Here is a 57,420-nt window from a genome sequence, read left to right on the forward strand (position 1 = left end):
AGTTAGGTTACAGAAAATATCATTAGAAACTTAATAGCCAGAACTGCCTAAAAAGTCAGGGGATTCTCCTGACTTTTTTAGTGTTTAGGTCTGTTAATGTTTATTTTTGATTTTTTAACAAAACACATATTTGAAAAAGTTTTTATGTAATTTAAAGAGATGACAGACAAACAATAAAGAGAAATAAATCATATACAACTTCTTTTTCATTTTATTTTCATAAATAAATGGGAATATGTTTTTGAAATTAAAATAAAGAAAGGATGTTGTTTAAGATGGAAAAGAGTCATAATAGATTTCTTCTAAACAAAGTTCCAGAAGTTACACTATATTTCTGGATCATTAAAATTTTATGTACAACTGTCGGTGAAACATTTGCTGATTTTCTAAATTTCAATCTTGGATTTGGACTAACTAACACTACTATTATTATGGGAATTGCATTTTTCATTCTACTGTTTCTTCAATTTAGAGCTAATAAATACATTCCAAGTATTTATTGGATAACAGTTGTTTTAATAAGCGTTTTCGGTACATTAGTAACTGATAACTTAACAGACGGAATGGGAGTCCCGCTTGAGACAAGTACAATTGTTTTCTCAGTCTTATTAGGTTTAACCTTCCTTTTTTGGTATTTAAGTGAAAAAACACTTTCAATCCACTCAATTTTTACTAGAAAAAGAGAGGTTTTTTATTGGCTTACAATTTTATTTACATTTGCATTAGGAACAGCTGTTGGAGATTTATATTCTGAACAACTAGGTCTTGGCTATTTTAATACTGGAATTACAGTTATCATCATCATTACTTTCGTATATCTAGCATATAAATTTTTGAAAATAGATGGGGTTTTATCGTTTTGGATTGCGTATATTTTAACGCGTCCACTTGGAGCATCTTTAGGTGATTACCTATCTCAGCCAAAAGTAAATGGTGGTTTAGGTTTAGGAACAACGAGCACTAGCGTAATCTTTCTAGTAGCTATTTTGGCAATCATTGTTTTCCTTGCAATTACGAAAGTTGATCGATTAAATAATACAGAAACAGAAGAAACAAATGAGGTAACTAGGGATAAGAAACATGTTTTAAGACAAACAATAGCGGTAATCTGTATCTTCCTCCTTGTTGGAGTAGGTGGTTATGTATGGCGTAGTAATAGTTTAAAATCTACGCAAACTACATTAACTGGTCAATTAAATGATTTTGTTAAAATAGAAAATGATTTGTTAAAAAATGTAAATTCTAATAATTTTAATTCAGCTAAAAATAATGCTGATAAATTGGAGCATCAATGGGACACTTCAGAAGCTAAACTAAGAAAAATAGACGGCAAAACTTGGACTAAAATAGATGGGACAATCGATGTTGTACTAGCATCAACCCGTTCTACAAATCCAAATGTAAGTAAGTGTCAAACTGCATTAAATGATTCTCTTAAAGTAATAAATGCAGCAAATAAATAAATGTTTTAGGAATCGCAAATTAGCGATTCCTTTTTGTATTTAGGCATTGTTAAAAAAGAAGGTTGATTTCCGTTCCAGGATGCTCGCTTTCCATGGGGCGTGAGCTGAGCCTCCTCGGCAAGCCTGCGGGGTCTCACCCTTCCCGCTACTCCCATAGGAGTCTCGCACCTTTCACTCCAATCAATTTCTTTAAAAATTCTAAGCTTTAAATTCAATAAATTCTTTTTAAAAATGGATTTTGTAGAATATCAACAATTAACATTGAAGAGCCTAAATCAAAAACTATTCACTTTTAATATTTCAACGAAAAAGGAGAGTTCATCAAACTCTCCTTTTTGATTGAATAGAAAGAAACAGGAAAACAAAAATTCATTTTGAAGCATTTCCCTTTCCCCTAACCCCTGTATTTCCTTACTCCTGAACCTTCATCGCCTCTTGCTCAACTCTTTTTAAAAATTCATGAACTACCTTTAAGTTATTTCCTTTAGGATTACCTAGTTTTAACATTGCTCGTCCAATGAAATTAATGCCTGCATTGGATCCTTCGTAAATAAATTTCGTATGTTGATCGTCTATTTTTTCTACTATAAATGTAAGATTTGTTACAAATGCGTTGGCTAAGATAAAATGGATTTGTTTTTTCTTATAAGTTTCTGTATCTTCATAAGCTAATGTTTCAACAATATATGATTCTAATCGTTTTCCTTCTCGATAGGTTTGTTGATGTTTTGCCCCTACTTCATTTTCGTTTTTTTCGATTAAATTATGCTCTTCAACTTTTGGCATTATTTTTTTAATATTTTTATCTAAAAATAAACTCCATACTTTTTCGATATGTGTATTGATTATAATTTCTTCTTTCCATTGAATCATTTAGATTACCCCTTCCCTGTTGCAAATCAATTAATCCATCTCGTCTTAACGTGTCTCTTTACTTAAATCGGTTTCTTTCCGTCCCACTAATCTCAAAAACTGGGCGATCCATATTGTAGACAATTATTTCTCTATTATAACGAATACCGATTACAATTCATATTTTTCAAAGGGATGGCTTTAACTATTCTATACTTTATATTCAATAAATCTTTTTTCGAAAATGTCTGTTATAAAATATCAACAATTAACCTTACTAAAGTAATTAAAAAAAAGCCCTCTCATAAATGAGAAGACTGTATGTTCATTTCGTTTACCTTAAACTTTTTCGATACTTATATTGGTTCCACTGATAATGAATGTAACAGCCAATGCAAAAGCCATTAATTGCAATAAATGATGCTAATGCAACCATAATTGTAAATACAAAAAATAATGGAGTCCAACCAGTGACTGCCCCTATAAATGAAAGTGATAAACAAGTAACTGCAATTATTTGATTAAATTTTTGTTGTGCTTTATCTTCTTGTAAGTATTTTGATGGTTCCTTTTTTAAGAAATTTTTAGCTAATCTCATAATTGGATGGAAATCAAAAAATAATCCACTCAGACCACTTAGTAACGGGATTAATAAAAACCAATACTGACCTGTAACCCAAGTAATAATAACAGATAATAAAATTGTCCATTGGTTCGTGCGAACTAACGGTAATGGAATAGTATCTAATTTTTTATCGGACACCCCGAAAACCAACCTTTCTTATCGGAATAGTTCAGTATAATCATAATATGATTTTATCCGGAATACAATTCATAAGTTTTGAAAAAAAATTTATTTTATTAAGAGGCTCTGGTTTATAAGAATGTTGATTTCTGTTACAGGATGCTCGCATTCTTAAGCACAGGAAAAGGAATGGCATGTTCAAAGGTTGTTTTTGTAAGTACTGTAAGAGCTGCCTTAATTGAATGGAGGTTTTGAAATTTGCATTTTAAGTTATGTGGGGGGTATCTCAAGGGGACTTTTAATTTGTAGTTGATATTATGGCAATTTTTCTTGATTATTATCAGATTTCACTTCATTTTTATAGGATTTTTAAAGAGATAAAGCAAAATTTACTATTTTTCATTTGAAAGAATGTAGATTGTACACTATTTAGGTCATAATACTCTAACTGGTATAGGTAATTTTTTACTTTATTTGCGATTCTTTAGATTTTAATTGCGATTTTACTAATTTTAATTGCGATTCTCAAATTTTAATTGTTATTTTGCCAATTTTAATTGCGATTTTCGGAATTTATTTGCAGCTCGCCAATCTTTTGCAACATTTCCTCATTTATTTGCAGAATTCGTCCTCTTATTTGCGGTTCTTTTGAACTTATTTGCAGTTCAGACGATATTTGCCACTACACTTCATTTATTTTTACATCGAGTTTTCTTCCCCACTACTAGTTCATACTTTCTTAAAGTAAAAAAAAGCGATCAATTTGATCGCTTCATTGCTTGAACCTACTATCCTGTTTTCAATTAATATTAGGAGCACCGTATTGAACTGGATATAATTTTCCATTGAAGGCAAAGGAAATCTTTCCTGTTTCTTCAGATACAACTAGGACAAGTGCATCGCTTTGTTCTGATATGCCAATTGCAGCTCGATGCCTTGTTCCAAGTTTTTGATTATTGTATGTTACTTTAGATAGTGGAAGTACGTTCCCAGCGGAAATAATCATATTTTCTTCAACAAGTACAGCTCCATCATGCAAAGGGCTTCCTGGATAAAAAATTGATTCTAATAAGGCGGGTGATAGCTTTGCTCCAACTGGGATGCCCGAGCTCATTAAATCTTCAAGTGAATCATTTCTTTTAACAACGATTAATCCACCATGTTTTCGTTTCGATAAATTTTGCACAGAGATTGTAAGCTCTTCAAACACATCTGTGTAAGGAGAAAGATATGAATTTAGATAAAAAGAGGCTGCATCCAATTGTAAATTACTGAATACACGATTGATATTCTCAAATTCTGTTAAAATGCCGCAACCTTTTCCTTCAATTTTACCGATCATCCCTTCGATCTTTGTATTTAGTTGTGTAAGTGTTTCTGTTAAATTTTTCTTAATGACGGGAGATAACTGAGATTCAAATTCTTCCATTTAAATTATTCATCTCTCTTTCAAACCGAATTACCTCCACTTAAGTTTCCCTTTGCACTATAAGATATACCATTCTTTACCTATTATCTTGCTGCCCATGCCTCAACTTCTATTTTTATGTCAGGATTTGCTAAAGCCGAAACATAAGCGTATGTAGTTGCTGGTGGGTTTCCTGAGTGGAACTGACTCCATACTTCTAAAAATTGTTGCCTGTCAATTTTCTCGGTTAACCAAAAATTTATTTTGAATACATTATTAAGCTTTACATTTTCACTTTCTATGATTCGTTTAATATTTTCAAGTGCATTTACAAATTGACTCTCAACATCTTTCGGTATAACTCCATTGATATCATTTCCAACCTGGCCAGATAGGACGATTAATTCTGCATCCCTCGGTATGATTGTTACATGATGGTATTGACCTATCGGAGCAGGAACGGTTTCAGGATTTACTTTTTTGATTTCCATTGTAACTTTCCTCCCAAAATTTAATTTATTTAAAAAACCTCAAATATCATAAATATTTGAGGCTTTATTTATTAACCCATTTAATAACAATTTTTATTTTTTCTCTCTATTTAATTTAGTAGCTCGATTACTTTTGCATAACCTGATGGTGTTAACGAGACGTTGTTTAAAGAGGGTATTTCTTTTTGATCTATATCACTTTTTACCCAAATTAAACCGTTGATAAATCCTTCTTTTTCTAATTCAATTAATGCAGGTTCTACATCTTCTAGAGCTAATCCTACCTCATTATGAATACCTTTATCTAAATTAGGCTCTTTTTCTTGCAGTTCGTTAAAAACTGCTAAGAGCATCAGCCCCGAATCTGAAATTTTAGTAGACATAAAAAACACCACCTTTCATAACATCTTTCGACAAAAAGGTGGTAATTTCCTTTTTTTTCTAATTTTTCTACCTTTGATGAAGTAATTTATTTGTTTTTTCAATTAAGGCTTTTGTATCACCGATGTGAACTTGCTCATTATTAAGTTTATATTTTTGTTTTAAAATCATAATTCTTTTTACACTCTCATTGATACGCTGTTCGGAGATTGTTCCATTTTTTACAGCTGTTTCGATTTCTTGAAATACAGCTTTTACCTTGTTTGGATCATGGGCAACCATAATCATATCACTTCCAGCTAAAATTGAAGTTACCGCTGCTTTTTCCAAATGATAGTGTTTACCAATCGCCGACATCGTCATGTCATCAGTCATGACGATTCCTTTGTATTGTAAATCACTTCTTAAAATACTTGTTATGATCGTTTTAGACATTGAAGCTGGATAGTTAGCATCTATTTTAGGCAATAAAATATGTGCAATCATAACAACATCTGCATTTTCATGGATCGCATTTTTAAATGGAATAAGCTCTAGTGATTTTAATTCTGTATACGACTTGTTTACAACAGGTAATTCTAAATGTGAATCAACTGAAGTATCTCCGTGACCTGGAAAATGTTTAACAACTGGAATAATATTTTCTGATTTCAGACCATTCATTGTTTGTATGCCTAAATTGCTGACAATTGCTGGATTATTACTAAAAGATCGGTCACCTATAACAGGATTTTTTTGATTACTATTCACATCTAATACAGGTGCAAAGTCCATATTTAAACCAAATGCTTTTACCTGTTCCCCAAGTATTTGACCTATTTCAAATGAGAATTCCCCATTATTCCTCTTTCCAATTTGTTCATTTGTAGGCAACTTTCCAATATTCCCCGGCAAACGGGATACCCGTCCACCTTCCTGATCAACTCCAAAGATAACTGGTAAACGATTCTTGGCATTGGATGCTTTGATTGAATTGACAAGATTAACAGTTTGATTAGTATTCAAAAGGTTTTCATTATAAAAAATAAAACCACCTATTTTATATTGCTCAACTAGCTCTTTTAAACTGTTTGAATAATTCGATCCGTAAAAACCTGAAATAATCATTTGACCTATTTTCTCTTTTAGGGTCATCTCATTTAAAAGTTTATCAATGTTTGAACTTTGGTTAGGATTAGCCTGTTCAATTATTGAAACTGAAGTATGATGAATTGACGGATTCGGATTGTCACTTGTTGGACGAGGTAAAATAAATTTTAGTTCATATTTATTCGGTAAATCATAAATCAAAATAATTTGATCAACTTCCTGATCTTTATAATATTTAATTGATGTTGGCTTATTTAATTTTTTGATGATTGTGTCATAGTGAATTTGTTTTAAGTGATCATCGTAGGATCTGATTTCATTTAACCGTTCATGCTGATCATATCCGACTGCAAACTCTTGTTTCTTATATGTTAAGTAAGTACCATTAGCGACTTGATCCTTTTGATCAGGCTGACCATACTTGCTCGTTAAATCATTTAAAACAGTTTTTCCAACTGTGATCTTTTTTTGCGTTGGAATCTCTCCTTGTTTAGCACTTAAAATAATACGATCCAAAAGATTAGCAGATTCATTTTTACTTCCATTTGGTTTAACTTTAACTTGATGTTCAGGAATTGATTTCTTAGTATCTTGGAAAACCTTATCTTTCAATGCAAGATAAATACTAGTACTAATCAATAACAAAATGATGAATAAAAAAACAGCCTTTTTGATTGTATTCTCCTCCTAAACTATTTTTACAAATCTTTTATTTAATGTGTTTTTCTCAACTTTGGTATTCATTCTTTATTGGGCACCATCTAATAAGATGATGCATACGATGAGAAGGATTAACGAGGAGGGACCAAATAGCATGACCATAAAAAATTCCCATGAATTGATTCAACATACTAACTACAAGTATCGAAATATGAATCCGAATCAGAATGATCCATATTATTATTATCCCCAAAATTGGTATAACAAATTTCAAGCGTATCCAACACAACAACAGCATCAATTAACTGATCATACTGACTATCTTTATCGTCAACATGCACAACTAACATTTGTCTTAGTACACGGCTCATGGGTCGACCCATTCTTCTGGCATGGAATAACACGGGAGTTACAAAAAATGGGTCATATTGTCCATACGCCACAACTACCTGGCCATGGAACAGATAAAGATAAAAATGTAAATCATGAAATGATAACGAAACAAGTTGTTCACTATATCACTTCAAATAAGCTGAATAATATTATTCTAGTAGGTCATAGCTTTGGTGGCACAGTTATTCAAAAAGTAGCCGAACAGCTTCATGATCGAATTAAACGGTTAGTTTTTTGGAATGCCTTTGTTTTAAATGATGGTGAAAGTACCGCAGATGAACTACCGCCACAAGCACAAAAATTTTTCTTAGACCTTTCAAAACAATCTATCGATCATACAATAAAACTTCCTTTTCAATTTTTCAGAGAAGTATTTGTTAATTTAGCAGATATACAAACGGCACGTCAAATATATAACGCAACAACACCAGAACCTGCTACTCCACTTTTTGAAAAACTAGATTTAAAGACTTTTTATCAGTTAACTACACCTAGAAGCTATATTAATTTACAAGAAGATACGGTCGTTCCTACTACCGAAAACACTGGCTGGTACCCTCATATGGCAAATAGATTAGGTGTCTATCGTTTTATCCAGGGAAGTGGTGACCATATGTCAACAGCAAAATTGTATCCAAGAAAAGTGGCACAATTAATTGTAAATGCAAGTAGGGATTAAATAAGATACTACTACTTTATGATTTTACCACTTATTTTATTTACCAAGAAGCAACGTGATTTCTCATAAAATAAAAACAGTCCCTTGTTTGAAAATCTCCATTTCCAAAGGACTGTTTTTTATGTTTTACCTGATTTAATTTTTCTTGTTTTGTTTTCGTTCTTCGAGTACTTAAATCCAACATCGAGAATGAACTTCTACTTAGTTCTGGATTTCTTTTACCTTCTCTTATTAACTTTTCTCGTAATTTCCTTGCTTTCGATTTCCCCATCGATTTCCACCTCATTTTTGTATTATCCCCTTATTATATACTTGCTTAAAAAATCTTCCACTCAATTTCCTTTATTTTACTTCTTGTTTAGAATATGGAATAAAATGATTAAATAAACCAACTACTTTTATTTCCTTATTTAAAATCTTTACTTCATAAATTGAAAAAAAGACATAATCATTTTGGGTTGTAACTGAACTTATTAGTTTTTCACCTAATAAATCGATGCCTATATCAATATATTTATTTTTCGATTCCAGCTTTAGTTGATCTTTTGCCCAAGTGACAAATTCTCTTTTCGTTGGATTTGTTTGAGCAGAAGCAATTAAACAAATCGCAAGAATCCCTATTAGTATAAATTTTTTCATACGTCACCTTTTTCTATATCCTTTATTCTTATTACCATAAAAGATATTAAACAATTGTCCAAATTATATCAACAGAATTGGATCAGTTGAAACTAATTATTTATTCAGATTCAGCTTCAGATTCCCAAATTTTACTATTAATGCATTTTTGTAACATTTTATTTGGTCGATCCATCAATTTGCTTACTCCAAGCAGTACTACACTTAAGATAAATATACCTACAGCAATTAAGATCGTTATTTCTCCAATTGTAAGTGTATCCATTATTTGTATCACCATCCTAGTAACCATTAGAAAAAGATTGTACAAAAGTACATCAGGATTCCTTGTTTTACTCTTATATCGGCTAATTGCACAAGTATAAAAAGTATAAATTTAAATTTATCCAAATGGTAAAGTTATCCATGATTTACAGAAAAAAACCTATCCTCATGGATAGGTCAAAATAGCTATTATTACGATTGCCCACTAATTATTTGAAGTTAATTATTTTTGAATCTATAAAAGGAATAATTGTAAGGATTTCATTAATCCCTTTTTTGGATATTGCATCAAGAGAAAGTTCATTTATAAGCTCTTTATCAATAAACGGACAAATTGCAGTTAACGACTTAATTCCGTGTAATTCATAACTTTTGCGGGCACAATCATTTAATATATTTTTACTAATAAAAGGTGCCATTTCAGTTAAACCTTTCATACCGTTTACTTCAAAATCCCTCATTGCACATTCATTCATAATTTCTTTGCTTATAAACGGAGCCAAATCTGTTAACCCTTTAATGCCATTTGTCTCTACTTCTTTTTTTGCTAATTCATTTATCATTTCTTTACTAATAAATGGAGCTAGCATTGTTAGTCCTTTAAGACCGCTTCCATCAAATTCCTTTTTTGCACATTCATCGATTAGTTCTTTACTAAGAAATGGTGCTAACTCTGTTAATTCATTTAATCCCTTCAACTCGAATTCTTTGTTTGCACATTCTTCCAATACCTCTTTACTAATATATGGAGCCATTGATGTTAAAGCTTTAATTCCATTCGAATCGAATTCTTTTTTAGCATATTCATCAATTATTTCTTCGCTTAAATAAGGTGCTATTAACGATGTTTCACTGATTGTAAGCTCCTCTTCAATGTTTTTATAAACTAAATCTGCCTGATCAATGTTCAAAAGAGGTGCCACATTTAAAAATTCTTCTTTTTGCACTTCCAGTTTAATTGGAGAATCTTCTTTATCATTTTCGAGTAAATGATTGATTAGTTTTGACCCTTTTTCGTTTACTAAAATTTCATCAATACTCACATTAAAAATCTCTGCAAGCTCTGGTAACTTAGAAATATCAGGCATTGTTTCCCCACGTTCCCAGTTACTAATTGCTTGAAAACTTACACCTAATTGATCGGCTAACTTCATTTGTGTAATCTTGTTCTCTTTTCTTAATTGTGCAATTTGTCTACCTACTTTTTTCATATCAAACATCTTTATCACCTCTTGATTAAAGTTAATTTTATTGTAACTAGCTAAAGCGCTAATGAATATAAAGCAATACTTGAAATGATCATAAATGAACTCAAGCAATAATTGAGTTTTACTAAAATTCATCTGTATTTCCTTATCCGGACCTAAATAAAAATCTCTTTAGATTTGCATTTTCTTAGAAGAAGAAGTACTCGGTTTATTATAACAACTATTCAGAATATTTAACTCAACTTAAAGAATAAAAAGACAACTCTATATTTAGTTGTCTCAGACTAATTGAAAATCAGATAAATAGGACTTTGTCTACACACTGAGACAAAGTCCTATATCTTTTCAGATCACTCACTAATTTAAATCTTTCGAAGCCCATTCATACAATGCATCAAAATTGAGTTTTTCCAACCAATGATGCTCAGCTAAAATAACTGGGTGAATTAAAATATCTTTTCGATTTGAATCATCACAAAAATTATATAATTTATCTTTATATGGCTCGAGAATTTCCAATACTTCTTTAATTCGCCATTTAAATCGTTTACTAGAACCCCATCCTACAATGATAATGTCCGCATTACTAATCGCTAATTTGATTGCATCATTGTTGTGCGGGCCAACTTCGCATTCTTTTCCTTTTAACTTGACTGAATCTGGCTCCATCAAAGCAAAAAGGTTTACAAATTCTAGCGATCCAAAACTGCCTTTCTTATAATCTATTAAAAAGTTCAAACACCTTGTCAATGTATAATCACTTTTTAAATGGTTTGCTCGACATGGATTTAGTAATACAAGTGTCGCTTTCTTTTTTGTTTCGTCCCAAGTTCTCGTAAGCGAATATCGCATTAATTTATTTTGTTTATCAAAGACCGCTTTCGTATTAATCAACATTGAATGACAGTTTACAAAATCCTCAAATGACATATACTCACTCTTTTCATTAGTAATAAAAACACAATCAACAAGGTATTATATTCAGATGTATAGTTATTTGTACTATATTATTAATTGGGAAAAGTTAATCATTACAATGTTTCCACAAAAAAAATAAATATTTTATTAGACTATCTATTTACTAATTCCTTTTTTCCTTGTACTATTATGGATAATTTACACAATTCTAAATAATAAGGAGATATCCTATGATTAAAGGAATTATTTTTGATTTAGATGATACTTTGCTTTGGGACCAAAAAAGTGTACAAGTTGCTTTTAACAACACATGCAAATTAGCTGAAACAAAATACGGCATTGAACCTGTTGAATTTGAACAAGCAGTCCGAGATGCTGCAAGAAAACTTTATGAATCATACGATACATATGAATTTACGAAATTAATTGGAATTAATCCATTTGAAGGTTTATGGGGAAACTTTTTAGACGAGCATGATCAATTTCCAAAAATGAGAGATAACTCACCATCTTATCGCAAAAATGCCTGGACTCTTGGATTAAAAGCATTTGGTATTGATGATCCAGAATTCGGACATCAATTAGCAGAAACTTTTCCGAAAGAACGAAAAGGAAATCCATTTGTATACAATGAAACCTTTAGTGTCTTAGACCAATTAAACGGAAAGTACAAACTGCTCTTACTAACAAACGGTTCACCTGATTTACAGCATACAAAGTTGTCAATTACACCAAAAATCAAAGATTATTTCAATCAAATACTAATCTCCGGAGATTTTGGAAAGGGAAAACCAGACCCAACTATTTTTGAACATGCCTTGTCATTAATGGAGCTAAAAAAAGAAGAGGTTATAATGGTTGGAGATAATTTAATGACAGATATTCTAGGCTCAAACCGAATTGGAATGAAAAATGTTTGGATAAACAGACATGATAAAGAAAGAAATGACGTTATTCCAACTTATGAAATCGCTCATTTAGAAGAGCTGTTTCCAATTATTGATTCGTTAAATGAGTAGGTAAATCCTTTAAATCTAGCAATCCATTTTTTGGGGATTGCTGGATTTTTTTGTTGGGTTGGGCATAGATAGGTGGGAAAATGCTATTTAAATCTGGGAAGTGCAAATAAAATTGTGAAAATCGCAATTAAAATCTGAAAATCGCAATTAAAATTGGAATATCGCAAATAAAAACATAATAATCGCAATTAAAACCCATTTATACCTATGCCCCTAAAGGTAAAAACAATCCAATTTGAACTTAAATTACTATATTTAATAGACTCTATTAAGAAAATAAGCAAAAAAGTAAGCATTTCACATCAATTAGCTGTAATGCCACCTTGCAACTGCTGATTTTTAGTATAAATAGATCATTTCTAGATGAATATACCCCAAACCTCTCACTATCTTTAGGCTATCCCCGCCTTTTAACAGTTAAAGAAATTAAATCTATTAAAAATATTCCAACTAATGATATTAACCGTTTCTTTTCATTCCTATTTTCATATTAATAGTGTAAAAAGTTTTAAAGGTGGAATATTATTGTCTAAAGAAAATGGAATTAGTATCGTAAAAAGCACGTTCCCCTTACAACGGAGTCAGGTTATAAGAGCTGCCAAAAAGCTAATAAGTAAAAAAGTTTTTATAGAGACTTTACTATTTAATTATCGAGGTCGATTAATTTCATTAAATGAAGACTATTCATTAAATGTCATTATTCTAGCTTCAGATGAAGTATTCAGAGAGATTCGAATTGATTTACCATTAATCATCGAAATTGGTGAGTTATCTTGCAAGAAGAATACACCTCGAGAAGGATATTTTTCAAACGATGATAGTTGGCAAGTTAAACTAAATCAAATAACGGTTAAAGAAAAAACTTCCTCACAAACACAAGCAAAGATCAATCATCTTGTTGACTTATTTATTGGACAAGTAGTCATTGTTCAAACACTAATTTATCATTATGTTGTTTGTATACTAGATTCAGACGACGATTTTATAACAGTTCGACAACTAATTGATTTTGATCCTAATTATGCAATAGAATTTAGAATAGATAAAAATATTATTTATGATATTGTAGATTGTCTAATCTAACTAGTAATCTATCCCTAAATCAAAAAATGAAGTACTTTCCACTTTTGTAGAAAGTACTTTTTTATTGATTACATTAAAGAATAAGTGCAACTAATTCTCTGTTTTCTCATAAAGTCTCGCTAATCGGCGAGATCATTCAGTTGATTAATATACCCTGTTTTTATTAGAGTTAACTAAAGCTTGCTGTAAGTCGCCTACGATATCTTCCCAAGCTTCTAATCCAACTGACATACGCAACATATTATCCGTAATACCCATTTTTTGTTGCAATGCTTTTGGAACAACTGCATGAGTCATCGTAGCAGGGTGTTGTATTAATGTTTCAGTATCTCCTAAACTTACTGCAATTTTAACCATCTTCAAATGATTAACAAATTCCTGTGCATCTTCCTTCGTACCGTTAAGGGTAAAGGCAAATACTCCTCCACCTTTTTTCATTTGCTTACTCGCAATATAAAAGTCTTGGTTTTTAGTATCTCCAGGATAAAATACATCCTGTACCATCGGATGAGATTGAAGAAACGAAACTACTTTTTCAGCATTTTCGCATTGGCGGTCTAATCGAACTGATAAAGTCTTTAATCCGCGAAGTAATAGCCACGCATCAAATGGAGACATAATTGCCCCTATATCTTTTCTAATCGGCAGCATTTGTTCAGCGAGCTCTTTCGTTTTACAAACAACGATTCCTCCAATTACATCACCGTGACCACTAATATATTTAGTTGCACTATGCAACACAATGTCACAGCCAAGTGTTAATGGCCTTTGTAAATATGGTGAACAAAATGTATTATCCACTACTACGATAATATTATTTTTTTTCGCAACTGCCACAACCATTTCAAGATCGATGACCTTCATTGTAGGATTAATCGGCGTTTCAATAAAAATAACTTTCGTGTTATCTTGGATTAAACCTTGTATCTCTTCTTCAGTAGCCATATCACAAAAATTATGTTGAATCCCAAATCTATTCTCAAGCGTTTCTAGAAAGCCATATGTACAGCCATATATTCCTTTTGAACATAAAATATGGTCACCTGAACGAATTAAAGAAAATATAGTAGCCGATACTGCTGCCATCCCTGAACCAAAGGCTAACGCTACTTCTCCCTCTTCTAAAGCAGCCATTCGTTCCTCTAAAATTTGTACCGTTGGATTTCCTAGCCTTGAGTAAATAAAATCACTTCTCTCACCACTAAAGGCTTGCTCTCCATGCTGCGCTGTTTCGAATGTATAAGTCGAAGTATGAAATAATGGCGGAGTCAAACTCCCATGATACTCACTAGTTTTATACCCCTCGTGAATCAACATTGTATCAAACTGGTCTTTTTTCATTTCTAACTAGCCCCCTTAATTAATCTTTACTGCTAAACCCAAAAATGAAAGCCCTTACAAAAAATTCACATAGACTACTTCTAGAAATAGGAGAATAATCCCTTTAAAAGTTACTAATTAATATCTTTTTAGTCACGAGGAAGCATGAGAATTCCACAATAATTAATTACTAGATGTGAGAATTGAACAACAATCTGGTGCTTGTTAAGAGGTTATTCTAGATGTTATTAAACGATAACTCTTTAATTTATAGGGTGGGTGGGGTAAATGGATGGGATGGGATGGAATGGAATTCAACAAATCATCCGCTTGATTTCCCCAATAAAATAAAAGTACTTCCTAATAAAACAGAAAGTACTTTTTATAAACTCGATTTTTTATTAATTCATTAATCCTCTAACCATTTCAATATTTCGTCAATCCCAATCGCTTCTTCAACTTCTGGAAACTTCTTAATAAAATTTAAATCGGTATCAGTTTTCAATTCATCAAATTCGTTTGGTTCATGGACGCTCATTGATTACACCTCTTTAGTAAATTTTATTTAATTTTTGTATTGTTAACAATCTTACCTATTAACATACATATACAATTTTTAAAGATCGAAGTACTTTAGTTTTCAGGATGAATTAATATTTATATAGTTCGTAGTAAAATTATTTTTTCCTCTTTTTTTAATATAAAAAATCTTTATTTCCTAACAATTATTTTATTAAAATAGTGAATGGTCTAAAGCAATATTTCCTAAGTTTCATATAATAGACTACATAGTTTTATTTTCCTATTTATTTATCACCGAATCTATATTTTTAATGATTTAGTACAATAAAGAATAAAATTGCATTTAAATTGTTTACACTACTCAGGAAATTTAACTGTCCTTTACCCCTCTACTAATTCCTTACTAGGGTTGCCCAGATCGACTAATTTCATTTTATATAGATTTCGGTCATATAAAGTAGGTGTTATCTCATTAAGAAATAACATCTGCTTTTTTATTTGATCATTTAATCACTTAAAGCAAATTCAACAGCGGCTTCTGCATGAATCCTCGTTGTATCAAAAACAGGAATACTACAGTTATCCTGTGAGATTAAAAGCCCGATTTCAGTACAACCTAAAATAACGGCTTCGGCTCCTCGCTCAATTAATTGATCAATTATATTTAAATACAGTTCTTTCGATTCCTCTTTCACAACACCAAGGCAAAGTTCTTCATAAATAATATCATGGACAATTTTTCTTTCATCTTCTTTAGGTACGATCACGTTTAGTCCAAACTCATCATTTAATCTTCCTTTATAAAAATAATGCTCCATTGTAAATGCTGTACCTAATAAGGCAACCTTTTTAATTCCTTTACTAACAATTTCTTTTCCTGTAGCATCCGCAATATGTAATAAAGGAATCGATAGCGATTCTTCAACTTCATTTGCCATCCTATGCATTGTATTCGTACAGATGACGATGCATTCTGCGCCGCCAGTTTCAAGCTTCTTAGCCAGGTCGATCATAATTTTTGTTGCTTCGTCCCACTTATCTTCAAATTGCAGTGTTTTAATTTCCTGAAAATCGACTGAATACATTAAGCTTTTCGCAGAATGATGCCCACCTAGTTTTTCTTTAACAGATTGATTAATCATTTGATAATAAAGTAATGAAGATTCCCAGCTCATGCCACCAATAAGTCCAATCGTTTTCATCTCTTAATCTCCTATCCGAATAAAATTTATTTTTAAACTTTAGTATGAATCGATCAATTTAACTTTAAACGCTTGCTGTAGATCTTCACTTTTAACCTTAATTGTATTTAAAATCACCAAAATAATAGTTAGAGCTAATTTTTTTATTCGTTTGCTTTTCATGTCTCGATCTCCAATTAATGATCTGTTTAATAGATTAGTAAACCCATCATATCATTTGTAGTTGAGATTTATTTCACCTTATTCGTAATATTTTTTGAACATTTCTGAAAATATTTCTTCCTCTCGAATTTTTTTAGTGTTATATTTTTCCTGTATTGAATGTGGAGAAGGAGGAATTGTTCGTGAAAAAATCAGCTCTATGTATTATAGATGTACAGGTTTTAATGTTCTCAGAATCGGATCCTGTGTATAACGGAGAAAAGCTATTATATAATCTTAATCAGCTCATTACGAAAGCAAGAACGAATCATTTACCGGTATTTTATATTCAACATTCTGAAGAAGGCTCTCCTTTAGAATACGGTTCTCCTGGATGGGAAATTCAGCCGGATATTGCTCCAATTGAAGGAGATATTATTATTCATAAACTTACACCAGACTCATTCTTTAAAACGAATTTAAGTGAAGAGCTTACAAAACGTGAAATTAGTCATTTAGTAATGGCTGGTATTCAAACTGAAATATGTGTTGATACAACAATTAGAAGCGCTTTTGGGAAAGGTTATGAAGTGACACTTGTAACAGATGCTCATAGTACATGGAACTCTAATGTACTTACGGCTGAACAAATAATTAACCACCATAATCAAACATTACGTTGGTTTGCTGATCCAAAAACTACAGATGAAGTTGAATTTTAAAAGAAAGTTTTTTACTAAAAGTCCTTAGTCAATCATAAAAATAAAGGCGAATTTCAGTTCAAATATGAATGGAAATTCGCCTTTTTTGATCGTTATTAAGTTCTTATTCTACTATAATTGATTTTCCAATCGCTTATTTAATCGGATTCTCCAATCCTCTGCTAATTCCGGAACTTCCAATATGTTCTTAATTCCTTCGACGCCATCTTTTTTATGGAAATAAACTTCATTGCCATATAGAATTGAAACGCGATTTTTTTGCTGATCGATCCGTTCGATTTTTGAATTATTTCTAACATTTCCTTCTTTTAAAACACGGCATAAATACCCAGTATATCCCGTTTCTACAATTCTTTTTAATGCCACATTTGTTCTTTTCGTAATTGTGTCACATGGTATTCTTCCTTGCGTGATTTGAATAATTGCATCTCCAATTTGAAAGACATCACCGATGCAAACATCCTTTTCTAGCATATTTGTGACAGTAATATTTTCGCCAAATGCTGCGTAAGGCAGTTTTACATTGAACTCGTTTTCCCAAAGTGCGTAGTGTTCATACGAATAGACACATACTGCACGGTCAGGTCCTCCATGATGCTTTAAATCCGCTACTCCATCACCTTTAAAACCTTCTTTAGATAAATAAGCTTCTTCAATACCTTCTTTACAAATTCCCGTAATTAATTCTTTATTTTCACCATAAATCATCTTACTTGGTAATCCAACAGCAAGGTTAATTAACTCAATTCTATTTTCTGTCATACTTTTCATAATCTCCTTTTTTGTTTACTTTTGGTAAATCGGAGTTTTTTATATGTATACTATTATAATTTACTTTGGTATAAATTGGAAAATGATATACCACATGAAGATTTTTAATCTCCTCGTTTTTTCAAAGTGCCAATTGTCCTAGTCATTTTTGTTTTAATTGGACAATGATTAACATGATAAAAGAAATGAATACCATTGAAATGACCCATAACCAAGCCATTTTCATATTACCAGAGTCGATGGCTAAATAGATTGCTGTAGGAACGGTTTGGGTTACACCTGGTATGTTTCCAGCAAACATAAGTGTAGCACCAAATTCACCTAATACTCGTGCGACACTTAATAGACTGCCTGATATAATCGCTTTAGACGAAAGCGGAATTGAAATATAAAAAAAGATTTCCCATTCATTTGCTCCACAAACGCGTGCTGCATCTTCAATCTCCTTATCCACTCCTAGAAATCCAGTTTTAGCAGATTGATACATTAGAGGAAATGCTACAACAATCGAAGCAATTACTGCAGCCCACCAGGTAAAGATGATTGGTTGATTAAAGAACCACTCGATTAATCTTCCAAGAATGCTTTGTCTTCCAAAAATAACAATGAGCAAAAATCCAACAACGGTAGGTGGAAGAACTAACGGTAACATAATAATCGTTTCCAACAATGTTTTACCTTTAAATGACTTCAAAGATAAAATTCTCCCAATAATTGTTCCTAAAATAATAACGATTATTCCAGCTACAATTGCAACTTTTATGGATATCTCAAGCGGTATTAAAAATTCTTCAATCAATTAATCACCTCAATTCTATTTGAAAACCGTAGTTTTATCCTTCATTTTCACTTAAGCAGAAATCGAGATAATTTTCTTCATCATTAATATCAAATACTCGATAATCCTTTAATCGTTCTTTTGAAAGTTCAACATGACTTACTACGCATTTAATATTTGTTAAAGTATCTAGTAAACTAAGATCACTTTCATCTTTTAATAATACAACTTTTGGATAACTTTCCCTCTTATATCCCTCGATAAAAATTAAATCTGTAGAAAAGAATTGATACAATTGAATCGTTTTCTTAAGGTCCCAATTCATCATATTCGTTCTTAGCTGCAATACTCCATCACCTTCAACACTCGAAACAATTGCTCCTGCATTAAGATGCTTAACACTGTCTTTATGATTTAGTTCGAAAGCTGGGACTCCACCATGACCGTGGTGCTTTATTGTTGCGACTTGTAGCCCTGATTGATTAGCACTTTGAATCAATTTTTCTATAAGCGTTGTTTTTCCGCTGTTTTGAAAGCCAACAATTTGCAAAATCGAACATTTCTTTTCCATCGTTCTCATTTTCCTTCTGTATTTTTTCACACAAATATAGAATATTACGACTCTAGTTTATCAACCTCAATAAACACCATAAATACACAGATCAATTAAATCGATTTGTGCATTCATGATGGAGTAGAACTATCTACTATATTAGTTGATTAGTCCAATACTTCTATCATTTTAGCTAGCTAAAGCAAACAGCCTTTCCTTCTTGTTCAAGAAAAGTTCAATTTTTCTTTAACTTTTCAACCCATTGATTTATGATAAGTAAAAACAGAACTAACTAAATTAAGGGGAAACGTTAATGTCTAAAGTCATCCATGAATTTAATGACTATATACGCAAATTGCGTAAAGAATTATTTGGCAAAGGTCCTGAAAGAATCCATACAGTTTTTGTTGAAAATATGGCTGTTTCAACTTTGTATGGAAATCTTACACCTACAGAAACATTTATTGCTAGAACTTCTGAAGGACGTGATATCGTCCATAATGCTAGAACTAAAATGATTCAGGATGTATACGCAAAAAATCCACCAGTTAAATTAGAAGAAATAGTTGGTGCTAAATTTATTAATCTCTTCTCAGATATGAAAGTTGAAGAGGATATTGCTATTTCTGTATTTATTTTTGATAAAAAAATTGATCAAATCATTTAAGCGACTATCCAAATTTAATCATGAAAAAAGTCTCCACTTTTTCCTCCAGTTTTTTGAACTAAGAATGTGTCTTTAATGACCATTCTTTTATCTACGGCTTTACACATATCATAAAATGTAAGGCCCGCTACGCTAACAGCTGTTAATGCTTCCATCTCCACACCTGTTTTTCCACTACATTTTACAGTGGCACGAATAATTAGATCATATCCATCTGCTGTTTCCTCATACTCGAACGTAAAGTCAGTTCCTTGTAGAAAGATTGGATGACACATTGGAATGATGTCTGCCGTTTTTTTAGCTCCCATGATCCCTGCTATTTGTGCAACGTGAAGTGGGTCACCTTTTTTAATTAATCCATTTTGAATTGCTTCATATAATTCTTTTGATATCGAAATTGTACTTTGTGCAATTGCTACTCGAGTTGTAATTTCCTTTTGTGATATATCAACCATTTTAGCTCTTCCTTCTTCGTTCCAATGCGAAAATTCACTCATGATATGATTCCTCCAGCAGGTTCTCGAATTTGTTCTATTTTTTTGATGACGATTTAAAGGGTATGATTGAATCAGTTTAGCCAATCATTCTGACTATTTATATTTCTAAAAATAGAATCTTCTTCGGAAAATGAAATGGTTAAACAGTTCACTTCCTTCAGAAATAATTGCAGCTTTCTATTCTTATTGTTTATACTCTCTTCCATTTTTTTAATGCAATTACGATGATATAAAGCAAATAATGGTTGAAGTTTACTAGACTGAGTCGGAACGATTGCATCGCAGTTACTTTCTATTGCTTCATTAATCATCATTTTTACAAATTCAGCCGTAATAAACGGAATGTCACAGGCTAAAACAAAAAACCAATCTGCATCTTTGATTTTTGTAAATGTATGATACATTGCATATAAAGGCCCTTGATATGTATCTGATTCCTTTTCAATACTGTATTCTACATCGTTTCGATGAAAAAGTGGCAGTAGATTTTCATTCGTAGAAATTACAATTGGAGACACTAAATGATTCTTCAAAACTTCTACACTATATTCATATAAATGTTTATTTTGATAGATTTCAAACATCTTTGGTCTACCATAACGGGAAGATTTCCCACCAGCTAATACTACTCCGGCTATTTTCATTGTCTATTTAATTCTTCTATAAAATGTTGGCATGTCGGTAAAATGAGCTTAGTCATTGCTAATTTTACAGCGTTCTTCGAGCCAGGAATTGCATAAACTGCTCTTCCATTAATCGTTCCTGCTATCGCTCTACTAAACATAGCTTTTGGACCAATTTCTGTATAACTTAGCGAACGGAATAACTCCCCAAACCCTTGCATTTCTTTATCTAGCAATCTAGAAATTGCTTCATATGTAACATCTCTTTTTGTAAATCCTGTACCACCTGTTACGATGATGACCTCAATATTTGCATTTTCGCACCACGAGTTAACAATTGAATCAATTGATAAAATATCATCTTTCGTAATTTTGTATTCTTGAACAATATGATTATTTTCGATTAGCAATGATTTTATCAGCTTTCCGCTCTGATCATTCTCAATATTCCTTGTATCACTAACTGTTAAAACAGCTACACGAACAATGGCTGATTCATTATGTTTATGCAAATTTCCCACCTACCTTAATTTTTATCCCCCACTGACAGGTGGAATGAATGCAACTGTATCTCCATCTTTAACGACTTCATCATCCGTTACAAATTCTTCATTTATTGCCGTCATAACATGGTTCAATGACTGTAAATTATACTGCTCCGAAAGCCATATTTTTAGATCTTGGACGCTCATTTCATTTTTATCTTGAATCATTAATTGTTCAGTTCCAAGTTTTTCACGTAAATGAGCAAATAATAATACTTTAATCATTCTTTAAATCCTCCATATTTGGCTTCCCATCTTCGTATGATTTATTTTCTAATTGATCCCCGATCCACATCGTTCCATCTTCCCAAAATTCTTTTTTCCAAATCGGAACAATTTGTTTGATTCGCTCAATCGCATATTCATTTGCCTCATATGCCATTTTACGGTGAGGAGAGGAAACTGCAATGACAACGGCTATATCACTGATCTCTAATTTCCCTACTCTATGAGTGATTGCAGTGATTGCCTCAGGCCACTTTTGCTGAATTTCGTCCCCAATTTTCGCCAGCATTTTTACTGCCATCGATTCATATGCTTGATACTCTAAATAGAGCGTTCTTTTTCCTTTTGTTAGTTCCCTAACTGTACCGATAAAAAGAGTAATGGCTCCAGCATTTCTACTTTCTACCTTTTTTGACACCTCTTCTACAATTATCGGTGTATCTGAAATCGTAAAGAATGAATCTTTCATATAAACCACTTCACTTTTCTAAAAATAATTAGATTCTATTTTAATCAACTTGGAAGCTCATTTTTCCAACCCTTTTATTTATATGATGGAACAAAGTCATACCATGGCCATTTACTACCTTCAGTATCATCTATTAATAGAAGGTCAACAACCATCCCTTTTTCATACTTTCTAGTTCCACCCGGCAATACAATAAAAGCATCAGTATACGCTAAAGATGAGACAGCACTTGACTTATCAAACCCAGCTGGAATTGCTGTTATCTGAGCATTTTCATAAACTAGTTTCCCTCTAACGAATCTTGTAAATGGATTCGGTTTTGGATAGTTTTCTCCTAAAATAGCTTTTACCCTCTTTAAATGAGGTGCTTCATTAAACAAGTATGTTTGGATCACTGGTCTAACAAATAGCTCAAATCCAACATAACAAGCTGACGGATTTCCGGACAAACCGAACAATAATTTGTTATTTAATTGTGCTACTGTTGTAACACTTCCAGGACGCATTGCAATTTTATTAAATAAAACCGATGCCCCTAATTGATCGTAAATATCAGGTAAGTAATCATAATCACCAACTGATACCCCGCCGGTCGTAATAAGTATGTCTACTTGTTCTAATGCATTTTTCACTTCAGAAAAACAAGTATCAAAGTCATCACTAAACTTCCCTAAATATTTAGGAATTGCTCCTGCTTTTTGTATTTGAGCTAGCACCATATAAGAGTTACTATTTCGAATTTTACCTGGTTCAAGCGCTTCATTCACATCAAGAAGTTCACTGCCTGTTGCAATAACACCAATGACAGGCTTTTTAGCTACTGGTACTTGACTATATCCAAAAGTAGCTAATAATGCGATGATACCTGGATTAATAATAGTACCTTTTTTGACAAGAATATCTCCTTTAAGTGTTTCCTCTCCTTGGAAAGAAATATTATCTCCTTTTTGGTAAGAACGTTTTATTTCGATAAAATTCTTACCCTCATTTTTTAACTCTTTCGCTAGCTCCAGCATGACAACAGCAGAACAACCTTTTGGAATTTGTGCCCCTGTCATAATACGGACAGCTTGAAATGGCTTAACTTCATTTGGAAATACGGATCCTGCTCCAATTTCACCAACTACTTCAAAGATTGACGGATTTTCATTATTTGCTTTAATCGTATCCTCGGCTCTAATTGCAAAACCATCATAAGGAGAACGATCAAAAGCTGGAACATCCTGATCAGCTTTTATATCTTCTGCTAACACTCGGCCATATGCTAAATCAATCGAAACCATTTCTTTTGATCCACTTACAGCAAATTCCATTACTCTACGAACTGCCTCTCCTATTTCCAAAGGTACACGTTTTTCTACCATTTATTTCATCCTTTCTACTAACCTAGCAATCGATAGTATAGATTTTTTGCTACTTGAATATCATTAGTCCCGTGTACAAATACTCTTCCATCTTTAAATAGGACAAATCGATAATTGATTAATTGTAAGGATATTAAGTAAGGATTTCGCTCTACTTTCCCATGCTGCTGTAGTTGTGATTCAAGTTCATTAAAATCATAATTCTTCTGTATTGAAGGTCTAATTTGCACCGTATTTCTACCACAAAGAGTAGTTGTTTTTGTTTGATTTTCAAAAGATAAATAAGGATAAGTCTTATTTGTTCCACATGAAGGACAATCATCTGATTTAAGTTTTGTAACTTTAAATGAAAAATGATCATTCGTCCATAAATCAAATGTAAGGAATTTTGGATTAATTGCTGAATAATCCTCGACTAAGATTTTTAATGCTTCCGCTACTTGATAGGCTGAAACGAATTGAACAGCCGGACTAATAATCCCCGCTGTATCGCATGTTGCTCCGGGGACTGGTACACCTTTTAATATGCAGTTTAAACAAGGCGTTTTACTAGGTAGAATTGTACAACACATACCAAAACTACCGACGCAAGATCCGTAAACCCATGGGACATGATATTTTTGAGACAAATCATTTAAGATAAAACGAATATCAAAATTATCTGTCGCATCTATTATGACATCTATATCCTTTAGAAGGTTGTCCAAATTATCTGCACTGGCATCCATAACTAAGGCATTGATCGCAACATCTCCATTAATTTGATTAAGTCGCTGTTTAGCAGCAATTACTTTTGGTAATTTCGCAAAAGCATCTTCCTCACTATAAAGTTGCTGCCGTTGCAAATTACTCATCTCAACATAATCTCGATCAATTAAAGTGAGCTGTCCAATACCAGCCCTAACAAGTGCCTCAGCGCTAGCACTACCTAATGCACCCGCACCGACGATTAAAACATGCTTCTCTCTAATTCGCCCTTGCCCTTCTTCACCAATAGGAGTAAAAAGCTCCTGACGTGAATAACGCTCTGACATAGGGTAACCTCCTTCTTTAAGAGCAGGATTAAGAGCAGGAATTTAGGGTAAGAGATTAAGAGATTAAAAGACTATCTTCTCCCTACCTTTCCTGCCTTTCCTGCCTTTCCTGCCTTTCCTGCCTTTCCTGCCTTTCCTGCCTTTCAGCTTTCCTGCCCTTCCTGCCCCTAACTTATCCGCCAATATGAGACATTTCGATTTTATGTGAAGTTGTTTGATTTGATTGGTTTGTATGATTTAAACGTTCATCTGAATAGCGATCAGTTCGATTACTCCAAATTGAATGAATAAATGCAGTAATTTCGTTATCATTTTGATTTGAACGGACTAATTCTCTTAGATCATATCCCTTTGTTGCAAATAAGCATGTGTACAATTTTCCTTCAGCAGAAATTCGTGCTCTTGTACAGGATGAACAAAATGAATCAGTAACCGATGAAATAATCCCTATTTCATCATCGCTATCTTTGTAACGATATCTGTTTGCAACTTCTCCTATATAATTGGCTTCTTGATGTTCTAGCGGCATTATTTCATTTATTAAATCGATGATCGCTTGTTTCGAGATCACTTCATCAAGTTTCCAACCGTTGTAATTTCCTACATCCATATATTCAATAAATCGTAGAATATGTTTTTTCTCTTTAAAATAGAGCGCCATTGGAAGGATATCCTTCTCATTCTTTCCCTTTTGAACGACCATGTTTATTTTTACTTTCATACCGACTTCAGTAGCTGCTTGAATTCCCTCGAGAACAGCTTTTACTTTTCCTCTGTTACCACTCATATTCGAAAATCGTTCTTCATCTAATGAGTCTAAACTAACTGTTACACGTTTTAATCCAGCGTCGTATAAATCTTTTGCAAATTTCTTAAGTAAAGAACCATTTGTCGTTAAACCAATATCCTCAACGCCATCTATTTGATTAAGACGTTTGATAAGTTCAGGGAGATCTTTTCGCAATAAAGGTTCTCCACCTGTAATTCGTAATTTTCTAACACCTAAAGATACAAAAATCCGCGATAAACGTTCAATCTCATCAAAGGATAGAATTTTATCTTCAGGTAAAAAAGAATAATCTGGGCCAAATATTTCTTCTGGCATACAATAACGGCAACGAAAATTGCAGCGATCGGTAACAGATATACGTAAATCCCGTAATGGTCGTTGGTGTTTATCCAATGCAACATTTTTCATCATCATTGCCTCACTTACTTTTTAATAACTAAATTATACTGTAATCCGTTTAAATTAAGTACCTATAATCCGATTCGTATGAGTATAAACATTTAATGATTTGTTTCTAATAAATCCGATTGTCGTAATTCCTAATTGTTCGGCTAGCTGTAATGCTAGTTCAGTTGGAGCCGACTTAGTAAGTACTACTTCACAGCCAATTTTAGCTACCTTTAATAATATTTCTGACGATAAACGTCCACTAAAAACAATTATTTTATCTGAGATACGAATATTGTTTTTCAAGCAATGTCCATAAATTTTATCTAATGCATTATGTCGCCCAATATCCATCCTATTTAATACAATTCCATTTAAATCACATAAAGCCGCGTTGTGAACACCACCTGTATGATGAAAAAGATCTGCGGACTTTTGCATCTCGTCCATAAGTCGAAAACAATCTTGAAAAGACAATCGAATCGTAACATCTTCTATTTTTTTGGCAGTCATCGCATCATTTGCAAAAACAAACCCTTGTCTACTCGCTCCACAACATGACGTAATATATCGTTTACTTTGCAGGTTTTTATAAAAAGGATTGATATCCTTTGTTTTTACATGGACGAAGCCTTCTTTTTCTTGAATCCATATGTTTTCAATATCCTCATATTGCCTTATGACTCCTTCAGATGCTAAAAATCCGATTACCATATCTTCAATATATTCTGGGGTACTCACCATCGTAACGAATTCTTGTCCATTGATTTTTATAGTGACGGGATATTCAGTTACAATACTGTCTTCTAAATACTTTGTTTCTCCATTTTCAAAGCGGAGAATTTCTCTTCTCACTTCTGTAGGTAGCATCGTTTTGTTTTCCCTTCTTACTAAAAGTTGAAAATTACTATTCCTTTAATCCTTTTCCCATCCCTTTTAGAAAATGAATACCAAAGCCAATTGCCCTATTAATATCAGGATCTTTTATTACTTTTACTAAATCTAGTACACTGATTTTTTCATCTGTTTCTAAATACTGATTACCTTCGTCGATTCCTTTTGAAACAGAGTTTAAAAGTTTAGTTGTCGTCTCTGGATCAATACTTGTTAATGCGCCAGCAGCACCCATTACGTTATTAATTAAATTTGTAACAGGCTCACGCGTCATTTGTCCTAATGCTATTTTCGTAATTTTTTCTTTAGACTGAAGCATTGAATTAGCAGCTTCCAGTGCCCCCATTTCATTTAACTCAGAAACCAAATGTAAGATTTTATTTAACGATTCTTCGTTATTTGCTAAAAGTATCTTTAGGTCTTCTAGTTTTTGCTCATTCTGTTCTTCTTTCGTTGGAACTACCTTTTGAATCGTTGTGATTGGTTGTGCCATCTATTTTTTCCCCTTTTAATGATTAGTTAAGTGGACATAGCCTGGACGTTCCCACTTACGCTGCACCTCAACACCGTTTCGAGGATGACGTTTTTTATTCCGTGGGTTTGATTTCGGCATCGGACTTTCACCTTCTACTCGGATTACTTCCATTCTTACTTTTGTTTGTTTGTAAGCAGGTGTGTTTGTACGATGGTCAAGAGCTGGACCAGTTAAGAAATTAATTGCTGATTCCTTGCTTGTTGAATTCATCGGTAAAAACAACTCATTTTTTTGAACTCTGTCAGTAACTAGCGCCTCTAATTTTAACGCTCCATAAGGAGAAACTAATCTGACTAATGAACCATCTTTAATTCCACGTTCCTTCGCGAGCTCAGGTGAAACCTCTACAAAAATCTTTGGAACTTTTAATTGAATTCCGTGCGATTTATTTGTCATATTCCCTTCATGGAAATGCTCAAGCATACGACCATTATTAATTGTCAGATCAAATTCTTCTGGAAATTCAACAGGCTCCATCCAATCTGATAAAGCAAAGCGAGCTTTTTTATCAGGAAAATTAAATCCATTCATGTAAAGTAATGGTGTACTTGCGCCATCTAAACTTCCCCAAAGAAAACTATTCCACCCCTCAATTACTTCATAACTAGCTTGTGAAAAAAGTGGCGCTAAGCTTGCCATTTCCGCGAAAATTTCGCTTGGGTGATCATAATTCCAATTCGCACCCAATCGGTTTGCAATTTCTTGAACAATCCACCAGTCTGGCTTAGAATCACCAAGAGTCGGTAGAGCTTGGTATAGTCTTTGCACACGTCGTTCAGTATTTGTAAACGTACCTTCTTTTTCAAGTGAAGGAGACGCTGGTAAAATGACATCCGCGTATTGAGCAGTTTTCGAAAAGAAAATATCTTGAACAACAAAGAAGTCTAAATCCGATAAAACTTCATGTACGTGATTTGCATTACAATCGACAAGTGCCATATCCTCACCAACTAAATACATAGCCTTCATTTCGCCTTTTTCAATTGACTTAAGCATTTGAATATTATCTAAACCAGGTTTTCCGTCGATTTCTACACCATAAGCATTTTCAAACTTTTTACGTGCAGTTTCATCCGTCACATGTTGATACCCAGGAAGCCAACCAGGTAGGGTCCCCATATCGCATGCACCTTGTACATTATTATGACCGCGAAGAGGATAAGCACCTGCACCAGGACGTCTATAGTTTCCTGTTGCTAGTAATAAGTTCGAAATTGCCGCTGATGTATCCGAGCCACCCGTATTTTGAGTAACGCCCATCCCCCATAAAATACAAGTACCATCTGCTTCGTGAATCATCTCAGCAATTTGGATTATTGTTTCTTTTAAAATACCTGTTTCTTTTTCAGCATAATCAAGAGTATATTTCTCAAGTACAGCTTTGAAATCTTCAAAGAAGTGAACATTCTCATCAATAAATGCTTGGTCATGCCAGCCTTTATCGATCATGTATTTGGTTACAGCCATTAGCCATACTTGGTCAGTTCCTTGTTTAGGTCTAATAAATAAGTCAGAGCGCTCTGCCATTTCATTTTTTCGTAGGTCTGCAACGATTAGTTTTTGACCGTGAAGTTTATGCGCTCGTTTTACTCTCGTTGCTAAAACAGGGTGACCTTCTGCTGGATTTGCTCCTACAATTATTACAAGTCCAGCCTGTGCAATGTCCTTAATCGTACCTGCATCTCCGCCCATACCTACAGTACGGAATAACCCATCTGTTGCTGGAGATTGACAGTAACGTGAACAATTATCCACATTATTTGTTTCAAAAACTTGTCTTGCTAATTTCTGAATTAAGTAGTTTTCTTCATTTGTAATTTTAGAAGATGATATAAAACCTACTGCTCCTTTACCATATTCCAATTTAATCGAACCTAGTTTTCTAGCTACTAAATCCAGTGCTTCTTTCCAACTAGCTTCAACAAACACACCATTTTTTCGAATTAAAGGTGTTGTAATGCGTTCTTCAGAATTTACGAAATCCCAACCGAATTTCCCTTTCACACAAGTTGAAATGGCATTTACAGGTGCATCTGAACTTGGCTGAACTTTAAGGATTTTACGATCTTTTGTCCAAACCTCGAATGTACAGCCTACCCCACAGAACGTACAAATTGTTTTCGTCTTTTTCGTTCGTGTTTCTCGCATTGCTGCTTCAATTTCTGACACTGCAAAAACTCCACTATAACCAGGCTCTACTTTTTTTACTAAATCAATCATTGGTTCAAGTAGATCATCTTTTAAACCTGTCATAAAACCAGCTTCACCAAGCATCGATTTCTCCATTAACGCATTACAAGGACAAATCGTTACACATTGTCCACAGCTAACACATGAAGAATCATTAATTGAAGTACCGTTATCCCAAATTACACGTGGTCGCTCTGCTTCCCAATCAATCGAAAGAGTTTCATTGACTTGTAGATTTTGGCATACCTCTACACATTGGCCACATGCAATACATTGATTTGGATCATATCGATAAAATGGATGTGACAGATCTACCTCGCAAGCATCAACTTTCGGTTTGTAAGGATATTTTTGATGCTCAATCCCCATTTCTTCAACGGTATTATGTAATTTACAATTTCCATTGTTATTATCACAAACTGTACAATATAATAAATGATTTTCTAATAAACGATCCATTGCTTCAGTTTGAGCTTCCTTAGCTTTTCTTGAAGACAATTGAATATTCATCCCATTCGTCACTACTGTAGAGCAAGAACGTTTAAGCTGACCGTCTACTTCGACAATACAAGTATCACACGTTTGAATTGGATCTACTTCAGGAACATAACAAACTTGTGGATGGCTAATCCCATTTTGATTAATGATTTGTAAGATTGTTAAGCCATTTTCTGCTAAATGCTCTTCCCCATCAATCTTGATTGTAACCATGTTATTATTCATGGTTTCCCTCCCCTTTTTTCACATAAAGAAAACTCGCCGACTCGCAAGTAAGCAATATTCTTGTAAACTCCCCTGATGCACTTTTTTACATATAAAAAAATCCACCATGAAAAAGACTTACCTTTAAAATAGGTTTTAGGTCTTCATGGTGGAATAGTTTATTAGCACAGCTTACTAACATACCAATCCATTTATGGTTTATGAAAATGATAGATTCATAACAAATTCCCTACTATGCTTCCATCGTTATAATATTTATTATAGTCTTAAAATTGAAAATAAACAATAGATACGAGCCCTTTTTACAAACGCTTACAAAGTTCAACTTATTTACTAACAGTCGATTTTAGCTTTTCAGCCGTCTTATTTAGATTTGCAACAGCTTCATTGTATTCTTCCTCTAGTTCATTAATAATGTCAGCAGCAGAACTAATCTTTGTAATCGCTCCAACACCATGACCTGCAGACCAGATTTCTTTCCAAGCCTTGGCACTTGATTCATTTTTCATGCCGTCAAAATCAACCTTATCTTTCTTCTTCAGTTGTTCAGGATCAAGACCTGCCTTCACAATACTCGGAATTAACATATTCGCTTTTACTCCTGAAAATGCGTCAGTTAGGACGATGTCGTCTTGTGTTGAATCGACTAGCATTTGACGATACTCATCATTTGCCAAGCTTTCCTTCGCGACAATGAAACGAGTTCCCATATAAGCTAAATCAGCTCCAGCAGCTTGAGCAGCTAAAATACTTTTTCCTGTTGAAATCGCACCAGCTAGTACAATAATTCCGTCCCAGAAAGTACGGACACTATCAACAAAAGCAAATCCATTTAGATTTCCAGCGTGTCCACCAGCACCGGTTGCTACTAAAATTAATCCATCTACACCAGCTTCTGCCGCTTTTTTCGCAAACTTAATATCACTTACATCCGAAAAAACTAGACCACCATAGCTATGTACAATATCAACAACAGCCTTTGGGCTACCTAATGAAGTAATAACAAGCTCAGGCTTATGTTTTTTCAATAACTCAAGCTCTTCTTGTAATCTACTATAAGAACTGTGAACAACCATATTCATTGCCCAAGGAGCAATTTTACGATCTGGCTCTTTTGTTCGCGCCAAAGCAAGATTATCATTCAACTGACCCATCCATTGATCAAGCACCTCAATCGGACGTGCATTTGGTGCTGGAAAAGAACCAATGACACCATTTAAACAAACTGACTCGACTAACTCAGGTCCAGACACTAAAAACATAGGAGCAGAAATGGCAGGTAATCTAAGCTGACTCCACCACTTTTCAGGAATTTGTTTATTCATTGAAAACCCTCACTCTCTAAACTGAATTTTCTGACTTCATATAAAATATTACAGTAGTAAACTATCTTTTACAAGATGAATCGTCATTCATTTTTTTACATTCGTAAATAGGCAACCTATAAATAGAGACTGAAATACCGGTAATGAGTCACGTTTATATTGTAAGTTTTCAAATGATATTAGAATAGCCTTTAGCTTCTTACAAAATGGTTCTGTTAAAAAAGAATGTTGATGATTTCCGTTCCAGGATGCTCGCTTTCCATGGGGCGTGAGGCTTTAGCCTCCTCGGCAAGCCTGCGGGGTCTCACCCTTCCCGCTACTCCCATAGGAGTCTCCCACCTTCCACTCCAACCAATGTCTTGGCAAAATCAATATTAGAGGAAACAAAAGAAGAATACCGCCGCAAATCTTTCTCAAAAATGTGTTTTATAAATTATCAACAATTAACATTAACAGAGCCTACAAAATAAAAAAAGCACCCAAGAATGAAATGGGATGCCTTTATGTATAAAATTTATTCTTTGTCTTTCCAACCATCTTTTGAATGAACTTGAGTTATTTTTGCACTAGAAATGAATTCGAGCGTACTTCCATTAACTTTGTATTTCGTTATTGTGAGTTTAAATTTTGCCTTATCGTATTCGGTATGGTCAGACAGATAAGTATAATTGCTGTAAATCGTGTCTCCACCTCGAAAAATCTCTTTATATAACCATTCCCTTTTTTTCTTGTAATGATTGGCAATTTCATATTGTTGTCCTGCAATTTCAAAGGCTTGTTTTGTCGTTAAAGTAGTAGATACGTTAGACTTCTTTTTTGTGTTTTGAATACTCATTTTACTAATCGTATTTTGAATTGGGGAGAAACTTGCAACAAGTAAAGCGAAAACAATCATTGATAAAACAATCATAAATTTTTTAAGAGCCTTTTTAATTTCAACTTCAATCATTGTATCTGCTCCTTTAGGTATGCTAATTACATTACAGGTCAAAAAAGAAATTTAATTCCAGAAAATATAAATAATCAAATTTTAACTTTTAATAAGATAATAATTGAATTTTTGAGAATTGAATATTCTTTCTTTTACCGTTTAAAAGGGTAATTTTCCCGCAAAAAAAGAACCTAAATTAATAGGTTCTTCGTACATGATTAAACGCGATATTCATCGGCACGCCAATTTTTAATACTTTGCTTAATCGCTTTAGAAGATAAACCTTCATTAACCGCTCTTTCACTTAATTCAGGAAGTTCTTCTTCGCTAGCAAATCGTAACGCAATGATTTGACCTACTGTAAGTTTAGAATTTAACGGCTTTCCAGTTAGTGTAAAATGACGAAAATTTTCTTCCATTCGAATAACGCGATCTTGTACTTTGTTTGCATAAGTTCTTGTTAAAATAAATGAGATAACCAATAGAAATGAAGTAATTAAAATAAATACCGCTAGCCAAACATGATCGCTATTTTTAATCGCAATACATAAGTTAACGATTGAACCAATAATTGTGATTAATGCGAGTGGCATTCCATAAAAATGGAATAATGGATGGTATCTAACATGATTGTCTATGTTTTGCTGTTTCATCTGTTTCTCTCTCCCTTAAATTGTTTTTATGTACCTTATATTAACATTATTATAATATTTGATTTTTTATACTTAAAGAATTCTTATTTTTTGGCTCTGAGAAAAAAGATTGATTTCCGTTCCAGGATGCATTAAGAGCAGGAATAAGGAAGGGCAAAGATATTACAAGACTTTAGAAAATTTCATTGATTTTCACTACTAGATTTACGTCCTATTTTCTTTTCCTGCTTTTCCTGCTTTTCCTGCCCTAACGTTAACTGATATAGTAAAAAATCTAGCCCACCTTTTCAAGGGAGACTAGATTTTATATTTTAGACAATTTCTCCAAAATCTTATTTGCCTCTTGTTTCATACAAGGCTTCGCATATTTCGTTGTACATCTTTTCAACGCCTTCATTAGTAGATTCAAATTGATAAGCATTTTCTTTTAAAATTCCAAGTTGATCAGCTTCTCTTCCGACATCTATGTTTGCTCCCATAAAAATAAATTCCCAATTATGCATTTCTTGTTGGTGTAGGATCAGGTTTTTCACTTTACTATATGTGAATTCAATACTAGCATTTTCTAAACCATCAGTCGTAATCACAAAAATGACTTTACCGGGTCCATCCTCTTCATTACTCAATGACAATCTATTCCTGACGTTTAAGATCGTCTTTCCTAGTGCATCTAGCAAAGCTGTTGTCCCTCTTACAAAATACTCTCTTTCAGTTAATTTTACCTCGCTTGCTTTCATCTCATCCCATAAAACTTCATACTGATTATCAAAGAGCACGGTAGTAAGAACTGTTTCTCCTTCTAATCTACTTTGCTTTTTAATAAAGGCGTTAAACCCGCCTATCGTATCACGTTCAAGACCCGCCATCGAACCACTTCTATCTAATAAAAATATGATTTCTGTTTTATTACTAATCATTCTCATCAGCCCCTTTGTTCATGATGATATAATAGTAACTAAATTGATTCAGAGAGAGGTCGCCTTTAAAGCGACATTTTGGGAAGGGAGTAATACAAAGTTGCTTAACCAAGAATTATTGTTAGAAATGCAGAGGTACGTCGAGCGCCATTTAGAAATTTTCGTAAGTTCGAATGAAATTTATGAATTTAAAACTTTGGAAAGTATAGAGCTTGAAGAGTTCTTAAATAATAATCGGAAACCAACTTTTAGAGAGCTATTATTTAGATTGATTGATAAAAAGAATATCAATGATCCTGTGATTTACAAAAAAGCAGGAATTGATCGGAAACATTTTTCAAAGATTCGATCCAATCCAAATTATCTTCCCAAAAAAAATACGATTATAGCGCTTGCACTTGCACTTGAGCTAGAACAAGTTGAGGTTGAGGAACTTTTATGTTCTGCTGGATACACATTATCTTTTAGCGAAACAAGTGATTTAGTTATCCAGTTTTGCTTGGAGAGAAATATTTATGACATAGATTTTGTTAATGAAGCATTACATCAATTTCATTTAAAGCCATTGATATAAAGTAAGCCTATCTTCATCGATAGGCTTACTTTTTTTGCAATTCTACTTATTCAACAATTCCTGTATGTAAAATATCTAAATTAACGTTTACTTTTACTTTTATATTCGGATACTGCTTTTTCCATTTTTCGCCATCGAAATTTCTTTGGTGGGCTTCTAGTTTTGATCCTAGTCCTAATGGGTCAACATTGTTTTTTTGTAAAATAGAAATTAGCTCCTCAGCATCTTTTTCAATTTGTTTTTTTAATTGTTTATTGACTGTTTTAATATGCTTCGGAAACAAAATAGGTTTTTTTCCTGTGTACTCCTGAATTCTTGCATTCATTTTTAAATTAATTAAAAACTCAGGTTTACCTTTTTTGATTTTAATTTTATAATTTGATCTAGATTTCACATTATCAATTGCTATATTCGCACCATTAATATGACTAAATTGATGTAAACCTTGTTTATAATTTTCCATTAAACTTTTTAAAATAAAAACATATTTCATCGGAAGGATAGTTATGAGTTTGTCATATTTCATTAGTGCAATTCCACTTATTTTTATCTCGTTTTTATCAACTTTTAGAACAGGAAGTATTGGATCTTGTCCTTCTTCAAAATATTGATATAAGAATGTTGTGAAATCCATATAGGGCATTGGACCGGTTTCAGCATTATGTACGAGAAGATCATTAAGATAAAGCGCAATGTTCTCTTTTTGATACTCTTTTAATGAAAGTAAATCAACCGTTTCGCCATCTACTATCGCTACTTGTAATAAGTTTCCAATTGATGGGTCCCGATTAAACGTGTCAACAATAGGATAAATTCCCTGTTTTGCAAACTCCTTACTAAACATAATAATACGAAGCTGTCCAGATATTAATCGATATCTTACTTCTCGATCTAGCCTTTCTCTTACTTTTTTTATCGTTTCTCCATTTGCAGAAACTACTTTAAAATCTGTAATACTCTCCGATCGAAAAACTGGATAAAAAACAGTTCCTCTATACTCGTTAGGTTTTATTAAGTCAAAGCCTGCTCCTTCTATTAAATTTAGTTCATTTACATTCGTAGAAGGAATAAACGAGCATCCATTTAATAAACTCACTAAACTAATAGTGATACAAAGAAGAAAATATTTCATGATGCTCTCCTAGATTTTATCATCATAAAAATGATTGAAAAAAGTGGTATATAAATATAGAAAATCCATAGGGCAGCTCTACTAGTATAGTCGGTAAATGCATTAATTTGATAACGTGTATCCAATAACTGGCAAACAACAAGTATAATGACACTAATTAAAATTAAAGTATACTTCTGTTTTATTTTAAAAATTAATTTTAATCCCCTGCTTGTGCTCCAAAGTAATAAGGCTAATATTGAGAGGACCTTTATAAGGAAACTCGAGATTAAAATATATTCAAACCTTTCTAAAAAAGGAAAATGGATTAACTTTGCAATATAAATTCTAGCCCATATCACATGTACAAGTTGCTTTTCACTTAATAGTAAAAATGTTGTGAAAGCCGATAAGGCAAAAATTAATGTTGAGAAACCTACTCCATATTGAGCATATTTTTGTGAAGAATTACCATTGCGAATAAATGGAAAAATCATTAATAAGACTTCAAAACCTGCCATCGTATAGATCGATTGTTTTGCAGATAATAATAACTCTTTGACTGAGTGATCTAAGATTGGCAAGATATTATCAACATGAACATATTCAAATGGCAAATGAAATAACAGTGCGTAAAGTACACCTGTGAAAATTGTTGATAAAAATGCAATCCCAACTACAACACGAAACCCGCCTGATACGATGTAGTAACACAACAATAAAATAAAAATTGCTAATAACCACGTTGATAATGTTGGAAACATCCATACTTGGACGATTTCAATATATAATCTTAAAACAGAGATACAAAGAATTGTATAATAAGCTAGGATGACTAAACTGAACGTTGCTCCAATAATATTGCCAAACAATTGCTTATGGGCATCGATAATATCCCCTTCCGCAATTGTAAGCATTTTGTACATAAACCATACAACTAGATTAACAAAAATCCCTGCAATTATAACACTAATCCATGCATCGTAACCTGCATCTTTAGCAATAATTCGTTGAAAACCTAAAACACCAACTCCAATTTGAGAGCTAGTAATAATAAAAAACAGGAGATAGGGAGAAACCTGTTGTCTTCTATACGTTGCCATAAATTAATCTCCTTATAGTTTATTCATCAAAGTCACTAGGTGGCCCAGGACTTTTTATATCCATTGTTGAGCGATTCCGTTTAGAAGGTCTTAAATTTGTTGGTCTTTTTTGTTGCTTATCAAATGGTAATCTAAACCACATATCATTAAATGCAGTTCTTCTAAAAGGATACGAACCTAAATATGGTCTTCCTAAGGATGTTAAACGAAGTAAATGAGTAACTAAATAGATAAACCCCATGACTATACCGAGAAGGCCAATTAACTGAGCCATTATGACAATCGGAAACTTAATAAAGCGGATTGTATTATTAAATTTATAAATTGCAGAAGTATAAGAAGCAAGTGTACCTAATCCTACAAAAATCAAAAGAATATCACTCGTTAGTTTCGCCTCAACTACCGCTTGACCAATTACAATTCCTCCAACGATTCCAAGCGTTTGCCCAATTTTTGATGGTAGTCGAAGACCAGCTTCTTTCACTAGCTCAATTGTAATTTCTAAAAACAACACCTCAAGAATTGGTGGAAATGGAACAGAAGCTCTAGATATTACTAGCGATTCAAGCAATCTTGGTGGAATAAGCTCATAATGATACGTTAAAATCGCAACATAAAAAGGTGTGATAAAGATTGCTAGTGCGAATCCAAACATTCTAAGTAAACGAAAAAACGTAGCAAGCACCCAGTTAACATAGTAGTCTTCCATTGCAATAAATGTTTCGTCAATGACAGCAGGAGCAAGAATAACATTTGGAGACCCATCTACTACAACTACAATTTTCCCTTCTACTAAACCTGCGACTGCCCGATCGATTCTTTCAGTAGGAATCGATAGTGGAAAAATTGAATTTGTATTATCCCCGATCATAGATGAAATAAAAGAACTATCAGCAATAATATCGTATTGAATATCTTTAATCCTCTGAGTTATCGTATTAATATTTTCCTCATCAGCAATTTCATGTAAATAAACAATCGCGACACTTGTCTTAGATAATTTACCTACTACTACTTCTTTCACATAAAGGTCTGGAATTGGTAATTTTTTTCGAATTAAATTTATATTTACATCAAGATCCTCTACAAATCCGATTTGTGGACCTAAAGTAGTTGCCTCCATTAAGGGTGGACCGATCGTTCTTGATTGATGATTTGCAATATTAACTAGTAAACATTCACTATCCGGATCCCCGAATTGAATCGCCATGTGCCCTTGTAAAAGCTTGCTTTTTATTTTAGAAGCGTCTGATGTAATTGTTAGTTGTTCGATTGGAATTAAAGCTTTTAATTCGACTAATGATAAATTTTTAGTTAACAATGGTAAAACTTGTTTATGCATAATCTCAGACATGATCAACGTTCGAAAAAAGTAAATACTATAAATATTATCTACCTCAGGATCACTTGCAGTCTTAAACGAAATAAAATCATTTGAATTTGATAATTCATTAATCCAATGATCTTGGGAGGAATCTTTATTTAAGTTAAAGTCATTATTTTTCCTCATACGAATCCCCCATTATCTTTTATTTTATAATTTGAAACTAGCATGAAAATTATTCAAATTAATGGTAAAAAATAGCATTGATATTTTCTAATAAAAATACTCTGAAAAAGATGATTTCCGTTACAGGATGCAGGTAAGAGCAGGATATTAGGGAAAGATATTAAAAGATTTTAGCGAATTTCACCTTCCCTCCTTCCGCTACTCCCATAGGAGTCTTGCACCTTTCACTCCAATCAATGTCTTTAAAATTAAAATTTTTTACAAAAATATGTTTTGTATAATATCAACAATTAATATTATCTGAGCCAATAAAAAAAAGTTACTGCAGAGCACTTTTCATGCTTTACAGTAACTTTTTAATAAGGTTGAAAAGAATATTGATTCTAAAATCTTTTTGAAAATGTCTTGTGTAAGATTAAGCAGTCACGTCACGTTTCGAAAATACGCCCAACGCTAAACCAATGAAAATGACAAAATAGACTAGTAACATCACTACTGAGAATGTCATCGTCATTCCTTTTACAAGTGGAGTACCATTGATATACTGCATTAGATCTGTGTTTGCAAATAAAATATATTTCGCCCAATCGAAATAACTTGCTACAATATTTGTGATCATACTGCCAAGTGTTAATAATAAAATCGATAAACCGATTGCAATTGTGTTATTTCTAAATACGGTTGAAATCATAAATGCCATAGTGGCTAACATAAATGTTTCAATAAAGCTCATTAAATAAAACTTTGCAGAATAGATTAATCTACTTTGCTCTACTACTTTCCCGTCAACATACGCTAAATAAGATGTATTTCCATCACCTGTACTAAATAATATTAGTCCTAATACAGTTGATACAATAAATAACGTGAATAATAGAACAAAACCAAATAGTACACTAGTTATATATTTAGATAGAATGATTTTTCTCCTAGAAAATGGACGAATTAATAATAGCTTTATTGTGCCCCAATTAAACTCACTTGCAACAATATTCGCAGCTATAATAATCGTAAATAATCCTACCAATACAATCGAACTAGATGATACATCTAAAAATGTCCAAACACTAGTCTTTTCATATGGAGAAATGTCGTGTTTTAAACGATACTCATTAATTGCAACCGTTCTTTCCAAAAATGGTCTAGATATATTTTTATCCCCCATTTTCTTCAAATCACTTTTATAACCCTCTGTCTGAGCTTGTATAGTTTGTTTCCAATTTTGATCGACTCTTGCATCTTTTTTATCTTGATTATATTTAACAAAAGTACCAGTAGCTCCTACAAGTAAAATAACTAAAGCAAACATTACAATCGTTCCTGGTCTTTTAATAATCTTTATCCATTCATTTTGAATCAATTTTATCATGATTTAAGTTCCTTTCTTTTTGAATTTCTCAAGATAGACATGCTAATGAGACTTCTCAAGAATAGTTAAACATTCGTTATTTCTAAGAAACGCTCTTCCAATGTTTTTGCATTTGCCTTAAATCCATAAACGCGAATGCGATTTTCTACTAATAATTCAATCACACTCGGTACATCTTCTCTCGTTAACTCAATATGTAATTCATCATCAATTAGTTGAACCTTATGTTTAGATAGCACTTTAAGAGCAGCTTCACTGTCATTTACTTCAATAGAATAAGTAGTTACTTCTTCAGTAGTAAGCTCAGTTACTGTTTGGACATCTACTAGCTTACCTTGCTGGATAATACCAATTCGGTCACACATCATTTCCATCTCTGAAAGTAGATGACTGGAAACAATAATTGCCATTCCTTTTTTCTTCGTTAAAAATTGTAAATGATCTCTCATTTCTCGAATACCAGCTGGATCAAGTCCGTTCGTTGGCTCATCAAGTATTAAAACTTTTGGATCATGCAATAAACATTGAGCAAGTCCAAGGCGCTGCCTCATCCCTAGAGAGTATGTTTTAACCTTTTGACGAATTGCTCCAGTTAATCCAACAAGCTCAACAACCTCATCGATTTTCGCTTTTGTTACAGTCTTATCCATACGAGCATATTGCAATAAATTATCATAACCACTTAGAAATTTATACAACTCCGGATTCTCTACAATTGCTCCAACATGTTGAATTGCACCCTCAAAGTTAGACTTAATACTGTGGCCATTAATGACAACGTCACCTTCAGAAATATTCATCAGACCAACCATCATCCTGATTGTCGTTGTTTTACCAGCTCCATTTGGCCCTAAAAATCCAAACACTTCGCCTTCATAAATATCAAAGCTTAAATCAGAAACAATTTTCTTCCCTTTAATTATCTTAGAAAGATTCTTAATCTCTACAATCGCCTTTTTCATTTCGTCCTCCTTATTTCCAATATTTTCTAATTCCCAAATCTTATTTTAACAAAACTTCTCTAATCTCTAACACCGCCTAAAGTCTGAGTTTATTAAAATTTCGTTAAATTTTTCCAATTATTTTCCCGATTAATGACGATTCATGTCATATTTGTAAATTATTTATAAGAAATAAAGAAAATAGCCTTAACCCCTTTAGATGGATTAAGACTATTGTTCTTGAAACTTCACTTTTCATTTATTTGTAGAAACTCCAGCTATAATTTTATATTTTCGATGGTTTATAACAGTATGATCATGGTCATAGTACTTAAGATAGTTACGGTCTTTACTAATATCTACAATCACTGAATTCTCTAAAACCTTTGCTACGACTCCCTTTAACAGTACCTTACTAATCTCTTTTTTTCTAACGTTATTAGGTAAAAATTCTATTTCATCCCCAAGTTTTACATAATATTTATTCATCGTTATTTTAGATTTATTATCTTCGCACATAACTAAACCCCTTTTTTAATTCAATTATACAAAATAATCAGAATATTCTAAAGTGAATTGACTACTATATTTTTTTGTGACATTTTTCCTATTTAGCGAAGTAGTTTATAAATACATTAGAATACTTTTTTAATAAAACTTTTATGGTTCATTTAATTTTAGTATATGGGTATTTAATGTAATGAAAATTATGAGGTTTTCGTTGAAGAGTGAGTGAAATTAGATTAACTAAAAAAAGGGAAATTTTCGAATTAATATGTAATTAAAAAATATATTCCAAGTATTAAAAAAAGCAAGCTCCACTTTCGTTCATATCCTCTTTTATTTAAATAAACAGTTAGTAAATACATTGATATGCCCAATCCGGTTAATCAAAGTGAACTATGGAGTCTTATGTCAGGATTCTCTTCCTTTCCAAATAATAAATATACAAGATATGCTGCAAATACTGACCAAAAAGTGTAACAAATTTGCTTAGTTAAAGACCTTTTATTCATTGAGGAGACTCCTATTTTGTTTCAGGATTTTTCAATATAATTTAATTCATCATAAATTCGCTAAGATATTAATAAGTATAATAAGCCAAAAATGACTGGGATTAAGGTTATGTATCTTTCATTTTCCTTTTTATTAAGATAGATTGCGTTTAAAAATAGTGAAAATCCACTTAACATAAATGCTATTCTAGCTTTAAGTTTAAGATTTATAAAATCAGGGTCATTAAATCTGAAGTAGATTAAATAAATTATAAATACTATACAGGTTATGTAACAAAATATTCTTTTCCATTTATTCATAAAATTTCCTCCTTTAACCCGAATTTTTTCTCCTAAGAAAAGTTCACTCAAAATATTATTAGATAAATTATATCTCGGATTTAAATATTTAAGCCGAACAATAAGTGTATATTTTCTGAATTATTTATTCTAAAATAACTTTTTCTCAAAAACAAAAAGGACTGTTTTTTAAAACTGTCCCTGCTTAGTTTTTTACGTAGTTTTTAACAAAATAAAAAAAATCTTTTAATGAATTTTTTCTAACTTTATATTTCATATTTAGAAGAATTTGACTGAGAAGGAATTGAATGAGTAGAAATAATTTCATCCTTTTTCACTTTGATCCCATGTAAAAATCCACCATATGCAGCTGCACCATCAATACAAATCTTCGTCTTACAAGGAGAATACCAAATATCGAACTGTCCTTCAGTTTTGTGAAGAATAGATGTTGGAGTATGGCCGAATACAAATGTTTTATTTGTTTCATTTTTACCATAATGAAATTCATCACGAATCCAATAAAATTCTTTATCCTCAGTATCCTTCCAATCTGCAAGATTAAGGTTTACTCCAGCATGAACAAATACATAATCTTCCCATTCAAAATACAATGGTCTAGATTTTATAAAATTAAGCTCAGATTCAAATTCACTTTTCATTAATTGAGCTACTATATTAGGGTCTTTTCGATTAGTAATATCAAATTTAAAAAATGAATGAATTGTTTCAAGACCACCTTGTCCATAATAATAAGCTTGTTTTAATTCAGGCTCTTCAAGCCAATCTAATAACATTTGTTCATGATTCCCTAATAATACTACCGCTCCATAATCTTTTTCTAATTGTTGTGCTCTAACGAGGACATCATACGAATGCTCGCCACGATCTACTAAATCTCCGAGTAAGACTAATTGTTCTTTTTCTGGGTTCCATTCTTTTAGTAATTCCTCTAGCTCATTTATACTACCGTGAATATCACCGATGGCGAATACTATTTCTTTATCCATTATTACATCCCTTCCATATTACAAACTAATTTTTATTCACACTAAATTATTCGAATAATATAAATAGTTTAACAAAATGAATTTATTTTCGTAAGGTACTTATTCATTACATATCTAAAGCTGACTAAGGATAGTTTTTTTAAAAAAGGAAATAATGAAAAGGTAAAATTTTGGTTAAAGGGGATTTTGAAATGAATAATGAGGATAAAGAATTGAGTAATAGTGATTTTCATATTGCGAATTTAAGTAATGAAGCTAAAAGTAAAATTGAGAATTTGGAAGAGGAATTGGAAATTACTTTGGTTGCATATGATTGTAAGAAATGATGTTAATTCCTATGGTACTCTTTGAAGAGTGCCTTTTATTTTTTTACTTGCGATTTACTGTCTTATTTAAAAAAACACCTCTTAAGAGATGCTTTCATTCTATGAAAAATTACCAAGTTAATCAAACGGAGAGATATACTCGTCTGAATCTAGTAACCATGGACTATCTTCAGTCTCCTTCACTACAATTAATAATCTATAATTGATTCCAATTATACTCGGGACTAATTTTGGATCTTTCACATCAATATTTATTTTTGCGTAATACGCTTTAATTGCATAATAATCGTCTTGTACGCGACTAATTCCAAAATTTCCTGAGTTGGATATATCTATAAATTCTATAATAGTAGTTTGTTTTAAATTATCAAGATACTTTCTGGAAGATGGATTACCATAAAATGCGGTACTTGTTCCGCTTCTTTAACGGGTTCTTTTATAACATTTAATTCTTTTTTGTAGTTAATAATCTCACTCTGAGTAGGTTTATGAATCGGAATAAAAAGGTAAATTGAAATTATCATGATTAAGCAGAAAATAGAAGATATAAAGCAAAAGGGACTAATCTTCCTCATATTTTCACACCCCAATACTTTTGTGAAAACATTAACATATTAATCAACTGGAAAAACATTCAATATATTAAGAAAGTATGACAGTTAATTTATATTTACAACTTTATTCCTTTTATTGTAACAAATGCCCATAATGCATTCTAAACTCTAATGTTATATTGTAATTAATTGAATTCAAAATTTAGGGGGGATGTAGATGAAAATGCTCATAAAATTATGCTTAATTTCTATACTAGTTTTATTTGCAATTGTTAGTATCGTTTATACTACTTATGGGCCAAATAAGGTTATTGTTTCCAATGGTGAATATGAATATGATATTTCTAAAAAAGAAAATATTACTGCTTCAGCTAAACAATTATTTGTTGGAAGAGTAATTGAACAATTAGAGACAGAAACAGATGATGGAGGGCCATATACACCTTATAAGGTTATAGTCGAAAATAATTTAAAAGGAGAATTGGGAACAAATCAAGAAGTCATTGTTGAACAACGAATTGGTTATGATAAAAGTCAAAAAGCAATAATCAAAATGGAAGAAGAAGACAGTTTTTTAACACAAGATAGTTCATACGTATTTGCTACAAGTAATATAACAAACCATGATCGTTATAGAATAATAGTTCCAGTAAAAGGCAACGTCAAAATAAAAGATAAGAAGGAAAAGCATCCAAATGAATTAATTTTAAAAGAATTTAAAGAAGCGTTAAAGAAAAATAACGAAAAACGGAAAGATGAGATTTGATAAAGATTTTAGTAAATATAATAGTAATCCTTTTTTGACTAACTTCAATAAATGAGGTTATTATTTTGCAATTTGCTTCGCTTTTTGACAGTCTTTATATTGATAATACATTTATGATTTTTTCCTCTTTTATGTATTTTTTAATGTGATCAAGTATTAATATATAGTTGTTATTATTTTAAAGAACATTTGTATAAGTTATTATCAAGCCACTCCTTCTTAAATAAATTTTCCCTACATGTTCCCTAAACTGTAACATTTCCCCAAATATTTTTAGATTCAATGTGATATATTTTTAATCAGATAACTATTTATATAAACTTTAACTAACTAAAAAAAGGATCTTCTATTAAGACCCTTTTAGAAACATTAATGCATAACTATTTTTCGAATAATTCATCCATTAAATCGTTTATTTCTTTTTTTAGCTTTTTTGTTTTGTTTTCATCTATTACGAATTTCCCATTCGCCATATTAACTGCATCACCAGGAGAAATGGATTTTGGAAACAAGTTTTTAGGATAATCAGTCGTCGAACCATCTTCCAATTCGACTACAACAATGTTGCCCTCGATTCGGTCAACTATTCCTTTAATCTTCATATTATTTATCCTTCTTTACTGTTATCTTAGTTCCATCACTCGTTACGACTACATTACCATTTTTATCTGTACGATAGATCGTTGTTTTGTATTTCTTAAATCGATTCAGCGTTTCATTCGTTGGGTGACCATAGCTATTTTTTGCGCCTACACCAATTACAGCAAACTTCGGTTGAACTTTATCTAAAAATAATTGACTACTAGACTCTTTTGCACCATGATGCCCCACTTTTAAAACATCAGCTTTCAATAATTTTTTTGAGTTTACCATATCTTTTTCAGATTTGAATTCAGCATCTCCAGTAAATAAGAAACTATTTTTATTAAAAACAAGTCTTAATACTGCGCTCCAATCGTTAAGATCGGATTTTGGATATGCTTTTACTGGACCCACAAATTCAGCTGATACACCCTTTAGGTTTAATTTAACTCCAGCTGTTACTGGTTTAATTTTCAGATTTTGCTTTTTTACTGCTAATAGAAAATCTTTATATGCTTGAGTTGTATGCGATACGTTCGGAGCATATACATTTTCTACTTTATAAGCATTTAGTACCTCATCTAGCCCACCAATATGGTCTGCATCAGGATGTGTAGATATCAAAACTTCAATATCATCAACTTTTAGCTTCTTTAAGTAATTTACTACTATTTTACCCTTAGCTTTGTTTCCTCCATCAATAATGATGTCATCACCATTTGCAGTTTTAATATAAATCGCATCTCCCTGACCAACATCAATGAAATGTGCAGTTAAATTTTTCGAAACAGCTTTAGCTTCCTTAGGTTTTAATTGATATGTAATTCCCGCTAATAAAGCACTTGCTAGAATTATATTTACTATTTTCTTTTTCATGTTAAAAATACCCCTTACTATTAATATCGTGAATTGAATCAATTTTAGTAAATTAATTTAATTAGTAAATATCATGTGTTTCAATATGCAAAAAAAAGATAGTTTCCATTCATGGTTCTATCTTTTTTTATTGCTACAGAAAACTATCTTTCACATGCTATAAAATCATGATCACGATCGCTTTTTTTATTTGCGTCATATAAAGCTTTTGATACAAATGGTTTATATTTAGTTTTACCGCCTACGTTTTTAACAGATGAAGTACGAGCAACTCCACCTTTATAAACTTGGTTCATTTCCGTACAGTTTTTGAAAACTCTAACAGAAGCTGCGCTTGCAACATCATTTGAAGCAATTGAATAACTTTGAACAAGACCTATAGTAAGGATTCCGATAAGAAGTTTTTTCATAGTAGTTCTCCAATTCTATAATTTTGTTGTAACAAATGTAATCCAATTTTAATAGTAATTAAAATATATCTATCTATCAATAGTTTTTATCCTTTTTTAGTAAAAAATTACTTAAATAGTTTTATATTAATTCGTTGTTCTGCTAGACTAAACAGCCTCTCGTTATTTTATTAGTAAAAAAGTTCCTCCTTATTCGCAAATTTAGATATTCAATTAAATAGTAATAAAGTGCTACTACCAGTTCAAAGGAATCGGTTTTATTTTCTTCTTTAACTATTATTAGAATTTTGTTAAAAAAGCGGAAACACTTAAATAAGTGTTTCCGCTTTTTGTTTTTATTCAGTTTTAGATTACTATTTTGCTTATTTTTTCAGTGCACAAGCAACAGTTCTAAATAACTAAAAAAGGATTTAGCGTGATATGGCATATCGAACAAGCATACATATAAAATATTGATTCCCAAATTTCTCCAATCTCAATATACATAATCAATAAAATGTTACAGGAGGTTAGGAATGATTGTATTTAATCATGTAAATAAGTATTATGGCGATTTCCAAGTCTTGAAAGATATTAATCTAACAATCAATCAAGGTGAAGTGGTTGTTATTATCGGGCCATCTGGTTCGGGGAAAAGTACTTTGTTGCGCTGTATCAATCATCTAGAAACAATCAATGACGGTACACTCACCGTAAATGGAATATCAGTCGGTGATAAAACAACAGATATCAATAAGTTAAGGCGTAATATTGGGATGGTTTTTCAGCATTTTTATTTATATCCCCACAAAACGGTGCTTGAAAATATCACTCTTGCCCCTAGGAAAGCCCTTGGACAATCCGAAAAAGAGGCTAATGAAACTGCCAGACATTATCTGGAAAAAGTCGGGATATTAGAAAAGGCTGAATCTTATCCCTCCCAGCTATCCGGAGGCCAGCAACAACGTGTAGCAATCGCTCGCGGACTTGCGATGAAACCGGATATTATGCTTTTCGATGAACCTACCTCTGCACTTGATCCGGAAATGATTGGAGAAGTGTTAGATGTAATGAAGACTCTTGCTAGAGAAGGTATGACGATGGTTGTCGTAACACATGAAATGGGGTTTGCCAAAGAGGTTGCAGACCGGATCGTATTTATGGATGAAGGGCGAATTTTAGAAGAAGCAATTCCGGCTGAATTTTATGCGAATCCACGTGAGGAACGGGCTCGTTTATTTCTCAGCCGTATACTAAATCATTAATAGGAGGAAGTAAAATGTTTCTAAAAAAATTCATGAAAATTGCGTTAGTCACAACAACAGCCGCCTTGGTTCTTTCGGGTTGTGGTGGGGAAAAAGACTCAAAAGGTAAAAATGATGTACTTGCAAAAATTAAGGAAGATAAAAAAATTGTGTTTGGTGTAAAATATGATACTCGTTTATTTGGATTGAAAAATCCTTCTACAGGTCAGGTCGAAGGGTTTGATATTGATCTTTCCAAAGCACTTGCAAAAGAAATGTTTGGTAATGACGTTAAGCCTGAGTACATAGAGGTTACTTCAAAAACGAGGGTTGGCCTCTTAAATAATGGGAAAGTTGACGCGGTCGTCGCTACAATGACCATTAATGAAGAGCGTAAAAAAGAAGTAGATTTTACAGATGTGTATTTTAATGCAGGACAATCATTGCTTGTCAAAAAAGGTAGTAAAATTCACGGCCTTTCTGATTTGAAAAAAGGCACAAAAGTTCTTGCAGTTAAAGGCTCAACATCCGCTGTAAATATCCGAGAGAAAGCGCCTGAAACAACGGTACTTGAATTCGAAAACTATGCTGAAGCTTTTACAGCCTTAAAAGCAGGTAAAGGTGATGCCTTAACGACAGATGATTCAATTCTTTATGGTATGGAAGAAGAAGACCCTTCATTTGAATTAGTAGGTGGAACTTTTACGGAAGAACCTTATGGAATAGCTGTTAAGAAAGGCAATATACAACTTGTCGACGCGTTAAATAAAGCATTAAAAACCCTGAAGGATTCAGGAAAATACGATGAAATTAAAAATAAATGGATTAAAAATTAATTTTTGATATTATCGTCGTGATCAGCAGAGTCCGTATTTTTACGGACCTGTTCATCCTGATTATTAGGAGGAAATCCTTTGATTGATTTCTCGATTCTAACAGATCATATGGAGTATTTTTTAGAAGGTTTAAAAGTAACCATTTTTACTAGTTTGATTGCTTTATTATGTAGTTTTCTATTAGGAACATTAATTGCAGTCATGCGAATTGCACCAATTAAACCACTAAACTGGTTAGGTTCGGTATATGTTGAATTTATTCGTAATATACCTGTGCTAGTTATCGTATTTTTCACTTACTTAGCTGGAAGCTTTAGTGGGATGATCGCAGGAACAATCGGATTGACGATCTATACAGCCGCCTTCATTTCCGAAGCAATCCGTGCTGGTATCCTATCTGTTCCAAATGGACAAATGGAAGCAGCACGCTCGACAGGTCTGAGTTACGGACAGGCAATGAGATTCATTATACTTCCCCAGGCTATAAAAATTGTAATCCCCCCTCTTGGTAACCAATTTATTAATCTAGTTAAAAACTCATCACTTTTAGCAGTCGTAGCTGGTGGAGATTTAATGTATCAAGGTGATCTAATCTCTGCAATGACATATGTAACGTTTGATACTTATATTTTTGTAGCCTTATTTTATTTGGTCTTAACGATTCCTTTAAGCCTTGGAGTAACATATTTAGAAAAACGTTTGGCTAGAAGTAATTAAGGAGGTGCATCAATGGATTTTTTAGCTCCGTTTACTGAAGTATACACACTAGACCATCTAAAGTTTTTGCTAGAAGGATTTTGGGTCACACTTAAAGTTGCTGGAGTCTCAATTATACTTAGCTTCATCGTTGGTGGACTTATTGGCACTCTTAGATATACGAGGATTCCCGTTGTTACTCAATTACTAACCGCGATTGTCGAGACGATTCGAAACCTACCTCTACTACTCATTATTTTCTTTACTTATTTTGCCTTACCCGAAATCGGCATCGAGATGAAAATAACAACCGCAGCCATAGCAGCATTAACTGTTTTTGAGTCCGCAATGATTTCAGAAATCATCCGAAGTGGATTAAACTCAATCGAAAAAGGACAAATTGAAGCAGCGCGTGCGTCGGGACTAAATTACATCCAAACACTGCACCATATCATCCTACCTCAAGCCCTTAGAAGAATGGTTCCGCCATTAGTAAGTCAGTTTATTTCTCTACTTAAGGATACATCGCTAGCTGTCGTTATCGCATTGCCGGATTTATTGCATAATGGACAGATTATTTATGCGCAGAAGGAATCATATGTAATTCCAGTAATGGTGATTGTTTCGTTGATGTATTTTATTGTTAATTATGCTTTGTCATTGGTTGCTCGAAGATTTGAAATTAAGCAGATTTAGGAAATCCGGTTCTTTAAATGGTCCGGATTTTTTATTTTAGATGGAGAGATTAATAGAAATCTACCATAAATAATGGTAATAAAACAAAAAATGTGTACAGATTTAGCTGTACACATTTTTTTGTTTTATTACTTATTCTCTACAACATGTTTTAATAGAATTCTTTCTTTAAATCCTCCACGCTCTTCTTTCTTTTGAAGTCTTACTTTCTCAATTTCTTCAACTGTAATTCCTTTCGTTTCAGCTAGAGCATAAAGCACCTCTAATATATCAGCTATTTCTCCTATTGTTTCTTCAGGAGTTGCGTTGTATAACTCTTCAAGCTCTTCATTTAATTTCTCATTTAATTTTATGATATATTCTTTTTCATCTAGGACTTCTGTCTCATAGTCGCTTCCAGATTTAGATATAACTGCCGGAATTTTATCCCTTACTAGTTTGTTATAGTATTTAATAGTCATTATGTACTCTCCTTTTCAGCTAAAGAAAAAATGCGTACAAATATTTCTGTACACATTTTAATTTTTTGAATAAAAACATTATTCTTGTCTTATTAAATTTATAGCTTAATTGAACCATACTTTTTTTGTAATAAACTAACATCACTTTGCTCATTTACAATGTGCATTTTCTTATGGCAATTTGGACAAAGTGCTACAGTATTTTCTATAGAATCTTCGCCACCTTTTGATAACCACTCGATATGATGAGATTCTAAATATGGTTCACCCATTTTATTTTTGAATGGTGCAGGTTGATTGCATAGATCACAAGTTCCGTTTGCGCGGCGTTTTGTAAACTCAGCAATATACGGGTCTCGTTCATAAGTTGTTGAACTCGTTGTTCTTGAACTTGGCTTTTGACTTGCTTCTTTTGCTTTGTTTTTTAATTCCTCCATTGATAATTTAGCGGCTTCTGCTTCTTTATCTTTTTGGTTTTCATCAATAATTACTTTTTTAATAAACTGATCTGCCATAGGTTGAACTGGAAAGATCCAAACTAATCTTTCACTTTTATCCTGCCCTTTTTGAGTAGCTTGATATGGATCTGCAACTAATTTAACTTGTCCAACGAAAGTATAGTTTCTAGACTTATAAGATTCGAATAAGTATACATTAACACCATTAATATTACTTTCAAGTAATGTTTTATTTTGACCAAAATTAATGTCTTGATCATCATTTTGCCCCATACCTGTATAATGTAATATGTTATTGTACCACTTATCATCATACATTTTTGTATGATCAGAAAATATTACTAAAGTGTTTGTTACATGTGATCTTCTCATACCACCTTGATTTGAAATAGCAAAAATTTGAACCAAATCATTATTAGTAAATACTGAACCAATTTCTAAACTATCAATTTCACTTTGCTTATTCTCTATCCATTGTTCAACTTCAGCAAGATCATAATTACCACTAGAATGAATAGGCATTCCAGATTCGACCATTCTCTTTAAAACGTAAGTTGAAAATACTCTTTTAGGGTATTTTTTTCGTAATGTTGCTATTAATTCTTTATGTCCAATCATTAAAAACACTCCCCCATACTAACCTTGTTTAACTTAAATATCCCCAGTCCCAATAACTCGAATGAAAATTCAGAATATAAAAAATACCCACTAATTATTTTACGATAGTATTCTAAATTTGTACATTTTGTGAACTTTTTTACAAAATAATACAAATAAAAAAGTAATGATTTCTCATTACTTTTTAAAATTTCCAATATCAAAATCATCAAGGGCTGATTAGAGCTTTACAAGGTATAGTTCTTGAGTAAGGAAGTTATATTATCTTTATTTATTATTTCGATTAACTCTTTGAGAGTAAACAAATAAAAGGCGCTCTTTTTAAAAGAACGCCTTTTTACTATTTTATTAGTTTTTCAACTGTTGGTACATCTGCAGGTGCCCATTCCAGTTTTTGTAGATTTGAAAGTTCAACCCATTCTAATGTAGCGTGTTCTTTAGCAACTAGTTTTCCACTAATAATTTTAGCTTCGTAAGTTAATAGTTCTACAATAATTTCAGGATATTCATGAACAACCTCTTCAATAAGTTCTCCGACATTAATTTTACATCCTAATTCTTCATCGATTTCTCGAATTAAGGCATCTTCTGGTTGTTCATTTTTCTCGATTTTCCCTCCTGGGAATTCCCATAGATTGGGCAGGCTCATATCTGCTGACCTAAGGGCACAGAGTATTTGGTTTTGATTGTTTCGGATTACTGCTCCTACTACTTTTATTTGTTTTTTCAATTTTATCATCCTTAGATATTGATTTTTTCTAAATTATACTTTTTAAGAGATGATAAATCTATTTAAAGTTTGATTACTTATTTCTAATTGTCTTTTGTAATAGTAAAAAATAGCAATGACCCCTACCCTGTCAAAGTAGAGGTTATTATTTATTCAAAATTTGACAATTTGATAAGAATATAAAAAACAGATCCTATAATATACAATGAAACTGATTTAAATATGTAATAAACCTTTCTATTCCCTAGAAAATTTACCTCATACCCAACTCATCCACCAACACTAGAAAACCGCTGCAAATCCCGATTCTCCCCAATCATAACCAACACATCCCCCGCTTGAACCACCTCATCCGGAGAAGGAGAAATATTAACAACCCCATTACTCTTAATCGCAATTACAGTTAAATTAAACTCAACCCTAATATCTATATCCTTAATACTTTTCCCTACCATTTGTGAAGGTACTTTGATTTCTTCAATGCTGTAATTTTGGGCAAGTTCGATAAAATTTAAGACATTTGGGGACATGAGCTGGTGGGCTACTCGTTCTCCCATATCTTTATCAGGATAGACAACCCAATGAGCTCCGACTTTTTTTAGTACATCTCCGTGACGTTTATCTAAGGCTTTCGCTACGATTTTGTTAATTTTTAACTCACTTAAGACTAGGGTTGATAAGATACTTGATTGCATATCATTTCCGATTGCTACGATGACAGTTTCGAAATTTCCAATTCCTATTTCTCTCAAGGCTTCTTCATTCGTTGAATCGGCAATTACAGCATGTGTAGCGATATCGGCAAATTCATTTATACGGTTTTCATCAAGATCAATTGCCAATACTTCATTTCCGTGATTCATTAATGTGTTAACAATGCCCGATCCGAATCTTCCTAGTCCAATGACTGCATATTGTTTGTTCATGATTGCATCGCTCCTCTAGATGAAAAATTATCCGATTGTGATTTTTCCTTTTGGGTGTTTGAAAGGATCTGAATGTCTTCGAATTGCAACTGCAAAAGCAATGGTTAATGGACCTACTCTTCCCGCAAACATCGTTAAGATAATGAGCATTCTTCCAAATGGCGTTAAGTCAGGAGTCAATCCCATGGATAGGCCAACCGTTGCGAACGCGGATGTTGCTTCAAATAGAATCATTAAAAAGTTTTTACCGTGCTCAGAAATCGTTAAAAGCATGGTAACTGTTATCACTAAAATCAGACCACTTACCATGACTGTCAGTGCCTTAAAAATCGTTTCATACATTACTCTTCTTTTAAAAAATACAACATCTTCTTTTCCTTTAATCTGTGACCGAACTGCTCCTAATAAAGTAGCAAATGTAGTCGTTTTAATCCCACCCCCAGTAGATCCTGGAGAAGCTCCGATAAACATAAGAATCGTAATAATAAACAGACTCGGTTGTGTTAAGTCAGGAATATTAAGCGTATTGGAACCTGCAGTCCTTGGCGTAACAGATTGATATAATGACCCTAAAAACTTTCCAGACATTGATAATGGTTGAATCGTTTTTGGATTATTGAATTCAAACAGAAATATTAGAACAGTTCCTATTACTAGTAGCCAAGCACTTGTATAAAGAACTACTTTTGAATGTAAAGATAGACGTCGAGTTTGTTTGTATTCATATAGCTCGTTCATCACAATGAAACCAATTCCACCTAATGTGATCAATGCACAAACTACGATTGTTACAAGAGGATCCTCAACATAGCCAGTTAAGCTACTAAATTCGCCCATTAAATCAAAGCCTGCATTATTAAAATTTGAAATGGAATGGAATATTCCATAATAAATCGCTTTTGAAAGTGGCATATCGAAAGCAAATCGAATGGCCAATAAAATCGCACCAACTAATTCAATTACTACTGTAAAAACAAGAATTCTTTTCACTAAGCGGACAATTCCTGCGTAGGTCATATTATTTAACGCTTCTTGTAATAATAAGCGTTCTTTTAAGGAAATTCTTTTTCCTAATAAAACAGCAAAAAAAGTCGCAAACGTCATAAATCCTAAACCACCAACTTGAATGAGAGACAAAATTACTAGTTGTCCGAACAAAGTGAATGTAGTACCGGTATCTACTACCACAAGTCCCGTTACACATGTTGCTGATGTAGATGTAAATAATGCATTTAACCATTTCAGACCATTCCCATCAACAGTGGCTAATGGAAGTGTAAGTAAAAACGCACCTAATAATATGATAAGAGCAAAACCCATTACTAAAACTTTTGAAGGATCTAGTGAACTTAATGGCTTTTTATTCATTCATGAATCATCCTCACTTTTCTCCTTATTTTTATATAGAACTCTTCTACAATTAATTTCATTTATAGAGTGCCCATTGAAAATGTTTTATAATTGTTTCTTGGGATAATAATTAATATTTCAGATGTAAAGGGGCAACTCTAAAATTATTGAAGAGAGTTAAAAGGAGAAATAAAAATGGAATCGCATGTTATGAGCGTTGTTCAACAAAATTTATATATTATTACGCTTGTCCTAATTGTAGGATTAATCGCTATAAAATTATCAGAATGGATAAAGATTCCGGATGTAGCAATGTTTATGATTGTAGGGATCCTACTTGGTCCTTCCTTGTTAAATTTCATTAGAATAGCGAATGATTCGGTTGCTAATCAATTTATCATCACACTCGGATCAATTTTAATTTTGTTTGAAGGTGGAAGAGCGATTCACGTTTCAGTCCTAAAAAAAGTATGGATCACGATTTCCCTTTTATCGGTTTTAGGTGTAATCGTAACGGCTGCAGTTGTAGCGATAACTGCTTTCTATTTATTACATATACCAATGTTGTATGCATTGTTACTTGCATCCGTTATTGCTTCTACGGATCCTGCGACTTTGATTCCGGTCTTTAAACAAATTACAATTCGTGAAAAAGTAAGACAAACGGTTGAAAGTGAATCGGCTTTTAATGATGCAACCGGGTCAATTTTGGCATTTACATTACTAGCAATCATTCAAGGACATGCCCAATTATCAGTGGCATCTAGTATATGGAGTTTCGTTAGAGAAGCTGGTGGCGGGATTTTAGTTGGAACAATCATCGGTTTTCTAGGTGTTTTATTTACATCGGAACATAATTGGGGACATTTAAGAAAATATAGTACAATCATTAACTTGGTTGTAGCGATTAGCTCTTATTTGCTAGCAGGCTCTATTCACTCTAGTGGATTTATGGCTACCTTTACAGCTGGGCTTATTTTAGGTAATCCGGACTTATTTCGTTTACATATCTCAGAAGAAACCAATTCTCCTGTTTATCACTTTTCAGAATCGATTACTTTAATAATGAGGAAACTAATCTTTATTTTATTAGGTACTCAAGTTGATTTCCGTATCTTAAAGGAGTTCTGGGTACAAGGGATTTTAATTGTTCTTGTATTTATGTTCATTGCTCGACCACTAACAGTACTAGCCTGTACCTTGCCTGATCGTAAGGCGAAATGGAAATGGAATGAAATTGTCTTTATGTTCTGGGTCCGTGAAACTGGCGTCATTCCTGCCGCTCTTTCCGGTATGATTGTTGCAGCTGGAGTTAAATATTCAAGTGAAATCACTTCAGTCACATTTATCGCCATCTTAATGACGATTCTGATTCAAGCAAGTACAACAGGTTATGTAGCTAAAAAGTTAGGGATTACGATTGATGAACCTAATCATGGGATGAAAAAAGCAGTAGACATCAAATAAACTGATCACAAAAAAACCTTTAATCGATATAAGATTAAAGGTTTTCCCTCTATTAATTATAAGCCAGTTCCTTCTCCACTAAACCAAGCACTTTTGCTGTAGAAGTATGAATCTCCTCAAAAAACTCTGGATTGTCCATTAGTGAAACGCCATACGAAGGAATCATCTCCATTATTTTCGGTTCCCATTCCTTCATATATTGTGGGAAGCATTTTTCTAAAACTTCAAGCATAACGTGAACCGCTGTCGAAGCTCCTGGTGAAGCACCTAATAACGCAGCGATTGAACCATCTTTCGCATGAATTACTTCCGTACCAAATTGAAGAGTTCCTTTTCCTGCTTCAGTATCTTTAATAACTTGTACTCGTTGTCCAGCTACGACAATGTCCCAATCCTCGCTTTTAGCGTTCGGAATAAACTCACGTAACTCATCAATTCGTTTTTCATTTGATAACATAACTTGCTGGATAAGATACTTTGTCAGAGCCATTTCTTTTACACCTGCTGCAAGCATCGTCATAACATTATTCGGTTTAACAGATCCAATTAAATCAAAATTAGAACCTGTTTTTAAGAATTTAGGTGAGAAACCTGCAAAAGGTCCAAACAATAATGATTTTTTGTTGTCGATATATCTCGTATCAAGATGTGGAACAGACATAGGTGGAGCACCGACTTTAGCTTTTCCGTAAACTTTAGCATGATGTTGCTCTACAACCTCTGGATTATTACATACTAAAAACAACCCGCTTACTGGGAATCCCCCAACATGTTTTGACTCTGGAATGCCTGTCTTTTGTAATAAAGGTAAGCTTCCGCCTCCACCACCAATAAAGACGAATTTTGCAGTATGATATTCAATATTACCACTATCAATATTATGAACTTTTAATTCCCAAGACCCGTCACTTGTACGTTTAATATCTTTAACAGTATGTTTGTAGTTGATTTCTACATTTTTACTTTCCAAGTGCTCAAATAACATTCTTGTTAAAGCACCAAAGTTAACATCTGTACCTGAGTCAATTTTAGTTGCTGCGATTGCCTCATCCGAAGTACGACCTTCCATGATTAATGGAATCCATTCCTTTAGTTTTTCAGGTGCATCCGAAAATTCCATTCCTTGAAACAATGGATTGTTTGAAAGTGCTTCAAAACGTTTTTTCAAAAACGATACATTTTCATCACCTTGTACTAAACTCATATGAGGAATAGGTTTAATAAAATCTTGTGGATTGCTAATTAAATTATTTTTCACAAGATATGACCAATATTGTCTAGAAAGCTGAAACTGTTCGTTAATTTTTATCGCTTTACTAATGTCGATTGATCCATCCTCTTTTTCATTTGTATAGTTTAGCTCACATAATGCAGCATGCCCCGTCCCTGCATTATTCCATTCGTTAGAGCTTTCTTCTCCTGCATTTGCTAATTTTTCAAACACTGTGATTTCCCATTCAGG

65 protein-coding genes (1 of these 65 only partly in view) are annotated in these 57,420 nt (G+C 32.7%); 15 read left to right on the forward strand and 50 right to left on the reverse strand.

What is annotated here, in order from left to right:
• The first annotated feature begins 275 nt into the window (after window positions 1-275).
• Window positions 276-1,463: a COG4705 family protein gene (locus tag B7R67_RS00845; protein ID WP_088066644.1), complete on the forward strand. Its 1,188-nt coding sequence runs from the start codon at window positions 276-278 to the stop codon at window positions 1,461-1,463.
• Between the two features lie 411 nt (window positions 1,464-1,874).
• Here the strand turns inward: B7R67_RS00845 and B7R67_RS00850 are convergent, their stop codons facing one another.
• The 6 genes from B7R67_RS00850 to nagZ form a co-directional block, all read right to left on the reverse strand.
• The gene (locus B7R67_RS00850; RefSeq protein ID WP_088066645.1) at window positions 1,875-2,336 is read right to left on the reverse strand and encodes an SRPBCC family protein; all 462 of its coding nucleotides are present in this window, start codon (window positions 2,334-2,336) and stop codon (window positions 1,875-1,877) included.
• A gap of 313 nt (window positions 2,337-2,649) precedes the next feature.
• Window positions 2,650-3,078, reverse strand: a complete 429-nt coding sequence (locus B7R67_RS00855; RefSeq protein ID WP_088066647.1) for a DUF4395 domain-containing protein — start codon at window positions 3,076-3,078, stop codon at window positions 2,650-2,652.
• 781 nt (window positions 3,079-3,859) lie between these two features.
• On the reverse strand, window positions 3,860-4,489 hold the full coding sequence (gene cdaS, locus B7R67_RS00860; protein ID WP_088066649.1) for a sporulation-specific diadenylate cyclase CdaS: 630 nt from the start codon (window positions 4,487-4,489) through the stop codon (window positions 3,860-3,862).
• A gap of 83 nt (window positions 4,490-4,572) precedes the next feature.
• A complete protein-coding gene (locus tag B7R67_RS00865; protein WP_088066651.1) occupies window positions 4,573-4,959 on the reverse strand; it encodes a RidA family protein in 387 nt (128 codons plus the stop codon).
• A gap of 110 nt (window positions 4,960-5,069) precedes the next feature.
• Complete coding sequence (locus tag B7R67_RS00870; RefSeq protein WP_088066653.1) at window positions 5,070-5,342, reverse strand: hypothetical protein; 273 nt, start codon at window positions 5,340-5,342, stop codon at window positions 5,070-5,072.
• Window positions 5,343-5,409: 67 nt separating this feature from the next.
• Window positions 5,410-7,041, reverse strand: coding sequence for a beta-N-acetylhexosaminidase (gene nagZ, locus B7R67_RS00875; protein ID WP_142289498.1), 1,632 nt, complete (start codon window positions 7,039-7,041; stop codon window positions 5,410-5,412).
• Window positions 7,042-7,243: 202 nt separating this feature from the next.
• Here nagZ and B7R67_RS00880 point away from each other — a divergent pair, with 202 nt between their 5' ends.
• Window positions 7,244-8,161 carry an alpha/beta hydrolase gene (locus B7R67_RS00880; protein WP_235822052.1) on the forward strand — a complete coding sequence of 306 codons (918 nt, stop codon included), beginning with the start codon at window positions 7,244-7,246 and terminating at the stop codon, window positions 8,159-8,161.
• A 40-nt stretch (window positions 8,162-8,201) separates the two neighbouring features.
• On the opposite strand, the gene B7R67_RS00885 is transcribed toward B7R67_RS00880, so the two are convergent.
• The 5 genes from B7R67_RS00885 to B7R67_RS00900 form a co-directional block, all read right to left on the reverse strand.
• Entirely contained in the window at window positions 8,202-8,432 is a 231-nt protein-coding gene (locus B7R67_RS00885; RefSeq protein ID WP_088066658.1) for a hypothetical protein, read from the reverse strand.
• A 71-nt stretch (window positions 8,433-8,503) separates the two neighbouring features.
• On the reverse strand, window positions 8,504-8,800 hold the full coding sequence (locus B7R67_RS00890; RefSeq protein WP_088066660.1) for a DUF4359 domain-containing protein: 297 nt from the start codon (window positions 8,798-8,800) through the stop codon (window positions 8,504-8,506).
• A gap of 100 nt (window positions 8,801-8,900) precedes the next feature.
• Window positions 8,901-9,065 carry a hypothetical protein gene (locus B7R67_RS21980; RefSeq protein ID WP_158094993.1) on the reverse strand — a complete coding sequence of 55 codons (165 nt, stop codon included), beginning with the start codon at window positions 9,063-9,065 and terminating at the stop codon, window positions 8,901-8,903.
• 208 nt (window positions 9,066-9,273) lie between these two features.
• Window positions 9,274-10,284 (reverse strand): helix-turn-helix domain-containing protein, encoded by a 1,011-nt coding sequence (locus B7R67_RS00895; protein ID WP_158094994.1) that lies wholly within the window; start codon window positions 10,282-10,284, stop codon window positions 9,274-9,276.
• A gap of 345 nt (window positions 10,285-10,629) precedes the next feature.
• Window positions 10,630-11,202, reverse strand: a complete 573-nt coding sequence (locus B7R67_RS00900) for a DUF1643 domain-containing protein (RefSeq protein ID WP_088066662.1) — start codon at window positions 11,200-11,202, stop codon at window positions 10,630-10,632.
• Between the two features lie 218 nt (window positions 11,203-11,420).
• Between B7R67_RS00900 and B7R67_RS00905 the strand changes: the two genes are divergently transcribed.
• Window positions 11,421-12,209 (forward strand): HAD family hydrolase, encoded by a 789-nt coding sequence (locus tag B7R67_RS00905; protein ID WP_088066664.1) that lies wholly within the window; start codon window positions 11,421-11,423, stop codon window positions 12,207-12,209.
• 525 nt (window positions 12,210-12,734) lie between these two features.
• A complete protein-coding gene (locus B7R67_RS00910; RefSeq protein WP_088066666.1) occupies window positions 12,735-13,292 on the forward strand; it encodes a hypothetical protein in 558 nt (185 codons plus the stop codon).
• A gap of 144 nt (window positions 13,293-13,436) precedes the next feature.
• Here B7R67_RS00910 and megL read toward each other — a convergent pair whose 3' ends face one another.
• Window positions 13,437-14,633, reverse strand: coding sequence for a methionine gamma-lyase (gene megL, locus B7R67_RS00915; RefSeq protein ID WP_088066668.1), 1,197 nt, complete (start codon window positions 14,631-14,633; stop codon window positions 13,437-13,439).
• Window positions 14,634-14,854: 221 nt separating this feature from the next.
• Between megL and B7R67_RS21985 the strand changes: the two genes are divergently transcribed.
• Window positions 14,855-15,025, forward strand: coding sequence for a hypothetical protein (locus B7R67_RS21985; RefSeq protein ID WP_158094995.1), 171 nt, complete (start codon window positions 14,855-14,857; stop codon window positions 15,023-15,025).
• Here the strand turns inward: B7R67_RS21985 and B7R67_RS22605 are convergent.
• The 3 genes from B7R67_RS22605 to B7R67_RS22610 all read right to left on the reverse strand — a co-directional run bounded on the left by B7R67_RS22605 (window position 15,022) and on the right by B7R67_RS22610 (window position 16,498).
• The gene (locus tag B7R67_RS22605; RefSeq protein ID WP_268875975.1) at window positions 15,022-15,150 is read right to left on the reverse strand and encodes a hypothetical protein; all 129 of its coding nucleotides are present in this window, start codon (window positions 15,148-15,150) and stop codon (window positions 15,022-15,024) included. The genes B7R67_RS21985 and B7R67_RS22605 overlap by 4 nt on opposite strands.
• Before the next feature lie 490 nt (window positions 15,151-15,640).
• The gene (locus tag B7R67_RS00920; RefSeq protein ID WP_088066670.1) at window positions 15,641-16,336 is read right to left on the reverse strand and encodes an aspartate/glutamate racemase family protein; all 696 of its coding nucleotides are present in this window, start codon (window positions 16,334-16,336) and stop codon (window positions 15,641-15,643) included.
• A gap of 39 nt (window positions 16,337-16,375) precedes the next feature.
• On the reverse strand, window positions 16,376-16,498 hold the full coding sequence (locus B7R67_RS22610) for a hypothetical protein (RefSeq protein ID WP_268875976.1): 123 nt from the start codon (window positions 16,496-16,498) through the stop codon (window positions 16,376-16,378).
• Between the two features lie 182 nt (window positions 16,499-16,680).
• Between B7R67_RS22610 and B7R67_RS00925 the strand changes: the two genes are divergently transcribed.
• Window positions 16,681-17,199 (forward strand): cysteine hydrolase family protein, encoded by a 519-nt coding sequence (locus tag B7R67_RS00925; protein ID WP_088066672.1) that lies wholly within the window; start codon window positions 16,681-16,683, stop codon window positions 17,197-17,199.
• 111 nt (window positions 17,200-17,310) lie between these two features.
• On the opposite strand, the gene B7R67_RS00930 is transcribed toward B7R67_RS00925, so the two are convergent.
• The 3 genes from B7R67_RS00930 to mobB form a co-directional block, all read right to left on the reverse strand.
• Window positions 17,311-17,961, reverse strand: a complete 651-nt coding sequence (locus B7R67_RS00930; protein ID WP_088066674.1) for an MOSC domain-containing protein — start codon at window positions 17,959-17,961, stop codon at window positions 17,311-17,313.
• A 151-nt stretch (window positions 17,962-18,112) separates the two neighbouring features.
• Window positions 18,113-18,769 (reverse strand): molybdate ABC transporter permease subunit, encoded by a 657-nt coding sequence (gene modB, locus B7R67_RS00935; RefSeq protein WP_088066676.1) that lies wholly within the window; start codon window positions 18,767-18,769, stop codon window positions 18,113-18,115.
• A gap of 34 nt (window positions 18,770-18,803) precedes the next feature.
• Entirely contained in the window at window positions 18,804-19,319 is a 516-nt protein-coding gene (gene mobB / locus B7R67_RS00940; RefSeq protein ID WP_088066678.1) for a molybdopterin-guanine dinucleotide biosynthesis protein B, read from the reverse strand.
• A gap of 295 nt (window positions 19,320-19,614) precedes the next feature.
• Between mobB and B7R67_RS00945 the strand changes: the two genes are divergently transcribed.
• The gene (locus tag B7R67_RS00945) at window positions 19,615-19,968 is read left to right on the forward strand and encodes a DUF2294 domain-containing protein (protein WP_088066680.1); all 354 of its coding nucleotides are present in this window, start codon (window positions 19,615-19,617) and stop codon (window positions 19,966-19,968) included.
• A gap of 14 nt (window positions 19,969-19,982) precedes the next feature.
• On the opposite strand, the gene moaC is transcribed toward B7R67_RS00945, so the two are convergent.
• The 15 genes from moaC to B7R67_RS01025 all read right to left on the reverse strand — a co-directional run bounded on the left by moaC (window position 19,983) and on the right by B7R67_RS01025 (window position 34,070).
• Entirely contained in the window at window positions 19,983-20,465 is a 483-nt protein-coding gene (gene moaC / locus B7R67_RS00950) for a cyclic pyranopterin monophosphate synthase MoaC (protein ID WP_088066682.1), read from the reverse strand.
• 71 nt (window positions 20,466-20,536) lie between these two features.
• Window positions 20,537-21,109 (reverse strand): molybdenum cofactor guanylyltransferase, encoded by a 573-nt coding sequence (locus tag B7R67_RS00955; protein WP_088066684.1) that lies wholly within the window; start codon window positions 21,107-21,109, stop codon window positions 20,537-20,539.
• The gene (locus B7R67_RS00960) at window positions 21,106-21,600 is read right to left on the reverse strand and encodes a MogA/MoaB family molybdenum cofactor biosynthesis protein (protein ID WP_088066685.1); all 495 of its coding nucleotides are present in this window, start codon (window positions 21,598-21,600) and stop codon (window positions 21,106-21,108) included. The genes B7R67_RS00955 and B7R67_RS00960 overlap by 4 nt, the downstream gene beginning before the upstream one ends.
• A 21-nt stretch (window positions 21,601-21,621) precedes the next feature.
• Window positions 21,622-21,858 (reverse strand): molybdopterin converting factor subunit 1, encoded by a 237-nt coding sequence (moaD, locus tag B7R67_RS00965; protein WP_088066687.1) that lies wholly within the window; start codon window positions 21,856-21,858, stop codon window positions 21,622-21,624.
• On the reverse strand, window positions 21,851-22,327 hold the full coding sequence (locus B7R67_RS00970; RefSeq protein WP_088066689.1) for a molybdenum cofactor biosynthesis protein MoaE: 477 nt from the start codon (window positions 22,325-22,327) through the stop codon (window positions 21,851-21,853). The genes moaD and B7R67_RS00970 overlap by 8 nt, the downstream gene beginning before the upstream one ends.
• A 74-nt stretch (window positions 22,328-22,401) precedes the next feature.
• Window positions 22,402-23,691 carry a molybdopterin molybdotransferase MoeA gene (locus tag B7R67_RS00975; protein ID WP_088066691.1) on the reverse strand — a complete coding sequence of 430 codons (1,290 nt, stop codon included), beginning with the start codon at window positions 23,689-23,691 and terminating at the stop codon, window positions 22,402-22,404.
• A 17-nt stretch (window positions 23,692-23,708) separates the two neighbouring features.
• Window positions 23,709-24,725: a MoeB/ThiF family adenylyltransferase gene (locus B7R67_RS00980; RefSeq protein WP_088066693.1), complete on the reverse strand. Its 1,017-nt coding sequence runs from the start codon at window positions 24,723-24,725 to the stop codon at window positions 23,709-23,711.
• 172 nt (window positions 24,726-24,897) lie between these two features.
• On the reverse strand, window positions 24,898-25,923 hold the full coding sequence (gene moaA, locus B7R67_RS00985; protein WP_088066695.1) for a GTP 3',8-cyclase MoaA: 1,026 nt from the start codon (window positions 25,921-25,923) through the stop codon (window positions 24,898-24,900).
• A gap of 54 nt (window positions 25,924-25,977) precedes the next feature.
• A complete protein-coding gene (gene fdhD, locus B7R67_RS00990; protein WP_088066697.1) occupies window positions 25,978-26,772 on the reverse strand; it encodes a formate dehydrogenase accessory sulfurtransferase FdhD in 795 nt (264 codons plus the stop codon).
• Between the two features lie 37 nt (window positions 26,773-26,809).
• Window positions 26,810-27,289: a DUF1641 domain-containing protein gene (locus B7R67_RS00995; protein ID WP_088066699.1), complete on the reverse strand. Its 480-nt coding sequence runs from the start codon at window positions 27,287-27,289 to the stop codon at window positions 26,810-26,812.
• A 15-nt stretch (window positions 27,290-27,304) separates the two neighbouring features.
• Window positions 27,305-30,244 carry a formate dehydrogenase subunit alpha gene (fdhF, locus tag B7R67_RS01000; protein ID WP_088066701.1) on the reverse strand — a complete coding sequence of 980 codons (2,940 nt, stop codon included), beginning with the start codon at window positions 30,242-30,244 and terminating at the stop codon, window positions 27,305-27,307.
• Between the two features lie 326 nt (window positions 30,245-30,570).
• The gene (locus B7R67_RS01010; protein ID WP_088066703.1) at window positions 30,571-31,569 is read right to left on the reverse strand and encodes an NAD(P)H-dependent flavin oxidoreductase; all 999 of its coding nucleotides are present in this window, start codon (window positions 31,567-31,569) and stop codon (window positions 30,571-30,573) included.
• Window positions 31,570-32,083: 514 nt separating this feature from the next.
• Window positions 32,084-32,518 (reverse strand): hypothetical protein, encoded by a 435-nt coding sequence (locus B7R67_RS01015; RefSeq protein WP_088066705.1) that lies wholly within the window; start codon window positions 32,516-32,518, stop codon window positions 32,084-32,086.
• 200 nt (window positions 32,519-32,718) lie between these two features.
• Window positions 32,719-33,153, reverse strand: coding sequence for a DUF6526 family protein (locus tag B7R67_RS01020; RefSeq protein WP_088066707.1), 435 nt, complete (start codon window positions 33,151-33,153; stop codon window positions 32,719-32,721).
• Window positions 33,154-33,485: 332 nt separating this feature from the next.
• Entirely contained in the window at window positions 33,486-34,070 is a 585-nt protein-coding gene (locus B7R67_RS01025) for a vWA domain-containing protein (RefSeq protein ID WP_088066708.1), read from the reverse strand.
• A gap of 100 nt (window positions 34,071-34,170) precedes the next feature.
• On the opposite strand from B7R67_RS01025, the gene B7R67_RS01030 reads away from it, so the two are divergent.
• Window positions 34,171-34,644: a hypothetical protein gene (locus B7R67_RS01030; RefSeq protein ID WP_088066710.1), complete on the forward strand. Its 474-nt coding sequence runs from the start codon at window positions 34,171-34,173 to the stop codon at window positions 34,642-34,644.
• A 46-nt stretch (window positions 34,645-34,690) separates the two neighbouring features.
• Here B7R67_RS01030 and B7R67_RS01035 read toward each other — a convergent pair whose 3' ends face one another.
• The 8 genes from B7R67_RS01035 to B7R67_RS01070 all read right to left on the reverse strand — a co-directional run bounded on the left by B7R67_RS01035 (window position 34,691) and on the right by B7R67_RS01070 (window position 42,983).
• On the reverse strand, window positions 34,691-35,776 hold the full coding sequence (locus B7R67_RS01035) for a Ger(x)C family spore germination protein (RefSeq protein ID WP_088066712.1): 1,086 nt from the start codon (window positions 35,774-35,776) through the stop codon (window positions 34,691-34,693).
• Window positions 35,773-36,858 (reverse strand): GerAB/ArcD/ProY family transporter, encoded by a 1,086-nt coding sequence (locus tag B7R67_RS01040; protein WP_088066714.1) that lies wholly within the window; start codon window positions 36,856-36,858, stop codon window positions 35,773-35,775. The genes B7R67_RS01035 and B7R67_RS01040 overlap by 4 nt, the downstream gene beginning before the upstream one ends.
• Before the next feature lie 19 nt (window positions 36,859-36,877).
• The gene (locus tag B7R67_RS01045) at window positions 36,878-38,368 is read right to left on the reverse strand and encodes a spore germination protein (protein ID WP_088066716.1); all 1,491 of its coding nucleotides are present in this window, start codon (window positions 38,366-38,368) and stop codon (window positions 36,878-36,880) included.
• 415 nt (window positions 38,369-38,783) lie between these two features.
• Window positions 38,784-39,737, reverse strand: coding sequence for an ABC transporter permease (locus tag B7R67_RS01050; RefSeq protein WP_088066718.1), 954 nt, complete (start codon window positions 39,735-39,737; stop codon window positions 38,784-38,786).
• Between the two features lie 65 nt (window positions 39,738-39,802).
• On the reverse strand, window positions 39,803-40,699 hold the full coding sequence (locus B7R67_RS01055) for an ABC transporter ATP-binding protein (protein WP_088066720.1): 897 nt from the start codon (window positions 40,697-40,699) through the stop codon (window positions 39,803-39,805).
• 234 nt (window positions 40,700-40,933) lie between these two features.
• Complete coding sequence (locus B7R67_RS01060) at window positions 40,934-41,197, reverse strand: DUF2187 family protein (RefSeq protein ID WP_088066722.1); 264 nt, start codon at window positions 41,195-41,197, stop codon at window positions 40,934-40,936.
• Window positions 41,198-41,568: 371 nt separating this feature from the next.
• Entirely contained in the window at window positions 41,569-41,694 is a 126-nt protein-coding gene (locus tag B7R67_RS22615) for a hypothetical protein (protein WP_268875977.1), read from the reverse strand.
• A gap of 545 nt (window positions 41,695-42,239) precedes the next feature.
• Complete coding sequence (locus tag B7R67_RS01070) at window positions 42,240-42,983, reverse strand: metallophosphoesterase family protein (protein ID WP_088066726.1); 744 nt, start codon at window positions 42,981-42,983, stop codon at window positions 42,240-42,242.
• Between the two features lie 191 nt (window positions 42,984-43,174).
• Between B7R67_RS01070 and B7R67_RS22620 the strand changes: the two genes are divergently transcribed.
• Both B7R67_RS22620 and B7R67_RS01080 read left to right on the forward strand, forming a co-directional pair.
• Entirely contained in the window at window positions 43,175-43,309 is a 135-nt protein-coding gene (locus B7R67_RS22620; RefSeq protein ID WP_268875978.1) for a hypothetical protein, read from the forward strand.
• Between the two features lie 771 nt (window positions 43,310-44,080).
• Window positions 44,081-44,629, forward strand: a complete 549-nt coding sequence (locus tag B7R67_RS01080) for a hypothetical protein (protein ID WP_088066730.1) — start codon at window positions 44,081-44,083, stop codon at window positions 44,627-44,629.
• 380 nt (window positions 44,630-45,009) lie between these two features.
• On the opposite strand, the gene B7R67_RS01085 is transcribed toward B7R67_RS01080, so the two are convergent.
• The 3 genes from B7R67_RS01085 to B7R67_RS01095 all read right to left on the reverse strand — a co-directional run bounded on the left by B7R67_RS01085 (window position 45,010) and on the right by B7R67_RS01095 (window position 46,497).
• Window positions 45,010-45,231, reverse strand: coding sequence for a DUF3006 domain-containing protein (locus B7R67_RS01085; protein WP_088066732.1), 222 nt, complete (start codon window positions 45,229-45,231; stop codon window positions 45,010-45,012).
• Window position 45,232: 1 nt separating this feature from the next.
• Window positions 45,233-46,087: a ComEC/Rec2 family competence protein gene (locus tag B7R67_RS01090; RefSeq protein ID WP_088066733.1), complete on the reverse strand. Its 855-nt coding sequence runs from the start codon at window positions 46,085-46,087 to the stop codon at window positions 45,233-45,235.
• A 143-nt stretch (window positions 46,088-46,230) separates the two neighbouring features.
• Complete coding sequence (locus B7R67_RS01095; protein WP_088066735.1) at window positions 46,231-46,497, reverse strand: excalibur calcium-binding domain-containing protein; 267 nt, start codon at window positions 46,495-46,497, stop codon at window positions 46,231-46,233.
• Window positions 46,498-47,012: 515 nt separating this feature from the next.
• Here B7R67_RS01095 and B7R67_RS01100 point away from each other — a divergent pair.
• From B7R67_RS01100 to B7R67_RS01115, 4 genes are all read left to right on the forward strand, one after another.
• Window positions 47,013-47,741: an amino acid ABC transporter ATP-binding protein gene (locus B7R67_RS01100; protein WP_088066737.1), complete on the forward strand. Its 729-nt coding sequence runs from the start codon at window positions 47,013-47,015 to the stop codon at window positions 47,739-47,741.
• Window positions 47,742-47,755: 14 nt separating this feature from the next.
• On the forward strand, window positions 47,756-48,556 hold the full coding sequence (locus B7R67_RS01105) for a transporter substrate-binding domain-containing protein (RefSeq protein WP_088066739.1): 801 nt from the start codon (window positions 47,756-47,758) through the stop codon (window positions 48,554-48,556).
• 78 nt (window positions 48,557-48,634) lie between these two features.
• Entirely contained in the window at window positions 48,635-49,273 is a 639-nt protein-coding gene (locus B7R67_RS01110; protein ID WP_088066741.1) for an amino acid ABC transporter permease, read from the forward strand.
• A 12-nt stretch (window positions 49,274-49,285) separates the two neighbouring features.
• Window positions 49,286-49,948, forward strand: coding sequence for an amino acid ABC transporter permease (locus B7R67_RS01115; RefSeq protein WP_088066743.1), 663 nt, complete (start codon window positions 49,286-49,288; stop codon window positions 49,946-49,948).
• Between the two features lie 128 nt (window positions 49,949-50,076).
• On the opposite strand, the gene B7R67_RS01120 is transcribed toward B7R67_RS01115, so the two are convergent.
• The 5 genes from B7R67_RS01120 to B7R67_RS01140 all read right to left on the reverse strand — a co-directional run bounded on the left by B7R67_RS01120 (window position 50,077) and on the right by B7R67_RS01140 (window position 54,509).
• Window positions 50,077-50,409 carry a nucleoside triphosphate pyrophosphohydrolase gene (locus B7R67_RS01120; RefSeq protein WP_235822053.1) on the reverse strand — a complete coding sequence of 111 codons (333 nt, stop codon included), beginning with the start codon at window positions 50,407-50,409 and terminating at the stop codon, window positions 50,077-50,079.
• A gap of 98 nt (window positions 50,410-50,507) precedes the next feature.
• Entirely contained in the window at window positions 50,508-51,485 is a 978-nt protein-coding gene (locus tag B7R67_RS01125; RefSeq protein WP_235822054.1) for an HNH endonuclease, read from the reverse strand.
• 340 nt (window positions 51,486-51,825) lie between these two features.
• Window positions 51,826-52,215 (reverse strand): 8-oxo-dGTP diphosphatase MutT, encoded by a 390-nt coding sequence (gene mutT, locus B7R67_RS01130; RefSeq protein ID WP_088066745.1) that lies wholly within the window; start codon window positions 52,213-52,215, stop codon window positions 51,826-51,828.
• 269 nt (window positions 52,216-52,484) lie between these two features.
• A complete protein-coding gene (locus tag B7R67_RS01135) occupies window positions 52,485-53,141 on the reverse strand; it encodes a potassium channel family protein (protein ID WP_208615616.1) in 657 nt (218 codons plus the stop codon).
• A gap of 27 nt (window positions 53,142-53,168) precedes the next feature.
• Complete coding sequence (locus B7R67_RS01140) at window positions 53,169-54,509, reverse strand: TrkH family potassium uptake protein (protein ID WP_088066749.1); 1,341 nt, start codon at window positions 54,507-54,509, stop codon at window positions 53,169-53,171.
• Between the two features lie 177 nt (window positions 54,510-54,686).
• Here B7R67_RS01140 and B7R67_RS01145 point away from each other — a divergent pair, with 177 nt between their 5' ends.
• A complete protein-coding gene (locus tag B7R67_RS01145) occupies window positions 54,687-55,958 on the forward strand; it encodes a cation:proton antiporter (RefSeq protein WP_088066751.1) in 1,272 nt (423 codons plus the stop codon).
• Window positions 55,959-56,010: 52 nt separating this feature from the next.
• Here B7R67_RS01145 and B7R67_RS01150 read toward each other — a convergent pair whose 3' ends face one another.
• Window positions 56,011-57,420, reverse strand: the 3' portion of a protein-coding gene (locus tag B7R67_RS01150; protein WP_088066753.1) for a malate:quinone oxidoreductase. Its footprint extends 90 nt past the window's final position; only the last 1,410 of its 1,500 coding nucleotides appear in the window; the start codon falls outside the window, past its right edge — the gene reads right to left on this strand; it ends in the stop codon at window positions 56,011-56,013.

Source organism: Gottfriedia luciferensis (assembly GCF_002156865.1).
Taxonomy (GTDB): Bacteria; Bacillota; Bacilli; order Bacillales; family Bacillaceae_G; genus Gottfriedia; species Gottfriedia luciferensis.

What these genes read in the sequence shown, in the direction of transcription:
- B7R67_RS01105 (WP_088066739.1), top strand. Translation starts at nt 47,756, where the DNA reads ATGTTTCTAAAAAAATTCATGAAAATTGCGTTAGTCACAACAACAGCC.
- B7R67_RS01135 (WP_208615616.1), bottom strand. Translation starts at nt 53,141, where the DNA reads ATGAACAAACAATATGCAGTCATTGGACTAGGAAGATTCGGATCGGGC.
- cdaS (WP_088066649.1), bottom strand. Translation starts at nt 4,489, where the DNA reads ATGGAAGAATTTGAATCTCAGTTATCTCCCGTCATTAAGAAAAATTTA.
- B7R67_RS00850 (WP_088066645.1), bottom strand. Translation starts at nt 2,336, where the DNA reads ATGATTCAATGGAAAGAAGAAATTATAATCAATACACATATCGAAAAA.
- B7R67_RS00845 (WP_088066644.1), top strand. Translation starts at nt 276, where the DNA reads ATGGAAAAGAGTCATAATAGATTTCTTCTAAACAAAGTTCCAGAAGTT.
- B7R67_RS01015 (WP_088066705.1), bottom strand. Translation starts at nt 32,518, where the DNA reads ATGATTGAAGTTGAAATTAAAAAGGCTCTTAAAAAATTTATGATTGTT.
- B7R67_RS01010 (WP_088066703.1), bottom strand. Translation starts at nt 31,569, where the DNA reads ATGAATAAACAAATTCCTGAAAAGTGGTGGAGTCAGCTTAGATTACCT.
- B7R67_RS00975 (WP_088066691.1), bottom strand. Translation starts at nt 23,691, where the DNA reads ATGGTAGAAAAACGTGTACCTTTGGAAATAGGAGAGGCAGTTCGTAGA.
- B7R67_RS01045 (WP_088066716.1), bottom strand. Translation starts at nt 38,368, where the DNA reads ATGAGGAAAAATAATGACTTTAACTTAAATAAAGATTCCTCCCAAGAT.
- moaA (WP_088066695.1), bottom strand. Translation starts at nt 25,923, where the DNA reads ATGAAAAATGTTGCATTGGATAAACACCAACGACCATTACGGGATTTA.
- B7R67_RS01145 (WP_088066751.1), top strand. Translation starts at nt 54,687, where the DNA reads ATGGAATCGCATGTTATGAGCGTTGTTCAACAAAATTTATATATTATT.
- mobB (WP_088066678.1), bottom strand. Translation starts at nt 19,319, where the DNA reads ATGGAAAAGAAATGTTCGATTTTGCAAATTGTTGGCTTTCAAAACAGC.
- B7R67_RS01120 (WP_235822053.1), bottom strand. Translation starts at nt 50,409, where the DNA reads ATGACTATTAAATACTATAACAAACTAGTAAGGGATAAAATTCCGGCA.
- B7R67_RS01025 (WP_088066708.1), bottom strand. Translation starts at nt 34,070, where the DNA reads ATGATTAGTAATAAAACAGAAATCATATTTTTATTAGATAGAAGTGGT.
- B7R67_RS01020 (WP_088066707.1), bottom strand. Translation starts at nt 33,153, where the DNA reads ATGAAACAGCAAAACATAGACAATCATGTTAGATACCATCCATTATTC.
- moaC (WP_088066682.1), bottom strand. Translation starts at nt 20,465, where the DNA reads ATGAGTGAATTTTCGCATTGGAACGAAGAAGGAAGAGCTAAAATGGTT.
- B7R67_RS00970 (WP_088066689.1), bottom strand. Translation starts at nt 22,327, where the DNA reads ATGAAAGATTCATTCTTTACGATTTCAGATACACCGATAATTGTAGAA.
- megL (WP_088066668.1), bottom strand. Translation starts at nt 14,633, where the DNA reads ATGAAAAAAGACCAGTTTGATACAATGTTGATTCACGAGGGGTATAAA.
- fdhD (WP_088066697.1), bottom strand. Translation starts at nt 26,772, where the DNA reads ATGCTACCTACAGAAGTGAGAAGAGAAATTCTCCGCTTTGAAAATGGA.
- B7R67_RS00905 (WP_088066664.1), top strand. Translation starts at nt 11,421, where the DNA reads ATGATTAAAGGAATTATTTTTGATTTAGATGATACTTTGCTTTGGGAC.
- B7R67_RS00885 (WP_088066658.1), bottom strand. Translation starts at nt 8,432, where the DNA reads ATGGGGAAATCGAAAGCAAGGAAATTACGAGAAAAGTTAATAAGAGAA.
- B7R67_RS00870 (WP_088066653.1), bottom strand. Translation starts at nt 5,342, where the DNA reads ATGTCTACTAAAATTTCAGATTCGGGGCTGATGCTCTTAGCAGTTTTT.
- B7R67_RS00880 (WP_235822052.1), top strand. Translation starts at nt 7,244, where the DNA reads ATGACCATAAAAAATTCCCATGAATTGATTCAACATACTAACTACAAG.
- B7R67_RS00980 (WP_088066693.1), bottom strand. Translation starts at nt 24,725, where the DNA reads ATGTCAGAGCGTTATTCACGTCAGGAGCTTTTTACTCCTATTGGTGAA.
- B7R67_RS01125 (WP_235822054.1), bottom strand. Translation starts at nt 51,485, where the DNA reads ATGATTGGACATAAAGAATTAATAGCAACATTACGAAAAAAATACCCT.
- B7R67_RS01085 (WP_088066732.1), bottom strand. Translation starts at nt 45,231, where the DNA reads ATGAAGATTAAAGGAATAGTTGACCGAATCGAGGGCAACATTGTTGTA.
- B7R67_RS01140 (WP_088066749.1), bottom strand. Translation starts at nt 54,509, where the DNA reads ATGAATAAAAAGCCATTAAGTTCACTAGATCCTTCAAAAGTTTTAGTA.
- B7R67_RS00930 (WP_088066674.1), bottom strand. Translation starts at nt 17,961, where the DNA reads ATGACAGAAAATAGAATTGAGTTAATTAACCTTGCTGTTGGATTACCA.
- B7R67_RS01090 (WP_088066733.1), bottom strand. Translation starts at nt 46,087, where the DNA reads ATGAAAAAGAAAATAGTAAATATAATTCTAGCAAGTGCTTTATTAGCG.
- B7R67_RS00945 (WP_088066680.1), top strand. Translation starts at nt 19,615, where the DNA reads ATGTCTAAAGTCATCCATGAATTTAATGACTATATACGCAAATTGCGT.
- B7R67_RS00895 (WP_158094994.1), bottom strand. Translation starts at nt 10,284, where the DNA reads ATGTTTGATATGAAAAAAGTAGGTAGACAAATTGCACAATTAAGAAAA.
- B7R67_RS01055 (WP_088066720.1), bottom strand. Translation starts at nt 40,699, where the DNA reads ATGAAAAAGGCGATTGTAGAGATTAAGAATCTTTCTAAGATAATTAAA.
- B7R67_RS00920 (WP_088066670.1), bottom strand. Translation starts at nt 16,336, where the DNA reads ATGAAAACGATTGGACTTATTGGTGGCATGAGCTGGGAATCTTCATTA.
- B7R67_RS01035 (WP_088066712.1), bottom strand. Translation starts at nt 35,776, where the DNA reads ATGAAATATTTTCTTCTTTGTATCACTATTAGTTTAGTGAGTTTATTA.
- B7R67_RS01050 (WP_088066718.1), bottom strand. Translation starts at nt 39,737, where the DNA reads ATGATAAAATTGATTCAAAATGAATGGATAAAGATTATTAAAAGACCA.
- B7R67_RS21985 (WP_158094995.1), top strand. Translation starts at nt 14,855, where the DNA reads ATGTTATTAAACGATAACTCTTTAATTTATAGGGTGGGTGGGGTAAAT.
- B7R67_RS01060 (WP_088066722.1), bottom strand. Translation starts at nt 41,197, where the DNA reads ATGTGCGAAGATAATAAATCTAAAATAACGATGAATAAATATTATGTA.
- B7R67_RS00955 (WP_088066684.1), bottom strand. Translation starts at nt 21,109, where the DNA reads ATGAAAATAGCCGGAGTAGTATTAGCTGGTGGGAAATCTTCCCGTTAT.
- moaD (WP_088066687.1), bottom strand. Translation starts at nt 21,858, where the DNA reads ATGATTAAAGTATTATTATTTGCTCATTTACGTGAAAAACTTGGAACT.
- fdhF (WP_088066701.1), bottom strand. Translation starts at nt 30,244, where the DNA reads ATGAATAATAACATGGTTACAATCAAGATTGATGGGGAAGAGCATTTA.
- B7R67_RS22610 (WP_268875976.1), bottom strand. Translation starts at nt 16,498, where the DNA reads ATGAAAAGCAAACGAATAAAAAAATTAGCTCTAACTATTATTTTGGTG.
- B7R67_RS00865 (WP_088066651.1), bottom strand. Translation starts at nt 4,959, where the DNA reads ATGGAAATCAAAAAAGTAAATCCTGAAACCGTTCCTGCTCCGATAGGT.
- B7R67_RS01080 (WP_088066730.1), top strand. Translation starts at nt 44,081, where the DNA reads ATGAAAATGCTCATAAAATTATGCTTAATTTCTATACTAGTTTTATTT.
- B7R67_RS22620 (WP_268875978.1), top strand. Translation starts at nt 43,175, where the DNA reads ATGAATAATGAGGATAAAGAATTGAGTAATAGTGATTTTCATATTGCG.
- B7R67_RS01095 (WP_088066735.1), bottom strand. Translation starts at nt 46,497, where the DNA reads ATGAAAAAACTTCTTATCGGAATCCTTACTATAGGTCTTGTTCAAAGT.
- B7R67_RS21980 (WP_158094993.1), bottom strand. Translation starts at nt 9,065, where the DNA reads ATGGATACACTTACAATTGGAGAAATAACGATCTTAATTGCTGTAGGT.
- B7R67_RS01115 (WP_088066743.1), top strand. Translation starts at nt 49,286, where the DNA reads ATGGATTTTTTAGCTCCGTTTACTGAAGTATACACACTAGACCATCTA.
- B7R67_RS00890 (WP_088066660.1), bottom strand. Translation starts at nt 8,800, where the DNA reads ATGAAAAAATTTATACTAATAGGGATTCTTGCGATTTGTTTAATTGCT.
- B7R67_RS00995 (WP_088066699.1), bottom strand. Translation starts at nt 27,289, where the DNA reads ATGGCACAACCAATCACAACGATTCAAAAGGTAGTTCCAACGAAAGAA.
- B7R67_RS22615 (WP_268875977.1), bottom strand. Translation starts at nt 41,694, where the DNA reads ATGAATAAAAGGTCTTTAACTAAGCAAATTTGTTACACTTTTTGGTCA.
- B7R67_RS22605 (WP_268875975.1), bottom strand. Translation starts at nt 15,150, where the DNA reads ATGAGCGTCCATGAACCAAACGAATTTGATGAATTGAAAACTGATACC.
- B7R67_RS01040 (WP_088066714.1), bottom strand. Translation starts at nt 36,858, where the DNA reads ATGGCAACGTATAGAAGACAACAGGTTTCTCCCTATCTCCTGTTTTTT.
- B7R67_RS00900 (WP_088066662.1), bottom strand. Translation starts at nt 11,202, where the DNA reads ATGTCATTTGAGGATTTTGTAAACTGTCATTCAATGTTGATTAATACG.
- B7R67_RS01070 (WP_088066726.1), bottom strand. Translation starts at nt 42,983, where the DNA reads ATGGATAAAGAAATAGTATTCGCCATCGGTGATATTCACGGTAGTATA.
- B7R67_RS01100 (WP_088066737.1), top strand. Translation starts at nt 47,013, where the DNA reads ATGATTGTATTTAATCATGTAAATAAGTATTATGGCGATTTCCAAGTC.